Annotated in this window: 57 protein-coding genes (1 of these 57 only partly in view); 22 read left to right on the top strand and 35 right to left on the bottom strand. The window is 42.0% G+C overall.

The features are described from left to right. The 6 genes from ACM0OP_RS08495 to ACM0OP_RS08470 form a co-directional block, all read right to left on the bottom strand. Nucleotides 1–165 carry the beginning of a zinc-dependent alcohol dehydrogenase family protein gene (locus ACM0OP_RS08495; RefSeq protein WP_414527966.1) on the bottom strand. It extends 840 nt beyond the left edge of the window, so only the first 165 of its 1,005 coding nucleotides appear in the window; the start codon lies at nt 163–165; its stop codon lies beyond the left edge, outside the window. 220 nt (nt 166–385) lie between these two features. Beyond that, nucleotides 386–1,675, bottom strand: a complete 1,290-nt coding sequence (gene ctpC, locus ACM0OP_RS08490) for a carboxyl-terminal processing protease CtpC (protein ID WP_414527965.1) — start codon at nt 1,673–1,675, stop codon at nt 386–388. Nucleotides 1,676–1,991: 316 nt separating this feature from the next. Further along, nucleotides 1,992–3,218: a (E)-4-hydroxy-3-methylbut-2-enyl-diphosphate synthase gene (ispG, locus tag ACM0OP_RS08485; RefSeq protein ID WP_414527964.1), complete on the bottom strand. Its 1,227-nt coding sequence runs from the start codon at nt 3,216–3,218 to the stop codon at nt 1,992–1,994. 114 nt (nt 3,219–3,332) lie between these two features. Continuing rightward, the gene (locus ACM0OP_RS08480) at nt 3,333–3,668 is read right to left on the bottom strand and encodes a HEPN domain-containing protein (RefSeq protein ID WP_414527963.1); all 336 of its coding nucleotides are present in this window, start codon (nt 3,666–3,668) and stop codon (nt 3,333–3,335) included. Between the two features lie 159 nt (nt 3,669–3,827). Further along, a complete protein-coding gene (locus tag ACM0OP_RS08475) occupies nt 3,828–4,082 on the bottom strand; it encodes a hypothetical protein (protein WP_414527962.1) in 255 nt (84 codons plus the stop codon). Then, nucleotides 4,066–5,124 carry a ParA family protein gene (locus ACM0OP_RS08470; RefSeq protein ID WP_414527961.1) on the bottom strand — a complete coding sequence of 353 codons (1,059 nt, stop codon included), beginning with the start codon at nt 5,122–5,124 and terminating at the stop codon, nt 4,066–4,068. Before ACM0OP_RS08470 ends, ACM0OP_RS08475 begins: the two co-directional genes overlap by 17 nt. Before the next feature lie 161 nt (nt 5,125–5,285). Here ACM0OP_RS08470 and ACM0OP_RS08465 point away from each other — a divergent pair, with 161 nt between their 5' ends. After that, nucleotides 5,286–6,323 (top strand): cysteine hydrolase family protein, encoded by a 1,038-nt coding sequence (locus ACM0OP_RS08465; protein WP_414527960.1) that lies wholly within the window; start codon nt 5,286–5,288, stop codon nt 6,321–6,323. A 53-nt stretch (nt 6,324–6,376) separates the two neighbouring features. Here ACM0OP_RS08465 and ACM0OP_RS08460 read toward each other — a convergent pair whose 3' ends face one another. Beyond that, nucleotides 6,377–7,255 carry a LysM peptidoglycan-binding domain-containing M23 family metallopeptidase gene (locus ACM0OP_RS08460; protein ID WP_414527959.1) on the bottom strand — a complete coding sequence of 293 codons (879 nt, stop codon included), beginning with the start codon at nt 7,253–7,255 and terminating at the stop codon, nt 6,377–6,379. Nucleotides 7,256–7,472: 217 nt separating this feature from the next. Here ACM0OP_RS08460 and ACM0OP_RS08455 point away from each other — a divergent pair, with 217 nt between their 5' ends. Then, nucleotides 7,473–8,684, top strand: a complete 1,212-nt coding sequence (locus tag ACM0OP_RS08455) for an HhoA/HhoB/HtrA family serine endopeptidase (RefSeq protein WP_414527958.1) — start codon at nt 7,473–7,475, stop codon at nt 8,682–8,684. 18 nt (nt 8,685–8,702) lie between these two features. On the opposite strand, the gene ACM0OP_RS08450 is transcribed toward ACM0OP_RS08455, so the two are convergent. The 3 genes from ACM0OP_RS08450 to ispD form a co-directional block, all read right to left on the bottom strand. Then, entirely contained in the window at nt 8,703–9,047 is a 345-nt protein-coding gene (locus tag ACM0OP_RS08450; RefSeq protein WP_414527957.1) for a DUF760 domain-containing protein, read from the bottom strand. A gap of 169 nt (nt 9,048–9,216) precedes the next feature. Next, nucleotides 9,217–9,735, bottom strand: a complete 519-nt coding sequence (scpB, locus tag ACM0OP_RS08445) for an SMC-Scp complex subunit ScpB (RefSeq protein WP_414527956.1) — start codon at nt 9,733–9,735, stop codon at nt 9,217–9,219. Nucleotides 9,736–9,767: 32 nt separating this feature from the next. Then, nucleotides 9,768–10,451, bottom strand: a complete 684-nt coding sequence (gene ispD, locus ACM0OP_RS08440) for a 2-C-methyl-D-erythritol 4-phosphate cytidylyltransferase (RefSeq protein WP_414527955.1) — start codon at nt 10,449–10,451, stop codon at nt 9,768–9,770. Between the two features lie 169 nt (nt 10,452–10,620). Here ispD and ACM0OP_RS08435 point away from each other — a divergent pair, with 169 nt between their 5' ends. Beyond that, nucleotides 10,621–11,574 carry a glycosyltransferase family 9 protein gene (locus ACM0OP_RS08435; RefSeq protein WP_414527954.1) on the top strand — a complete coding sequence of 318 codons (954 nt, stop codon included), beginning with the start codon at nt 10,621–10,623 and terminating at the stop codon, nt 11,572–11,574. 178 nt (nt 11,575–11,752) lie between these two features. On the opposite strand, the gene ACM0OP_RS08430 is transcribed toward ACM0OP_RS08435, so the two are convergent. The 3 genes from ACM0OP_RS08430 to ACM0OP_RS08420 form a co-directional block, all read right to left on the bottom strand. After that, nucleotides 11,753–12,454 (bottom strand): DevA family ABC transporter ATP-binding protein, encoded by a 702-nt coding sequence (locus ACM0OP_RS08430; RefSeq protein ID WP_414527953.1) that lies wholly within the window; start codon nt 12,452–12,454, stop codon nt 11,753–11,755. A gap of 148 nt (nt 12,455–12,602) precedes the next feature. Then, nucleotides 12,603–13,784, bottom strand: a complete 1,182-nt coding sequence (devC, locus tag ACM0OP_RS08425; protein ID WP_414527952.1) for an ABC transporter permease DevC — start codon at nt 13,782–13,784, stop codon at nt 12,603–12,605. Then, nucleotides 13,781–15,082 carry an ABC exporter membrane fusion protein gene (locus tag ACM0OP_RS08420; RefSeq protein WP_414527951.1) on the bottom strand — a complete coding sequence of 434 codons (1,302 nt, stop codon included), beginning with the start codon at nt 15,080–15,082 and terminating at the stop codon, nt 13,781–13,783. Before ACM0OP_RS08420 ends, devC begins: the two co-directional genes overlap by 4 nt. A gap of 101 nt (nt 15,083–15,183) precedes the next feature. On the opposite strand from ACM0OP_RS08420, the gene ACM0OP_RS08415 reads away from it, so the two are divergent. Beyond that, nucleotides 15,184–16,038, top strand: coding sequence for a TetR/AcrR family transcriptional regulator (locus ACM0OP_RS08415; protein ID WP_414527950.1), 855 nt, complete (start codon nt 15,184–15,186; stop codon nt 16,036–16,038). Between the two features lie 276 nt (nt 16,039–16,314). Here ACM0OP_RS08415 and ACM0OP_RS08410 read toward each other — a convergent pair whose 3' ends face one another. Next, complete coding sequence (locus ACM0OP_RS08410; protein WP_414527949.1) at nt 16,315–16,791, bottom strand: CRR6 family NdhI maturation factor; 477 nt, start codon at nt 16,789–16,791, stop codon at nt 16,315–16,317. A 299-nt stretch (nt 16,792–17,090) separates the two neighbouring features. On the opposite strand from ACM0OP_RS08410, the gene ACM0OP_RS08405 reads away from it, so the two are divergent. The 3 genes from ACM0OP_RS08405 (at nt 17,091) to ACM0OP_RS08395 (ending at nt 19,814) form a co-directional block, all read left to right on the top strand. After that, nucleotides 17,091–17,531 (top strand): Fur family transcriptional regulator, encoded by a 441-nt coding sequence (locus ACM0OP_RS08405; RefSeq protein WP_414527948.1) that lies wholly within the window; start codon nt 17,091–17,093, stop codon nt 17,529–17,531. Between the two features lie 218 nt (nt 17,532–17,749). Beyond that, nucleotides 17,750–19,516: a DUF3685 domain-containing protein gene (locus tag ACM0OP_RS08400; protein WP_414527947.1), complete on the top strand. Its 1,767-nt coding sequence runs from the start codon at nt 17,750–17,752 to the stop codon at nt 19,514–19,516. A 61-nt stretch (nt 19,517–19,577) separates the two neighbouring features. Continuing rightward, complete coding sequence (locus tag ACM0OP_RS08395; RefSeq protein ID WP_414527946.1) at nt 19,578–19,814, top strand: hypothetical protein; 237 nt, start codon at nt 19,578–19,580, stop codon at nt 19,812–19,814. A gap of 33 nt (nt 19,815–19,847) precedes the next feature. Here the strand turns inward: ACM0OP_RS08395 and ACM0OP_RS08390 are convergent, their stop codons facing one another. The 7 genes from ACM0OP_RS08390 to pilM form a co-directional block, all read right to left on the bottom strand. After that, nucleotides 19,848–21,278, bottom strand: coding sequence for a dihydrolipoyl dehydrogenase family protein (locus ACM0OP_RS08390; RefSeq protein WP_414527945.1), 1,431 nt, complete (start codon nt 21,276–21,278; stop codon nt 19,848–19,850). After that, a complete protein-coding gene (cobD, locus tag ACM0OP_RS08385) occupies nt 21,268–22,362 on the bottom strand; it encodes a threonine-phosphate decarboxylase CobD (protein WP_414527944.1) in 1,095 nt (364 codons plus the stop codon). The genes ACM0OP_RS08390 and cobD overlap by 11 nt, the downstream gene beginning before the upstream one ends. A gap of 26 nt (nt 22,363–22,388) precedes the next feature. Continuing rightward, nucleotides 22,389–22,682, bottom strand: coding sequence for an HU family DNA-binding protein (locus ACM0OP_RS08380; RefSeq protein WP_414527943.1), 294 nt, complete (start codon nt 22,680–22,682; stop codon nt 22,389–22,391). 559 nt (nt 22,683–23,241) lie between these two features. Then, the gene (locus tag ACM0OP_RS08375; RefSeq protein WP_414527942.1) at nt 23,242–25,641 is read right to left on the bottom strand and encodes an AMIN domain-containing protein; all 2,400 of its coding nucleotides are present in this window, start codon (nt 25,639–25,641) and stop codon (nt 23,242–23,244) included. Nucleotides 25,642–25,718: 77 nt separating this feature from the next. Continuing rightward, the gene (locus ACM0OP_RS08370; protein WP_414527941.1) at nt 25,719–26,507 is read right to left on the bottom strand and encodes a pilus assembly protein PilO; all 789 of its coding nucleotides are present in this window, start codon (nt 26,505–26,507) and stop codon (nt 25,719–25,721) included. Then, entirely contained in the window at nt 26,504–27,277 is a 774-nt protein-coding gene (locus tag ACM0OP_RS08365) for a PilN domain-containing protein (RefSeq protein ID WP_414527940.1), read from the bottom strand. The genes ACM0OP_RS08370 and ACM0OP_RS08365 overlap by 4 nt, the downstream gene beginning before the upstream one ends. 4 nt (nt 27,278–27,281) lie before the next feature. Further along, complete coding sequence (gene pilM, locus ACM0OP_RS08360; protein ID WP_414527939.1) at nt 27,282–28,388, bottom strand: type IV pilus assembly protein PilM; 1,107 nt, start codon at nt 28,386–28,388, stop codon at nt 27,282–27,284. A gap of 142 nt (nt 28,389–28,530) precedes the next feature. On the opposite strand from pilM, the gene ACM0OP_RS08355 reads away from it, so the two are divergent. Further along, entirely contained in the window at nt 28,531–29,832 is a 1,302-nt protein-coding gene (locus ACM0OP_RS08355) for an ABC transporter substrate-binding protein (RefSeq protein ID WP_414527938.1), read from the top strand. Nucleotides 29,833–29,971: 139 nt separating this feature from the next. On the opposite strand, the gene ACM0OP_RS08350 is transcribed toward ACM0OP_RS08355, so the two are convergent. The 3 genes from ACM0OP_RS08350 to ACM0OP_RS08340 form a co-directional block, all read right to left on the bottom strand. Next, nucleotides 29,972–31,222: a bifunctional folylpolyglutamate synthase/dihydrofolate synthase gene (locus ACM0OP_RS08350; RefSeq protein WP_414527937.1), complete on the bottom strand. Its 1,251-nt coding sequence runs from the start codon at nt 31,220–31,222 to the stop codon at nt 29,972–29,974. Between the two features lie 80 nt (nt 31,223–31,302). After that, nucleotides 31,303–31,428, bottom strand: a complete 126-nt coding sequence (locus tag ACM0OP_RS08345; protein WP_414527936.1) for a photosystem II protein Y — start codon at nt 31,426–31,428, stop codon at nt 31,303–31,305. Nucleotides 31,429–31,690: 262 nt separating this feature from the next. After that, nucleotides 31,691–32,221, bottom strand: coding sequence for a gamma carbonic anhydrase family protein (locus ACM0OP_RS08340; RefSeq protein ID WP_414527935.1), 531 nt, complete (start codon nt 32,219–32,221; stop codon nt 31,691–31,693). A 241-nt stretch (nt 32,222–32,462) separates the two neighbouring features. Here ACM0OP_RS08340 and ACM0OP_RS08335 point away from each other — a divergent pair, with 241 nt between their 5' ends. The 4 genes from ACM0OP_RS08335 to map all read left to right on the top strand — a co-directional run bounded on the left by ACM0OP_RS08335 (nt 32,463) and on the right by map (nt 35,286). Continuing rightward, nucleotides 32,463–32,972 (top strand): TIGR02652 family protein, encoded by a 510-nt coding sequence (locus ACM0OP_RS08335; protein ID WP_462362463.1) that lies wholly within the window; start codon nt 32,463–32,465, stop codon nt 32,970–32,972. 90 nt (nt 32,973–33,062) lie between these two features. Further along, nucleotides 33,063–33,491, top strand: coding sequence for a VOC family protein (locus tag ACM0OP_RS08330; RefSeq protein WP_414527933.1), 429 nt, complete (start codon nt 33,063–33,065; stop codon nt 33,489–33,491). A 25-nt stretch (nt 33,492–33,516) separates the two neighbouring features. Beyond that, nucleotides 33,517–34,026 (top strand): plastocyanin/azurin family copper-binding protein, encoded by a 510-nt coding sequence (locus tag ACM0OP_RS08325; protein WP_414527932.1) that lies wholly within the window; start codon nt 33,517–33,519, stop codon nt 34,024–34,026. A 429-nt stretch (nt 34,027–34,455) separates the two neighbouring features. Next, nucleotides 34,456–35,286, top strand: coding sequence for a type I methionyl aminopeptidase (gene map / locus ACM0OP_RS08320; protein ID WP_414527931.1), 831 nt, complete (start codon nt 34,456–34,458; stop codon nt 35,284–35,286). 360 nt (nt 35,287–35,646) lie between these two features. On the opposite strand, the gene ACM0OP_RS08315 is transcribed toward map, so the two are convergent. Next, complete coding sequence (locus tag ACM0OP_RS08315) at nt 35,647–37,149, bottom strand: hypothetical protein (RefSeq protein WP_414527930.1); 1,503 nt, start codon at nt 37,147–37,149, stop codon at nt 35,647–35,649. Nucleotides 37,150–37,371: 222 nt separating this feature from the next. Here ACM0OP_RS08315 and ACM0OP_RS08310 point away from each other — a divergent pair, with 222 nt between their 5' ends. The 3 genes from ACM0OP_RS08310 (at nt 37,372) to ACM0OP_RS08300 (ending at nt 39,247) form a co-directional block, all read left to right on the top strand. Next, complete coding sequence (locus tag ACM0OP_RS08310; RefSeq protein WP_414527929.1) at nt 37,372–38,775, top strand: amidase; 1,404 nt, start codon at nt 37,372–37,374, stop codon at nt 38,773–38,775. Between the two features lie 134 nt (nt 38,776–38,909). Further along, on the top strand, nt 38,910–39,113 hold the full coding sequence (locus ACM0OP_RS08305) for a type II toxin-antitoxin system HicB family antitoxin (protein ID WP_414527928.1): 204 nt from the start codon (nt 38,910–38,912) through the stop codon (nt 39,111–39,113). Then, a complete protein-coding gene (locus ACM0OP_RS08300) occupies nt 39,110–39,247 on the top strand; it encodes a type II toxin-antitoxin system HicA family toxin (protein WP_414527927.1) in 138 nt (45 codons plus the stop codon). Before ACM0OP_RS08305 ends, ACM0OP_RS08300 begins: the two co-directional genes overlap by 4 nt. Before the next feature lie 45 nt (nt 39,248–39,292). Here the strand turns inward: ACM0OP_RS08300 and ACM0OP_RS08295 are convergent, their stop codons facing one another. From ACM0OP_RS08295 to ACM0OP_RS08285, 3 genes are all read right to left on the bottom strand, one after another. Then, a complete protein-coding gene (locus ACM0OP_RS08295) occupies nt 39,293–40,639 on the bottom strand; it encodes a TldD/PmbA family protein (protein ID WP_414527926.1) in 1,347 nt (448 codons plus the stop codon). Nucleotides 40,640–40,904: 265 nt separating this feature from the next. Then, complete coding sequence (locus ACM0OP_RS08290) at nt 40,905–42,341, bottom strand: TldD/PmbA family protein (RefSeq protein WP_414527925.1); 1,437 nt, start codon at nt 42,339–42,341, stop codon at nt 40,905–40,907. Between the two features lie 128 nt (nt 42,342–42,469). Then, on the bottom strand, nt 42,470–43,582 hold the full coding sequence (locus tag ACM0OP_RS08285) for an AI-2E family transporter (RefSeq protein ID WP_414527924.1): 1,113 nt from the start codon (nt 43,580–43,582) through the stop codon (nt 42,470–42,472). Nucleotides 43,583–43,884: 302 nt separating this feature from the next. Between ACM0OP_RS08285 and ACM0OP_RS08280 the strand changes: the two genes are divergently transcribed. Continuing rightward, the gene (locus ACM0OP_RS08280; RefSeq protein WP_414527923.1) at nt 43,885–44,940 is read left to right on the top strand and encodes a CobW family GTP-binding protein; all 1,056 of its coding nucleotides are present in this window, start codon (nt 43,885–43,887) and stop codon (nt 44,938–44,940) included. Between the two features lie 203 nt (nt 44,941–45,143). Here ACM0OP_RS08280 and ACM0OP_RS08275 read toward each other — a convergent pair whose 3' ends face one another. From ACM0OP_RS08275 to ACM0OP_RS08265, 3 genes are all read right to left on the bottom strand, one after another. After that, nucleotides 45,144–46,676 (bottom strand): SagB/ThcOx family dehydrogenase, encoded by a 1,533-nt coding sequence (locus ACM0OP_RS08275; protein WP_414527922.1) that lies wholly within the window; start codon nt 46,674–46,676, stop codon nt 45,144–45,146. A 275-nt stretch (nt 46,677–46,951) separates the two neighbouring features. Then, nucleotides 46,952–47,086 (bottom strand): hypothetical protein, encoded by a 135-nt coding sequence (locus ACM0OP_RS08270; protein WP_414527921.1) that lies wholly within the window; start codon nt 47,084–47,086, stop codon nt 46,952–46,954. After that, nucleotides 47,076–48,005 carry a DUF4349 domain-containing protein gene (locus ACM0OP_RS08265; protein ID WP_414527920.1) on the bottom strand — a complete coding sequence of 310 codons (930 nt, stop codon included), beginning with the start codon at nt 48,003–48,005 and terminating at the stop codon, nt 47,076–47,078. The genes ACM0OP_RS08270 and ACM0OP_RS08265 overlap by 11 nt, the downstream gene beginning before the upstream one ends. A gap of 128 nt (nt 48,006–48,133) precedes the next feature. Here ACM0OP_RS08265 and ACM0OP_RS08260 point away from each other — a divergent pair, with 128 nt between their 5' ends. Both ACM0OP_RS08260 and ilvC read left to right on the top strand, forming a co-directional pair. Then, nucleotides 48,134–49,003 carry an aldo/keto reductase gene (locus ACM0OP_RS08260; RefSeq protein WP_414527919.1) on the top strand — a complete coding sequence of 290 codons (870 nt, stop codon included), beginning with the start codon at nt 48,134–48,136 and terminating at the stop codon, nt 49,001–49,003. A gap of 99 nt (nt 49,004–49,102) precedes the next feature. Next, nucleotides 49,103–50,098 (top strand): ketol-acid reductoisomerase, encoded by a 996-nt coding sequence (gene ilvC / locus ACM0OP_RS08255; RefSeq protein WP_414527918.1) that lies wholly within the window; start codon nt 49,103–49,105, stop codon nt 50,096–50,098. A gap of 30 nt (nt 50,099–50,128) precedes the next feature. Here the strand turns inward: ilvC and ACM0OP_RS08250 are convergent, their stop codons facing one another. Beyond that, a complete protein-coding gene (locus ACM0OP_RS08250) occupies nt 50,129–50,896 on the bottom strand; it encodes a hypothetical protein (protein ID WP_414527917.1) in 768 nt (255 codons plus the stop codon). 34 nt (nt 50,897–50,930) lie between these two features. Between ACM0OP_RS08250 and ACM0OP_RS08245 the strand changes: the two genes are divergently transcribed. Continuing rightward, on the top strand, nt 50,931–51,803 hold the full coding sequence (locus ACM0OP_RS08245) for an EndoU domain-containing protein (protein ID WP_414527916.1): 873 nt from the start codon (nt 50,931–50,933) through the stop codon (nt 51,801–51,803). A 207-nt stretch (nt 51,804–52,010) separates the two neighbouring features. Here the strand turns inward: ACM0OP_RS08245 and ACM0OP_RS08240 are convergent, their stop codons facing one another. Both ACM0OP_RS08240 and coaD read right to left on the bottom strand, forming a co-directional pair. Then, on the bottom strand, nt 52,011–52,673 hold the full coding sequence (locus ACM0OP_RS08240) for a DivIVA domain-containing protein (RefSeq protein ID WP_414527915.1): 663 nt from the start codon (nt 52,671–52,673) through the stop codon (nt 52,011–52,013). Then, complete coding sequence (coaD, locus tag ACM0OP_RS08235) at nt 52,583–53,134, bottom strand: pantetheine-phosphate adenylyltransferase (protein WP_414527914.1); 552 nt, start codon at nt 53,132–53,134, stop codon at nt 52,583–52,585. Before coaD ends, ACM0OP_RS08240 begins: the two co-directional genes overlap by 91 nt. 147 nt (nt 53,135–53,281) lie before the next feature. Between coaD and lgt the strand changes: the two genes are divergently transcribed. From lgt to ACM0OP_RS08220, 3 genes are all read left to right on the top strand, one after another. Beyond that, a complete protein-coding gene (gene lgt / locus ACM0OP_RS08230) occupies nt 53,282–54,142 on the top strand; it encodes a prolipoprotein diacylglyceryl transferase (RefSeq protein WP_414527913.1) in 861 nt (286 codons plus the stop codon). Nucleotides 54,143–54,432: 290 nt separating this feature from the next. Continuing rightward, nucleotides 54,433–55,194, top strand: coding sequence for a precorrin-4 C(11)-methyltransferase (cobM, locus tag ACM0OP_RS08225; protein WP_414527912.1), 762 nt, complete (start codon nt 54,433–54,435; stop codon nt 55,192–55,194). An 89-nt stretch (nt 55,195–55,283) separates the two neighbouring features. Next, a complete protein-coding gene (locus tag ACM0OP_RS08220) occupies nt 55,284–55,412 on the top strand; it encodes a hypothetical protein (protein ID WP_414527911.1) in 129 nt (42 codons plus the stop codon). Nucleotides 55,413–55,423: 11 nt separating this feature from the next. On the opposite strand, the gene ACM0OP_RS08215 is transcribed toward ACM0OP_RS08220, so the two are convergent. Next, a complete protein-coding gene (locus tag ACM0OP_RS08215) occupies nt 55,424–56,548 on the bottom strand; it encodes an RNA-guided endonuclease InsQ/TnpB family protein (RefSeq protein ID WP_414527910.1) in 1,125 nt (374 codons plus the stop codon). Nucleotides 56,549–56,880 lie beyond the last annotated feature (332 nt).

Genomic DNA, 56,880 nt, shown 5'->3' with positions numbered 1-56,880 from the left:
GTAAAAAGTCCCGCGCTGACGCAGTTTCGTATCAATAGGGTTAACCCCAGCCGCTACTAAGCGCACCAAAAGTTGCGTATTTCCTACAGGTAGAGTCGGCGTTGGTACTTCCCGTAACTCTAAAACTTCAGGGCTACCGGCTGCTGTCATCACAACTGCTTTCACAAATATTTCCTCCCAGATGCACACTTATTTGCAACTTTAGCGTAATCAGGAGGACAGAATAGACATCTGGCACAAAAAATATAAAGACGTTCCAGGGAACGTCTCTACAAAGGTTTTGCCAAAAGCATATTTAAATTTGGTCGATGTCTGATTTATTTCTAAAAAACCCCAGAAGGGAAGGGGCGTAAATCCTGAAACCCCTTTAGCATCGACTAAAAATTTATTTTTTCTCAGAAGTCGTTATACCCCTAGAAGCAATTTCCTGACCCAAAACTTCCACAGCTTTGGCAAATTGAGGATCTGCTAAAGTAGCCAGTTTTTCCCGTTGGTTCAGCCACAATTCCTGAAGCTGTTCTTCCGACAACTCCACCTTCACATCCGGTTCCACACCTTGTTTATTAATATCTCTACCATTGGGAGTGTGATACTTAGCAATAGTCACCGCTAAACCTGAACCATCTTCCAAAGGACGTACCGACTGCACTAAACCTTTACCAAAAGTTTTATTCCCCACCAGAACCGCGCGTTTATTATCCTGCAAAGCCCCTGAGACAATTTCACTAGCGCTAGCGGAACCTTCATCAACTAAAACCACCAGAGGTTTATTAGTCAAAGCACGTCCCCTAGCCACCTCTCGCTCTTGTTCACCCTTGCGGTCAATAGTAGAAACAATTGTGCCTCTATCCAACCACATCCGAGCAATTTCCACACTGGAGTAAAGTAAACCACCAGGATTCCGGCGTAAATCGAGAATATATCCGTCCACCCGTTGTCTTTCTAAATCTCTAATAGCGCTTTGCATTTCTCGGCTAGCATTAGCACTGAACTGATTCAGGCGAATATAACCCACCTTACCCGCAGGAGTTTCCTGTGTGGAATACTTAACAGGATGGATTTCAATGCGGGCGCGTATAATTTCAAACTGTCTCGGTTGACCGTCCCGTTGAATGGTCAAGTTAATTTTAGTTCCTGGCTCACCACGAATCAGGGATACTGCTTGGTTAGTATCCATCCCCTCAGTGCTTTTACCATTAATTTTAGTAATGATATCCCGCGCCAAAATCCCCGCCTTAAATGCAGGTGTATCATCAATAGGCGCAATCACCATAATCTTTTTGGTTTCTTCATCTTGACTGATGGTAATACCAATACCAGTCAATTCCCCAGAAGTGTCCACTTGCATATTCTTGAACTCTTCAGGGTCCATAAACCGGGTATAGGGGTCTTCCAACTTGGTCAGCATTTCCCGGATGGATTTGTAGGCATCTTCCTGACTACTGTACGACTTGCCCACCACGTACTCCTGCCGCACAGCCAGCCAATCTACCTGATTAAAAGTACCGTCTACATATTGGCGTTGAACAATTTGCCAAACCTCTTCTACTAATTGTTTAGGACTTGCTTTAAATAAAGCCTGACCTCGAGAGTGAATGCCAAGGCCAGTAACAGCAATTGTGGAAAGAGTCACGGCCGTAGCACCCAAAACAAGTCTACTTTTTGTAATCACCATAATGACAGCTGCGTCAGAGGGAGGAATATATCGTCAGTATGCCCAATCTAACACAGGGTTTCACTGTACAGACCAAGCACGTGTTAATAATTTCATTAAAATACTTGACAATCCGGGGAATTGGGTACTGGGGACTGGGGACTGGGTATTGGGTATTGGGGACTGGGTATTGGGTATTGGGGACTGGGGACTGGGGACTGGGGACTGGGTATTGGGGACTGGGTATTGGGTATTAGGAAATTTTATCCCCTTCCCCTGCCTCTTTCTCCCCCTTGCACCCTGCGCCCTGCGCCCTGTCTCTTCTCCCCCTGCCTCTTTATGGTTCTACCCAGCGTCCATCTTCCTTAATCAAGTTGATTAATTCTTCCACCCCTTGGGCTTCTGGGACTTTTTTAATTTCTTCTCGGCCACGATATAAAGAAATGTAACCGGGCGTTTTACCAACATAACCATAGTCAGCATCTGCCATTTCTCCAGGGCCGTTAACAATGCAACCCATAACGGCTATATCCAACCCAGTTAAGTGTTTGGTAGCTTCCCGCACCTTGTGTAATACTTCCTCTAAATTGAATAAAGTCCGACCACAAGAAGGACAAGCGACATACTCCACCATTGTTTTCCGCAACCCTAAAGCTTGCAGAATGCTGTAACAAACAGGAATTTCCTTTTCTGGTGCTTCTGTAAGTGACACGCGAATTGTATCGCCAATACCATCCGCTAATAATGTAGCAATTCCGGCGGTGGATTTAATCCGTCCATATTCACCATCACCAGCTTCTGTCACCCCCAAATGCAAGGGATAATCCATACCCAGTTCATCCATGCGCTTGGCCATGAGGCGATAGGCGGCTACCATCACTGGAACCCGTGAGGCTTTCATAGAAATTACTAAGTTATGAAAATCTAAAGATTCACAAATGCGAATAAATTCCAAAGCGGATTCCACCATACCTTGTGGAGTGTCGCCGTAGGTAAATAGCATTCTTTCGGCGAGGGAACCATGATTTACGCCAATTCGCATGGCTTTACCTTGATCTCGCAAAGAAATTACTAAAGGTGCGAGAGTTTCGCGGATTTTGTCACCGATTTCATTAAATTCGCTGTTAGTATATTCGCTTCTATTGGTGTTGGGTTTCTCAAATACATACAACCCCGGATTTATCCGCACTTTTTCGATATGCTTGGCGACTTCCAAGGCAATTTTCATACCATTGTGATGCACATCGGCGACAATTGGCACATCTTGGTAAGTTTGAATTAATTTTTGCTTAATATCCGCCATCACTCTAGCGTGAGCCATACTTGGTACTGTGACGCGGACAATTTCACAGCCAATTTCGTGTAAACGACGAATTGCTGCTACGGAACCATCAATATCCAGAGTATCCTCGTTAATCATTGACTGCACTACTACTGGGTAGTTACCCCCAATGGTGATATTTCCCACCTTGACAGGACGAGTTTTACGCCTCTGAATTTTGGTGTCAAACATGGGTTGATCTGCGGCGGTGTCAATGGTTGTCGGAGTTGGCAGGGTTTGCATAACCTAATGAGGTAAATTAGCTGTGGTTAAAATTTCAAATTCAAAGTCTCTTGATCTCAGATTGCCACATTCAGAGTATTTTTGGACAAGAAAATCGAAAAAAAGGGGACAGGTCTACAAAATTTGATGAATGCTCTCAACAACTTGCTCAATGAAATCAACTGCATCATTAACCATTGATTCATCGATATCCCAGCGATTACCTAAGCTAAGAGTAGGATCTATATCAGCTTCATGAACAATTTTATTCCTACGATCTACAATTAATTTTAGTTGTTGCTTAATATCTTTATCGGGACTGCCCATTTTATTCGCAACTTCTTCCCATAATTTTTTAGTTGAAATATATCTAATTGCTTCAGCTATGTTATCTGGTTTCTGGAAACTTTTAGAGTTCAAACTTTCTCTAATTTCTGCTTCTAACCATGAGGTATTATTTAGTTGATTCAAAATACTATTTGAAATAACTGGAATTAAATGGGATATATGATGAGATTGCTGTAAAAAATCATCTCCATAACTCTGCTGTATTTCACTCTCTATCCAAGAAGCAATATCGATAGCTATTTTTCTATCTTCACGCGCACTTCCTAGAGAAACCTGAACACGTTAAAAGGATGATTGAGTGGAATTTCTTGGAACTGCTGGTTCAGGACGTGTTCCTCGATGAATTTCCAGCATACCCAATGTAACAACCTCATGGATATAATAATCCAAAGCACTCACACTTAAAACTAGAGCAGAGCGTAAAATGTCTGAAATATCCAAAGCAGCAGTAGCTTGAGTCTTAACTGAGTTATGAAGAGCAATCAGATCCCGAACACGCTGAATACTAATACGAAATTGGTTAAGCGCTGACTGCATAACTGGATGATAGTGCAATAATTTTATCTGCTAATTCAGAAAAAGTTTCTCTAAATTCATCTTGTTTATTTTGATTTTGCTCACCTAATATGCCATATCCTAATTGTTGACGTGTTAACGCATAAACTGGTGTACTATGTTCATGTGAGAGAGCAATTAAACTGTTAAAATTAGAAATTTTTGTCAGAGTGAAACTACTATTGATTCCCTGCTCAGTATAAACTTGATTGGGTAATAACAAATTGTTTCGTTCCAAAATAGGTTTTAACTTACTACTAACCGTCATTTCTATTTTTTCTATGAATTTTTGAAATGCTGCTGTTTCTTTACCTCTAAAAGAAATATAATTTTGTACAATAATTCCTAAAAATTTTAATCTAAATTCTGGAAAAGGATAAGCCGATTCTCTTAATACAGGGTTTGTACTAGCAATTTTTGCCCAAGTACACCACTTTGATAAAATTTTAGAAAGAGAATCAATTGCCATTTCCGAGAAAAAATCAGTTGTTGTAGGGACTAAGAAAAAATCACTTGTCATGAGTAAGTTCTGATTGATTCCTCCTAAACTGGGACTCATGTCAATTAAAATGTAGTCAGCATTAAATTTATTAGCAGTTTTTTCCAAGAGATCCGAAATCGCACCCGGTAAGTTTTTGAGTTTCTGCATTGAACCACTAATTTCTTGGGCTTTACTTAATATTACTTCGTATTCAGTAAAGCCCACATGACCAGGTAACAAAAATAAACCCTCTTGACCTTCTATCGGAATACAATTTACAGCTTCAATTGGCCTTGGTTGTGACTCAAATGCAGGAGCCAAGGCAGTCTTGATATTTGAATGTGTCTTGTAGATGTTTTCTATTCTTGCTTCGTCGTCTTCGGTTTCCTCTTTTAGAGCGATACCAGTAAGATTACATTGAGGATCAGTATCTACAAGGATAACTCGTTTACCCTTTGAAGCCAGCATCCAACCTAAGTTAAAAGTAGTTGTGGTCTTACTGACACCACCTTTGTGATTGAACAAGGCAATCTTTTGAACCATCTTTTTTGCCTTTGATAATTATAAACTCTATTGAATACAGGTATGGGATGAAAATCTGTATTAGTTATTATAGCTTGTCAACAGTCAGCAGATTAGATACAAAAGATTTGAGTTTGTTAACGCATCTGTATTTACATTAGTCCCAGGCTTTTAATTAAATTATGAATACACGGAAAAAAACTCAACTATCGATTCCTCTTCACTTCGATGCTGAAAAAGTTGGCGAAGTTTGGCGCGTACCCTACCAAGAAATAGCCGCAGCAGCACCAGACTGGGCAGTAAAACATGATATTTCCCCATCAGCTAACGATAAAACTAATATTTGTCTACTTTTAATTGATGTGCAGAATACTTTTTGTATCCCTGGATTTGAATTATTTGTTGGTGGAAAAACTGGAACGGGAGCAGTTGATGATAATCGGCGAATATGTGAGTTTATATATCATAACTTAGGATTAATTACCAAAATTATTCCCACATTAGACACCCACACCGCGACACAAATTTTTCATCCAATATTTTGGATAAACGATGCAGGTGAACATCCCAAACCAGCCGCAACTAATATTACCCCAGCAGATATAGAAACAGGGATTTGGCAAGTTAACCCAGCAGTAGCTGATAATATTACTAATGGTAATTATGAACTGTTAAAAAAACACGCTTACTATTATGTGAAACAACTCAGCCAAAACGGGAAATATCCCCTAACTGTCTGGCCTTATCATTCCATGTTAGGCGGCATTGGTCATGCCTTAGTTTCCTCAGTAGAAGAGGCGATATTTTTCCATAGTATTGCGCGTCAAACTCAGACCCAATTTGAAATCAAAGGAGATAATCCTTTAACAGAAAATTACTCGGTTTTAAGTCCAGAAGTTTTAACAGATTTTAATCAACAACCACTAGCTCAAAAAAACACACGCCTGATTAAACAACTATTAGAATTTGATGCTGTAATCATTGCCGGTCAGGCAAAAAGCCACTGCGTCGCCTGGACAATTGATGATTTACTGAGAGAAATTGAACAAATAGATAGCACCCTAAGTCAAAAAATTTATTTATTAGAAGATTGCACATCTCCTGTCGTCATCCCCGGCATAATAGACTACACAGAACCAGCCGATACAGCATTTAAAAAATTTGCAGAAGCCGGAATGCAAATAATCAAATCAACTCAACCCATCTCATCCCTTCTTTAAACCTCCTCAGCGTACCTTTGCGCTCACCTCAGCGTACCTTTGCGTTAAAATCCTCAATCCTGCAAATAACCTTGAGGATCTTTGGCTACCCAACCTAAATCCGAGCTAGAGCGCATTTCAAAATGGAGGTGTGGCTCAGTAAAAGTCGGTTCTCCAGTTGTTCCTACAGTTCCCAGTAAGTCACCCTGATTAACCTGTTCACCAACGGCAACCTGAATCTCATTCAGATGTGCGTAACGGCTTTGTAAACCACCGCTATGATTGATAATTACTAACTGGCCATAACTTCCCTGCTGTTCAGCAAACACTATAGTTCCTGGAGCGATCGCCTGTACAGAACTACCCACTGGGGCTAACAAATCCATACCACTATGAAAAAACGCCTCACCAGTAGTAGGATGAATCTGCCAGCCATAAGGCATTAGCACAGTTGCCACTGATTCTAAAGGATACCCAGAAATTGATATGGCTTGGGTATCAGTAGGTGGGGAAGATTGTCTGATTAAAGGGTTTGGTGAAACATTTCCCGCCGGAACAAACACAATTCTAGGGTCTGGTTGACAGCCATTAATTTCAAAGAGTGTATCAGCACGAACTTGATATTTTTCCGCCACCTGTCGCCAAGTTTGTCCGCTAGGTATTTCTACAACTATGCCATTGTAGGGAGGAATTTGTAACTCGCTACCTACCGTTACTTGACCGTTGCTGACAGCAGGATTCATATTCACCAGGGTTGTGGTGGTGAGATTGTAGCGCTGTGCGATGCTCTCCAAAGTTTCACCATTTTGAACTTGATGCCGTTGAAACCGAGACAGAGCCGGAGTTTGACAGGTGTCGGCTGCATCGACTCGGCGGGAGTGGACAAATGTGGATGTTAGCCCGAAAGTACCAACTAGGCTACAGAGCAAAAGTAGACGATGAGAAAAATTCATATATAAAACACTACGCATACACGTTAGGACATAAACTGATTATAAAAGTTAGACACCTCCCACACTCCCCACACCCCCCACACTCCCCACACCCCCCAGCAAAACGGATGATGGGATTTATTCTGGCTCCCTCTCTGAAATTAATTTGTGCAATTCCCATTAGCTTGATTACACTTAAGAATTAGCAACTCCACTGCTTTCTTGAAACGTCATCATTATGAATTTACCTTTAAAGCAACTAGCTATTTATGTATCTTTACTAGCGATTGGTAGTGGTGCTGGTGTCTTGGGGAGTCATTATCTTTTCTTAGACAATCCCTCTTTTAAGGAGTTAAGAAATGTGACGGAGGCTTTTCCGCCAGAATCGGCTGTTCCTGATGCTGTGGCGGGAACTATTGCAGCTAGTCGGGGTGATAACCTCAATTTTATTGCTTCAGCTGTGCAGAAGGTCGGTCCAGCAGTGGTGCGGATTAATGCTACCCGCAAAGTTGCTAACCCGATTTCAGATGTGTTTAAAAATCCTTTGTTACGCCGATTTTTTGGGGAGGATGAACAACCTATAGCTTCTGAACGAATTGAGCGGGGTACGGGGTCGGGATTTATTTTGAGCGAAGATGGTGTAGTGCTGACTAATGCCCACGTGGTGGCGGATACAGATACTGTACAAGTGACGCTGAAGGATGGCCGTACTTTTAAGGGTAGGGTAGTGGGAGTTGATCCGATTACGGATGTGGCTGTGGTGAAAATTCCCGAAAATAAATTGCCTACGGTGAAGTTAGGCAATTCGCAAAATTTAATTCCGGGACAATGGGCGATCGCAATTGGTAATCCTTTGGGTTTAGATAATACTGTGACTATCGGCATTATCAGCGCTACTGGTCGCACTAGCGCTCAAGTGGGTGTCCCAGATAAGCGTGTTAGTTTTATCCAAACTGATGCAGCTATTAACCCTGGTAACTCTGGCGGTCCTTTGTTAAACGCTCAAGGTGAAGTTATTGGTGTTAACACTGCTATTCGCGCTGATGCTCAAGGTTTGGGGTTTGCGATTCCCATTGAAACTGCGGCGCGGATCGCTAATGAATTATTTACCAAAGGGCGGGCAAATCATCCTTTTTTAGGAATTGAAATGACAGATTTATCTCCTAGTAAAAGACGAGAGCTGAATCAGGGTAAAAATCTTAACATCCAGAAAAATACTGGTGTTGTAATTTCTGGAGTTGCAGAAAACTCACCAGCTGAGGAGTCGGGGCTGCTTCCTGGAGACGTGATTACAAAAATCAACGGTCAAGCAGTAAAAACTACAGCTATTGTCCAAAAACTGGTGGAATCCAGCACAGTTGGAGATATCCTAGAAATTGAAGTTAACCGCAATGGTAAAATTCAAACCTTGAAGGTGGAATCAGCCCCCTATCCCGATCAAAAGTCCTGAATTTCCCAGATTTGAGTATTAACTGTTGGACAAGTTCTCTAACTGCATTCTTTGCTCCATTTGGCGGAGGAAGTATCCTGTCATCATGGCTGATGCCAGAAGTCCAGCTAAGTTGTCTCTATCCGTTGTAATTTGGACGTTAAAATTTTCTGGGGGTAGCATTCCCACAAGCCCTTGGACATTTTGCGAAATTATGTGTTTAATTTCTGGGCTGACGGACTGAGCGACACGGGCTAGAACTTCAGGAGGCTGATGCTGTAAATATTTGAGTAACTGGTTAGGATTTTCCTCAAAATGGTCGTTCAGAAGCTGATTGGGGTTTTCCTCGGAGTTGTCATTCAAAAAGTCAGGGTCAAACACCATTGGCAAATTTTAGCTTAGTTGCTGATTCTACTCTAAACCATAGTACAAGTGTCGTGCATTCTCTACTGCTATTATTTGTAATTCTATTTTAGGAAATCTCTAGCTCTATCGACAATAGAGCAATTTTCCAGGGACAAAAATTTTTCTGAGATTGGTTTGAAAGTAGGTTTTATGGAATGCTCAAGTCCAGTTCTAGTTGTTCTTTTGGCTGGTCAGGGGCTAATATTTGGGGCAATTGTTCAATTTGGAAATACTGATGAAATTTTGGGGTAATTTGTAGGGAATATGACCGAGAATCGTTGTCTCGACGTTTCCGCACAAAACCCAGTTCTACTAGTTCTGGTACGTGTTGATAGACTCCTGAACCACGCAGTTCAATTAAATCGGTTTGGAGTATGGGGTTATGTAATGCGATCGCAGCTAAAGTCCGTAATGCACCTAGTCCTAATTCTACTGGAATCAGGGTTTGTACTAAGTCGTGAAACTCAGAACGCAGTTGCAGGCTGTAACCTGTGGGGGTTTCTACTACTTCTAAGGCGCTGTCTCGGTGAGCATAATTATCCATTAGTTCCATAATGCCTTCTTCGGCCGTGGCGCGATCGCACCCAGCATACTCGGCAATTTCGCTCAAGGACAAGGGCTTTGCTTTTAAATACAGAATCGCTTCTATCTTAGTTGCTGTGGTCATTATTCCTGAAATTCTTAAAAAATCAATACTCCTTACTGCCCCCTTCCTCCCAGTATAAATTCGGCGATCGCCAAATCTTGAGGAGTGGTAACTTTTAAGTTAGTCTCTTCTCCGGGGACAATTCGGACTTCAATACCGCATTTTTCAAATAAAGCTGCATCATCGGTTACTTCCCAACCCTGACGCACACCCTCAGCATGGCATTTTTTCAATAACTCCACATTAAACCCTTGAGGTGTTTGGGCTGCCCATAATTTTTGTCGGTCGGGGGTACTTTGGATTATGCCATGCTCATCAATCACTTTGATTGTATCTTTTACAGGTACAGCCGCAATTAGACCAGAACATTCGCGGATGGCTTGGGCGCAGGAGTCGAATAAATCTGGTGTAGCCAGACATCTCGCCCCATCGTGAATTAATACGCGTTCTGCGGTGGCTGGGAGCGCCTGCAAGCCCTTATAAACTGATTCTTGACGGGTGGAGCCGCCAGTAATAAATTCTACAGGTTTATCAATATTTAAGTTAGCGAGAATTGCTGTGAAATCTGGCCAATCACAAGGTTGAGAAATAATCCCGATCCACTTGATGCTATTGGCTGCTGCTGCTGCTTTGAGAGTCCAAGCCATAATGGGTTGCGATCGCACTTCCAGGAGGAGTTTATTACGGGTTCCTCCCATTCTTTTGCCGACTCCCGCCGATGGAATTAGTAAATGCACAGAAAACCTCAAGAAATTAATAATTTAGCGCCAGAAACAAGGAATAGAGGGGATTTACCCCACTGTCCCACAATTTTTATAGAACATAACCCATGAACAATCGCCAATGAACAATAACTAATGACTATATTCACCTAAAATAAGGAGCGAGTACGCGTCAATAAATATTATGCGAGTAGTAGCCCTTGTTCCTGGTGGAATTGGCGACCAAATTCTTTTCTTCCCGACTCTAGATGATCTGAAGCGTTCTTACCCTAACGCTCAGTTAGATGTCGTTGTGGAACCCCGGTCAAAGGCTGCCTACCAGGTGAGCCAGTCAGTTAATGATGTACTGACATTTGATTATCAAGACAGTAATAGTCTGGCAGATTGGAGTAATTTTGTCGGCACGATTCGTGATCGAGAGTATGATGCCGTGATTACTCTAGGACAAAGTTGGTTAATGGGTCTGCTCCTGTGGTTAACAGGAATCCCCACCCGCATTGGTTACGAAGGCCAAGGAGCAGTTTTTCTCACTAATCCTGTCCCATTCAAACCAAACCAGTATGTAGCGGCAGTTTATCACGACTTGCTGAAACCTTTGGGGATTAACAGCCCTTGTCCAGATTTGACCGTGAATATCCTGAAGCCAGACATTCAGTGGTCACAAAATGAACAAAAACGCTTGGGGGTGAATGAAACAGGCTACATCTTGATTAATGCTGGTTCTCGTCTATCTCAAATAGATGCGGATCAACTCTACCCTGTGAAAAGTTGGCAACAAGTTATTCAGGAATGTCAACACAAGCAGCCGGATTTGCCTGTAGTCATTATCCAAGAATCGGAAAATCAGCAACTAGTGCGATCGCTCCTCGAAAGGATTCCAGGTATTAAAGTGACTTCTCCTAATAATATTGGCAAATTAGCTGCCATGATTGGTGGAGCCAGTTTAATGTTATCTGCCGATGATCCACTACTTCACTTAAGTGTAGCAGTGCAAACTTATACTATCGCTCTATTTGGTCCCACAGATTCAGCGAAGTTGTTGCCAAAAAGTGATAAATTCTTGGCGATTCAATCACCCACAGGTCAAATGGCAGATATTGCACCCCAAACAGTTTTGGATACAATTTGGGCTGGCTAGGGACTTGCATGAGGTAGAGGCAGGGGAGCAGGGAGCAGGGAGCAGGGGAGCAGGGGAGCAGGGGAGCAGGGAGCAGGGGAGCAGGGAGCAGAGATGATCTGATGAAAATGGGGTAATTTATGTTCTCGAAATCCCCTAAACCAGTGGTGAGTGCTGAGAAAAAACCTTCTACTCAGCATTAAGCACTACTGGGACTATTTACATCATTTCTCACCAGATGACCATCTTCCATATAGATAATCCGGTCAGCAATATCTAAAATGCGGTTATCGTGAGTCACGAGCAAAATTGTACAGCCTTGCTCTTTGGCTAATTTCTGCATAATTTCCACAACATCGCGCCCCGATTGTTTATCCAGTGCGGCGGTGGGTTCATCTGCTAAGACAATTTTAGGCTGACTTACCAATGCTCGTGCGATCGCAACCCGTTGTTTTTGTCCACCAGACAAACTATCTGGATAGTAATGGAGTCGCTCTCTCAAACCCACTGCTTCTAGCATTTGTTCTGATTGCTTGAGCATTTCTTGAGGCGAAATGTGCGGTTGCACTTCCAAACCCATCCGCACATTTTGTAATGCGGTTAAACTACCATGCAAGTTGTGCGCTTGAAAGATATAACCGTTACTTTGCCGCGCCTGTGTTAACTGTTTGCTACTAGCACCACAAAGTTCTCTGTCTAAAACTCGCATACTCCCAGACTGGACAGAACGCAAGCCTCCCACTAAAGTTAGCAGTGTCGTTTTACCAGAACCAGAAGGCCCAGTCATAATTACAATCTCACCGGCATTAATTGTGAGATTGATATTGAATAAAACCTGCTTACGCAGTTGACCACTACCAAAGTAATGATCCAAATTTTCAATAGAGATAACATTAGTCATTGGTCATTTGTCATTAGGAAATTACCGTCTTCTCCCCTCTGCACCCTGCCTTTTCTCCCTCCTGTACCCTGCACCCTGCCTCTTCTCTCCTCTGCACCCTGCCCCCCTGCCTCTTCTCCTCCCCACTCCCCACACTATTCCCCATTCCCTAAAACATATCCGCAGGGTCAGCAGATTGTAATCTCTGAGTGGCAATAATTCCAGAAATAGTACACATAATAATTGTTAGTAATAATACAACTACTCCCCTGAGTAAAGTCATATATATCGGTAAATTCGTGGCATTACGAGCCAAGTGATAAAGTCCCAAAGGTACAACAAATCCGGGAATAAAACCCAGGAAAGCTAAAATAATTGCCTCTTCAAAAATCACCCCTAACAGGTATGAATTGGAATAACCCATTGCTTTGAAGGTGGCATATTCTTTTAAATGGGCATTCACGTCAGTAGAAAGAACTTGATAGACAATAATCACACCGACCAGAAATCCCATAGATACGCCTAAACTGAAGATAAAACCAATGGGGCTTTCACTTTTCCAGTAGTCTTCCTCAAATTTGATAAATTCCTCCCGTGTTAGCACTTTGACATCTTGATTATTTTGCAGGTGTAATTTTAAGGCTGCTGCTACCTGCTGCGAATCATAGCCTGGTTGAATCTCTATTAAGCCCAAGCTGATACTCCCTACGTGTCGTCGGGGAAATAATCTTAAAAAATTGTCATCGTTGGAAATCAATGTACCGTCAGCGCCAAAGGATGCGCCTAATTTAAATGCGCCAGTAATGGTAATGGTACGTTTATCTACTTCTGTGGATACGGTTTTACCTGCGTCAATTTGTTGAAATACCTCTTGGTATTCACCTCTGGCTCCACGGTCAAAGATAAAGGAATCAGGTAGTTTAATCTTGTCTAATTGAGCATTTAGTTCTGGTAAGTCTAAAACAGGCTGTTCATGAGTGACACCAATGGCTTGGACTGCGGTTTTGCGGCGTGTTTGGGGATTTTTCCAAGTTACTAAACCGATATACATGGCTGTAGCTGATTGCACACCTGAAACATCAGCAGCCTGCAATAATCGCCGTCGTGAAAAGGTGGACATATTTTGCATATTCCGGCTTTGCGGACTGATTAAAATGATATCTGCCAGCACAGCCCGATTTATGGTGGTGTTGCTGTCGTAGAGCGCATTCTGAAAGCCAAGCTGCATAAACATCAGGACATCTGCAAAGGCAATACCGGCTATAGCGACTAACAAACGACTTTTATGATGGCTGAGTTGTAACCATCCTAGAGGTGTTCGCCGTTGTAGTTGTGTAATTAATTTGTTCATAGTTCAATCACCGCCTTGACTTGTAAATTGGTAAATTTGGCGGCTTTTTGGCTGGATGCTGCATCAAGTTTTACATGGGCTTCCACAACTCTGGAGTCAATATTTTCCGTAGGATCGCTGTTAATAATATCTTGCCGTTGCACTTTCCAGCCTACCCAATCCACGGTTCCGACTAATTCACCTGATAGAGAATTACTAGATATTCGCACCCGTTGTTTAGGTTGGATTTTGCTCACGTCACTTTGATAAATTTCCACAACTGCATACATCTGGTTGGTTTGCCCAATTTCGATAATGCCGTCATTAGAGACAATTTCGCCTGAGCGCGTATGAATATCAAATATGACACCATCTTGGGGTGATTTTACATAAGCCTGAGCTAAGTTTGCCTTTGCCTGTTTTGCCACTGCTAAAGCCCGGTTAACTTCTGCTTTTGCTCCGGCGACATCTACCGGACGGACTTCGGCGATGCGGTCTAAGGTAGCAGATGCGACATTTGCTTGTTGGCTACCAGTTGCTTGAATGCGAGCCAAAACAGTTTTGGCTTCGGTAATTTGCTGGCGACCAGTGCCATCAATGCGGTTGAGAATGGCTTCGGCTTCACTCAGCTGCTGGGTGATAATATCGACACTCAAGCGCTTAGTGTCAAATAATGACTGAGAAATTGCTCCTTCTGAGTACAACTGCTGATGGCGTTGAAATTCTACTTGGGCATTTTTCAGTTCTGCTTCTAGCTTGTTAATTGTGGCTTGTTGTGCTGTTTTCTCTCCTTGCCACTGTACTTCTAACCGGGTGACTGTTTCTCTTTGCTGCCTTTCATCCCCTAGAGTTTGTGCTTGGATACGCCCCATTTCGGCTTTTTGGGCTTGGATTTCGCCTATTTTTGCTCCTTCCTGGATTTTTGCTAAATTTATCTCTGCTATTTTCACGCCTGCTTCGGCTTCTTGTAATGCGGCTTCTAAGCGATCGCGGTTATCTAAAATTGCGATCGCCTGACCAGCTTTTACCTGATCTCCTTCCTTAACTAATAGCTGTTCTACCCGACTACCTTGACTAGATGTCGGTGCGGAAAGTTTAATTACTTTTCCTTGGGGTTCTAATCTCCCCAGAGCAGTCACTGTTTTAATTTCAGGTATGCTCACCTGTTCGGTGGGAGTGGTTTGAGTTGCTTGTGATTGCCAAAATTTGTAACTGGTTGTGCCGGCGATCGCCAAACTTGTAGCTACTACCAACATAATCAGTTGGCGAAAGCTAGGCTTAACAAATGCGGAACCTTTAGCTGTGCTATCAGGTAGCATAAGCCCCCTCTTTTACGTATAAGTAAACTGTTTAGTTCAGTTGCTATCTCACTAAACTAAACTGTACATTACAGTTATGTCAAGAGTTCAAAAATCCAAAAATGAAAAAGAAACTGACACAAAGTAATCCGGGAGAACGTTTGCTATCACCAGAAAAAGTGGATGCGATTCTCGCTGGTGCTATGCAAGAATTTTTAGCCAATGGCTATGCAGCCACCACAATGGATAAAGTGACAGCCGCAGCAGGAGTCTCCAAAACCACTGTTTACAGCTACTTTCAAGATAAGGAAGGATTATTCATTGCTCTGATTGAACGACTAGCCCAAGAAAGCCGTCGGGCAATATTTAATCCCGAAGACAGGCAATTTCTAGAAGGAGAACCTCAACTTGTGTTGCACCGCCTAGCAAACAACATTTTAGAGCGGATTAACCATGAACAGGAAGTTTTGAATTTAGTCAGGCTGATTATCGGTGAATCTGGACGTTTTCCATTGCTGGCGCAAGAGTTTGTGCGTAACGTAGACAAACCTGCTTTGGAACTTTTAAGTCAATATTTTACAGAACATCCAGAACTGCAACTACCAGATCCAGAAGTAGCTGCACGTATCTTTATCGGCACATTAATTCATTTCACCATTATTCAGGATATGCTACATAGTCACCAGTTGTTACCAATGGAGCGCGATCGCCTGATTACTCACCTAATCAACTTACTCACAAGTAATCAAACTCCCAAACCGCCTACCAATCAGTATTCCGGTACTGTTCAGAAATCGCCCAGGCGCAAGCGTACTGCGTCGGGTAAATTCAAAATGGATTATGGTCGTGAACCCAAACATCTCAGATCAATGCGACTCACAGATACAGCTTGGGAAAAGCTCGCAGAATTGGCAGATGAAAATAATTTGACCAGAAGTGAGGCTATCGAAATTTTTGCCCGTAACGGTGCTATATAGCTGGGGAGTAGGGAGTGGGGAGTGGGGTAAAAGCCTTGATCAGTTTATATCCTAACGTCCTTGGCGGTTGCTATATGATGATCACAACTCAGAAAGTTGAAATTGGTAGGCAAGAACATTATGTATATACATGGTCAATAGGTGTGAGTTAGAACTATTTTCCTATTTTCGTGGAGCCATAGCATTTCCTAGTCTAATCAAGTACAAAATTATCTGCGTTTATCTGCGTCCATCTGCGTTTAATGATGACTGCTTTTACCTCACTTAAGCCAATTGCTATAGAAATATCTCAAAAAAGGCATCATCTAAGTCATAACCCAGCATTTGCGCCATAGACTTTAACCGCGATTGGCTGGGAATACCTTGTTGCTGGAGCCAATCACCCAAGATAAAAATTTTGTGCATCAGAAATATTTCTAATGCTTCAGGGTTATATTGAATACCTTCTTTGGCACTGAATTGGTGGGGTACAAGCATGGCAGTGTAACGAGCCAATTCTCCAGCTTTCCAGTCTAGTAAAAACGGCAACCAGGGATACTTGGCATCCAAACGCACAAACCACAACCGCAACTCTGGAATTTCTGACAATTCGCGGGGGTCTCCTGGTTCCAAGGTATAGTTAATCTCAAAACTCAGTTGCTGTTCGTGAGATGCGATCGCGTCCTCTTCTACTAGTTGCGAAATCACCTTGAAGGCAGGTGAAATATCAAGATTATTAACGTACTCAGTATCCAGTGTGATCTTCATTGTCATTGATTACGCCCCCATTTTCGATATGCTTAACAGTATGATCGACAATCTACAGTACCAGCTTTTCCGTTAAACTAGGAAATTTAGCTTCTTTATCTCAGTTTGCAGACATCACACCTGCCTATAGTTGGACATTTTCCATAATTTTAAGTTAAAGTTGTAATGAGTTTGTTTAAGATCATAAGTCAATTTCGCAGCCACACCAGTAGGGGGAAAATAACTCAGTAAGTAATATGCTTACAGATCAAAACAACTAATCAACACTGAACCGGGAAATCCCCTTATAGTTAACTGACTTAACTATGCAAAATCAATCTATATCTCCAAAACCAATTCGTTCTTTAGAAGATGCCCTAGAGCGATGTCAATTATTGGGTATGCGCGTTAGCCGTCAACGTCGCTTTATTTTAGAACTGCTGTGGCAAGCCAATGAACATCTTTCCGCTAGAGAAATTTACGATCGCCTCAGCCAACAAGGTAAAGATATTGGTCACACATCTGTTTATCAAAATTTAGAAGCCCTATCCACTCAGGGTATCATTGAGTGTATCGAACGCTGTGACGGGCGTTTATACGGTAATATCAGTGATTCCCATAGTCACGTCAACTGTATTGATACTAACCAACTTCTTGATATTCATATAGAACTTCCAGAGGAATTAATCTGTTATGTTGAACAAACAACAGGAGTACGGATTACTGAATATAGTATTAACTTTTACGGTTATCGCCATCCCCAATAAACTCAATAATTTCTGAGATTCATCTTTTAAAACCTCTTTCAGCTAGAAGGGGAAAAATTCTAGTGCTACCTGTGAATGGGTTACTAGATTCTGTGCCAAATACTCCTTAACGATACACCCTGAATAATCAAATGCAGACAATCTAATTATTCCCCATTCCCTATTCCCTAAAACTATGAGAGACTGTACATAAACAGTCATTGTGTATTTTTAATACCATGACCAATAGACCCCTAAAATTATTATTAATCGACCAAGACCCCATATTCCGGCTAGGACTAAGGGCAGCATTGTCATCACTTCCGCATATTCAGGTGGTAGCAGAAGCGGATACAGAAACCAGCGCCTTGCAGATACTAGCAGAATTGGCTCAAGAAGATGCCCATCAAGTTAATTTAGTGCTTTTAGAATTAGGCAATGGTCGATCTATTTCTAGTCAACAACAGGGGTTACAACTCTGTCAACAATTAAAAAAACAATACCCGAAACTAGCAGTATTGCTACTTAGTTCTGTTCAAGAACCAGGATTACTGTTAGCTGTGCAGTCTACTGGGGTGAATGGCTACTGTGCTAAAGGTATTCCCATTCCGGAATTAGTCGCTGCGATGGAAGCAGTAGCCGATGGTACTAATTACTGGTTTCCCCCAAAGCAAAACTTAGATGTAATTTCCCATCAACCTATCACCCCATTACCACCTCTTCCCCTGGCTAGGGTGAGGAAAAATTTGTACTTTTCTGGAATTGGATATATTGAGGCGACTTTAGCCCAAGTGATAGGGCAATTACAAATCCCTGGATTACCATTAATAGATCAAGCTGTTTTGGCTGGACGACGACGGGAACTGCTAGCAGCGCGTTGGTTAGTGACTCGGTTATTAGTTACGCCAGAGGAAAGACAAGAAGACGAATCCAGTGCTGTTACACAAACACAGCTTGTAATTCCTTCTCTGAATGCTATTGCGCCATTAGAGTTAACACAACAATCATCAACACCGCCTTTACTTAGTCCGCGATCGCTGCAATCTGATTTATTCTCATTATGTGTGAACAAATTACAGTTTTCTTTACAAAACGTCACAGATATAGCCTTAGAAATTGACATTTTTCGGGAAGATAAAAAACGGGAGTTACTATACCTAATTCTGCAAAAACTAGCTCAACAACTGGATGAACTGCGTGTCCCACAAATAACTATTGCTCAACTGGAAACTTTAAAAGACAGCATATTATATGATTTATGGCAAGTAGTAATTACAGATTTTTTTGGTAAATTTTATCAAGTGCAAGTCGGTCAGCAAAATATAGAAGTGGTAAATTTATTGCTGCAAAATTATCGAGTTGTGCAAGTGGATATTTACAATAAAATTCCCTTGGTTGAACAATTATTTGCTTATTTAGTATTCCAGACAGACTTACATATTGATAACAGGTCATACTCTGCCGGTAGCCCAGAAGCTCAAGCTCAAGCATTAATAATTTTAGAAAATTTATTAATTCAAGTAGCTAATGGTGTAGTGCAACCACTACTGAACTCTTTAGCAGATGTGGAAGAAATTAAACAGAATTATTATGATCGTAGATTAATTTCCACCAGAGACATAGAAAGGTTTCGGAATGAATTGTCATGGAAATACCGTTTAAATAAGTATCTTAATGAACCAAAATTTATGTTTGAAAGTAGCTATCAGCTATTTGTGTTTGCACCACGTGGAATTGCTCAAACTGCAATTTATGCTCCCCGTAGTCAAGAATTAGCAAAGTTGTCTGGTATTCCGTTATTAGTCACATTAATTCTAGAATTTCGAGATGCGATCGCACCTCGTTTACAATCTTTATTATCAATTATTGGTAGCGGAATTGTGTTTCTGCTCACGAAAATAGTTGGTCGAGGTTTAGGTTTAATCGGTCGTGGTATCCTCCAAGGAATTGGTAGTGTCTCGTTAACAGAAAAGAACCTGAAGCGCAATAGTGAGCGACCAAAGTAGAGTAGGGTGTAGGGTGTAGGGGGGAGCATCCCAGTTTGGCAGAAATCAAGGTTAAATAGTCATGAACAGTATTAAATTAACAAAGCGTGTCGGTGAAGATGGTATTCTACATTTAGAAATTCCTGTGGGAATCACAGAGAAAGAAGTTGAAATCATGGTTATCTATCAACCACTAGAAATACCAAAGCTGCAAAAGACACCAGAAGAATTAGGTTGGCCTCCTGGTTTTTTTGCGCAGACCTATGGCATTTGTCAGGATGACCCCATTGTTATTGATTCTGAAATCGTCATAAACTGACTAATTTACCAGAGATGCAGGTCTTTCTACTCCTCACAAGTTCCAGTTGCGGCGGAAATGAAAGAAACCTTCGAGAAAATCTTGTAAAAGATGATTGCTATTTAACTTTTGCTGACTCCATTCTCTGGCTGTATTTTCGATAATTTCGGAAAAACTGGGATAGATAGGAGATAAATTAGCTAATTTTTGTACGGGAATTTTTTCAGCCATTGCTAAAGCAATTAAATTAATTAACTCCGATGCTTCTTGTCCTAATATAGAAGCTCCTAAAATTTCGCCATTGCGAAGTACGATTAATTTACATATACCTGTGGTTTCATCCCGGATTTGAGCGGCTGTGAGTGATTTATAATATTGTCGGATAACTAAAATTTCATCTGTATTAAATTGGCGTTTTGCTTGCGCTTCTGTAAAACCAATTTGCGCTAATCGGGGATAAGAATTAATCGACCAAGGAATGCAGGTATAATTTACCCTGCGTCTGGGAAAAAATAGGGCATTTTCTACAGCAATTTTAGCTTCATCATGGGCAACATTGGCAAAATTATCACCACCAATTACATCACCACAGGCGTAAATGCGATGGTTAGTTGTTTGTAATTTGTCGTTGACAACTAAGCCACGTTGTCGCCTTTTCACCCCCACATCTGCCAAATTGAGAAATTCAACGTTTGGTTCCTGGTGGGTGGCGACTAAAATTTCATCAGTTGCGATCGCTTTATCTCCTGCTTGTACCCACTTTTGGTCTTCAATTACCTTTACCTGAATAACTGGTTTGTTAGTGAGGACACGGACACCAGCAACTTCTAACTGTGCTTGTAACAGGTGGACTATTTCCGGGTCGCCGTAGGGGAGAATAGATGCAGATTTCACGGCTAAGGTGACATGACAACCCAACCGCGCCAAGGTTTGGGCGACTTCAATACTTTGGGGAACACCGCCAATAATTACCCAATTTTGAGGTAAATTTGTTCCCTGGAGCGATCGCCAAATATTAGATAAAGTTAAATAACTTGTGGTCTGTAATCCTGCAATTTCGGGAACCCCGCGCACGGAACCAGTGGCTAATAGATAGGTGCGTCCCCTCAGCAGGCGTTGATTGACGGTAAAGGCTAAATGGGGGGAGGGTTGAAATTGACCATTGCCGAAAATTACATCTACACCCAATGCGGCTAAGTTGGCGGCTGAGTTTTGTTCTTGAAGATGAGCAAATATGCGGTCACCGTAGAGTTTAGCTTCTGGCCATGAGGTCTGAGGTTGTGCGGCGTTAATTCCCCAAACAGCTAGATCATTAAGTTGATCAAGGCTGTGGGCGATTTCGCTAAATACTTGGTGTTGAATAAATCCATAGTTAATTTGGGATTCTACCAAAGCCACGGTGGCCTTCTGTTGGATTGCAAGTAAGGCTGCATAGCGTCCGGCTAAAGTTCCACCAATAATTACTAAGTCGTAATCAATTGTCATTGGTCAAAGTCGAAGATAAGGCTGTTAATAGCCTTTGGTTATCGGAATCGGAACGGACGGCTACTCGGAAATAGCGATCGCCTAATTCTTTAAAACTTAGGCAGTCACGAATTAAAATTTGGTGATGTTGGAGTAATTTTTGCTGGAGTTGCAAACTAGACCTCTGTGATTTCACTAATAGGAAGTTAGCAGCGCTTTCTAGGGGCTGTAAACCAGGAATTGAGGCTAAACCTTGAAAAAGTTGTTCTCTTGCTGGTGCAAGCCATTTCCAGGTGAGTTTTTGAAATTCTTGGTCTTGAATAGCTGCCATAGCCGCAGCCGCCGCCAGGGTATTTACTGGCCAGGGGTCGCGCCATGTTTGCCATAAAGAAAGACGGTCAGGATGGGCGATCGCATATCCTAATCTCAGTCCTGGTAGACTGTAAAATTTGGTGAGCGATCGCAATACTACTAAATTTGGATATTCCTGCACCACCCCTATAAGGCTTTGTTCAGCATCGGGGGGTACAAAATCCATAAACGCCTCATCCACCACCACCAAGGCGTATTCCTGTAAATAAGGCAATATTTCCTCACGTGAGAATAACTTCCCAGTTGGATTATGAGGATTATTCAGCAATAAACCAGAACTTGCCGGTGATAAAGGAGAATTTCTCCCCACACTCCCCACTCCCCACTCCCCACTCCCCACTCCCCACTCCCCAGAAAGGGGAAACTCCAGGATTTTAGCGTTCTCTGCCGTCAGTGTGCGGTAATAATCGCCAAAGGCTGGAGTAATTAAAGTGGTAGCGGATAACTTTCCTAACTCTTTACCCGCTAAAGTCAGTAATTCTGCTGAACCATTACCAGGGAGAATCCACTCATAAGGTAATTGGTGAAAGCGACCCAGAGCTAGTTTCAGTTCACTATATTCTGGGTCAGGATAGTGTTTAAGATTACTTACCTGGGAATAGATAGCTGCGATCGCACTTTCGGGTGGACCCAAGGGACTGATGCTGGCAGAAAAATCCAGAATAGCTTCAAGTGAACAGCCAGCTAGTGCTGCTGCCCAAACTAAATTTCCGCCGTGAACTGGTTGCCGCATCAATAAGAGGTTCCCTACAAAGTGGTCTATGCTTTGGGTTCTTTTGGGGGTGCAACCTTTTCTCTAAACAACTTACCAGCAGAGAAAGCTGGAACCCTGGTAGCAGGAATTTCCATTTTTTCATTAGTTTTGGGGTTACGACCTTCACGGGCTTTGCGTTCGCGTGATTCAAAGGAACCAAAACCAACCAAAGTTACCTTATCGCCAGAAGAAACAGCCTCAACAATCGTTTCTAAAGCCGCAGTCAACACAGCATCAGCTTGTTTTTTAGTAACACTAGCTTTTTCCGACACAGCATCCACTAATTCACCCTTGTTCATAATCAAACTCCTTGATGTTTACTTCAGATTCTCTACTGTCGCATTCTGTGGGATCTATGATTAATTCTCCAAACAGAGAATTATAAAAGTCGTCCTTTAGGAGTATTTACATAAAAAATGGCTGTACATCCCATCGGCTCGACTTTTCAATGAATCATTCTAAGGTGTTGTAGCCAGAAGTGGATAGATGAAACCATTAATTTATATGGATTTGAGGATTTTTTGTGATTTTTCAGTAATTTTTTTGAACTTATTATACATAAAAATGTAAAAATACTGAAAAAATGCCCTGATTGTAAAATTCCAAATTCCAGAAATTATAGCAACGGACATATTGGTTAGGACATCATCATTATGGTTTTAAGGGAACAGGGAACAGGGAAAAGGGGATAGGGAATGTCCTAATTACCTTGGCGATTGCTATATTTGAAGAGGATACATCCCCAACTTCTTCAAGAAGTCAGGGAGCTACTCATTGCTGATTATGTTTCATCATCAAACAAAAACACAATAACTATCCCACAACAGAGGACAATTTATTTTTTGGTATTCCAGGTTCTTATTGTCTGGGTGTACTCAAACCACGACGCTCAAGCATTTGCCGTACCTCTGGGCTAGGGGTGTAGTTATAGCCATAAGGGGAGTTTTCAGAGTCATCCATAATCTGAGGTGTGAGTAACACAATGACCTCATTACGCTCATTGGTTCTATTTGTTCTTCTAAACAGGGAACCCAGCAAGGGAAGATCACCCAGAATAGGAATTTTAGAAACGCTGGTTCGGTCTTGGTCTTGAATGATGCCTGATAGAATCAGTGTTTGACCATCTCGCAAACGGATATTGCCAGAAGTTAGGGAACGTGTAGACACTAAAAATATTCTTTGGCTACTACCACCCACATTAATGTCAGCTGGAGCTTGAGGAGATGAAACACTTGGAGACACAGAAAGAGAGACAAAACCGTTATCGTCAATTCGCTCAACTCTCACAGCTAAAGTTAAACCTACATTTGCTTTATCTGCTGTAATTGTTTCTGTAGAAGTGCCATCACCACGAGTTATTTCTCTTGAGATATTAGCTACAACTTCTTGAGTTAATCTCACGTCAGCAGTTTGACCTTCTTGCACAATTAAGGTGGGGTCAGTCAATATTTTGGCATTACCATTTGTGATTTGAGCTTGCAAACTAGCTAGGAGACGTTGAGGGAATTGGAATAGGCTAGGTAAACCAAATTCATAGGTATCTGGTGTTCCTGGGGTCGTTTGAGGTATCAACCTAAAGTTTGTTGGTTCACCAGTCAACGGATCAATTGCAGTTGGGACAATTTCAAATGTTGTTCTTCCTGGCTGTCCAGGAGTAAAGTTTGTGATCGCCGGTTGTGTAGGGTTGCCATTGGGATCTAAAGGTGGACTAGCCGATGGTCTGCCAGTTATGGGGTTGAAAAACCCTTCCCGCAAAAATGGTGTTCCTGTAATGGGATTGGGAATAATGGGGGTATCAGTGACACTATTTCTCGCTTCTGTACCAGTAGGAGGTCTAACACCACCAAAGTTTAAAGATGCCGCACCACCATCATTCACAAAGAAGTTATTACCAACACCAAAGGAAAAACTTGTATTCTGGTCTTGGGTGTTCAAAAGGTTAACATCAATAATTCTGACGTTAACAGCCACTTGACGACGGCGGAGATCAAGCGGCACAATTTGAGACATGGCAATTTCAACTAACTTAGGCTGACCAATTAATGTAATAGTATTAGTTCGCTCATCTCCTGATACTTGTAAACCCCGTAATATGGGAACTGAGTCAACAAACGTAATTCGTTGCGCTCTCAATTCTGTATCTTCATTTAATTCTCTTTCTCTTTCGGCTTCTGTACCGATTACCTCGGTAGTGACCCTAGTTGTTTTGAGTTCAGCAGTGAAAGCACTTTCTGCTCCCAAGTTAACTAAAACTCTTAAAATTTCTGGTACTCCTGCTTGGTTAAGTCTCAGGTTGCGTACCACTACATCACGAGTAGAATTAGGCAATTTAGTCCCCACAAAAATGGTGCGTCCACTGCGGTTAGCTTCTAAACCACTCATTCGCAAAACGTAGTTAAACACATCCTGCACTGGCTCATTTTCTATATCTAGGGAGATTCTTTGATATATTGGCGCTGCAAGAGTAGCACCAGTATTCACCTGAGTTCTAGAAGTTAACTGTTGATCATCATCTTCACCACCGACATAAGCCAAATTCATTCCCGCCGCACGAGCCAGCAATGATAAAACTTCCCTGACTGGTGCATCCCGCAATACCAAACGGGGTACACGTTCGTTAGTACCTAAATCAATGGTGGTGGCAGAGGCATCTGTAGCAGAAATTGAGATATCTCCCACAGGTGGAGCCACGGCTCTGGGTAAGAAAGGAGGCGCTTGATTCCGGGGTTGGCTGGGACTAGCTGCTGGGGCTGGTCTGCCATCAATGGAGATTTGTGGGTTAGGAACCATTACCTCTGGGTTAGCCTGGGCTGAGGTAGAAGCCGAGGGTGTTGCTGTTGAGGCTGTGCTGGCCGATGGAGTAAAACTTAGGGTCAGTTCATTGGGCTTACGGACTACAGGTTGATTTGTGGGGATGTTATTACTGCCAGTCACCATAACTCGGATACTATTAGCATCCAGTTGCATCACTTCCACTGAGGCAATACCGGCAGATGGGTTATCTTGACGGAAACTATTACCTTGGGGTAAGCGCAATTGAGTGTTAATAATATCTGAAACTAAAGCATTACCTCTTTGTGTAGTAAAAACCTGGGGACGAGAGCCAGAAGAGGTTTGCAAAACTACCTCTACTCCGCCATTAGCTGGATTCAGCTTCACCCCTGTGATTTGAGCAATCTGAGCTGCTGCTGGTTGCGCTGCGATCAATACAAAAGCGGCAGCGCCTAATATGGCGCTATTACCGTAAAACTGTTTCACCGTTCATTCCTCACTATATAAAACACCTGTTCACCAACAATTTTTGAGTAGTAGTGTTGTCTATACTCCGAACCTGATTACGGAGTTGTTGTTGCTGCTGCTGCTGCTGCTTCCTCCTGTTTGTCCCTAGCTGCTATTTCCTCTGGATTCAGAGGCATTAATGCCTGGAGTTCAAAGGAGGTAGTAATGGGTGCAGGACCAACCCGAATTACTGGCTCTTCATCTCGTGAAGTTGTAGTCTCTTCTGGATTCAATCTGGCTTGATAATTTTTAACTATTAGTAATGGCTGTAAACGCTCAATATTCCGCATAATTGCTTGGGTTTGTTCAAAAGTTCCCTCTATTTCTAGCTGAATACTACTGCGTTTTAGTTTGCCATCTACAGTGGGGCCAAAAGTGCCATCATTAATGGGTTCGGGTGGTTCAGAGGAAGGTACAAAGCTTTTGAGTTTAGCTCTGACTGCATCAGGTGGAACTGCGGAATTACCAGATTCAACTAAACGATTGATATCTAGTAACAGAGTATCTAAGGTGCTTTCGTTGGCAAATAAACTCAACACCTGGCGGGTTTCTTCCTGGGCTGCTTCTAATTCGGCCTTTACTTGACCAATTTGTTGAATACTGGCTTTTTTATCGTTAACTTGACCTTGTAAGGTATCAACTTGTGCTTGACGTTGCTGATAAGTTTCCCATGCTGGCATAATCAGGTTAAGTGCTATGTAACCTGCGCCAGCAAGTCCCAAGAGACCGACCAAAATACCGATCATTTTTGGTGTTAGGGAAATACCAAACACCACGGGGGCTGGTGGGGCTTCGTTACCGAACTGGCCGCCATCACCAAAGTTAAAATCTTGACTAACTGTCATTTTGAAATGACTCCTATTCTTTGCATATTACGAATTCTACTGACTAATCCCACTGCCCCTTTTTGCTCTAGTTCTCTGATTAAATTTGAGTCAGAAGCGGGGATATCACTGACGTTAGATTGAATTGTGTACTGCACTACTTGGGGTAGTTTAATTTCCTCTACACCACTTTGATTTGCCCAGGGTGGTAATGGTGCATCTACTAGAGTCGCTGTAGCAATTCTAGTTGAAGTGGATTGCAAAAATTGAGACTGTTGCAAAGTCAGGACAAAATCATTGACATCGTTGAAAGAACGAGCAAGTCCTGTAACTTCAATGGCCCCCTCCCGATTGGTGGATGCTTGTCCTCTACCTGGGGCTGTGGGTTCAATTTGCCTGATGGTGTTGATTTGCACGCTGGAGGGGATGCGATCGCGGAAATCCTGTAACATAGCAGACCACGGACGAATCTGGTCAAACACTGTAACTAAACCTTGTGTTTCAGCTTTAACTCGTTGTGTCTCCTCCCGAATGGCATTAATATTACCAATTTCTACCTCTAACCTCTTGTTTTCTGCTTCTAGTTGTGCTATGTCCTGGGTTAATTGATTATTTCTCGCCTCTAGAAACCACCAACCAGCCCCTAAAAATATGGGAATAGCAAGACCTACACCTAATCCCACAAACAGTGGTGTTAAATCACCAGCTGGCATTTGTAGCTGGGTGGCTTTTTTCTCTGTGACTTCGTAACCTGCCCGATCTTTGAGAAAATTAACATCTAAACTGTACATTTTATTACACCTCCCGCATTCCTAAACCAAGTACTATCCCTAACCCAGAACGTTGTAAATCAGGGTACTTTTCCTGATCTACTTGCAAAGACAAAGAACCGATGGGGTCAATTGCGGTAGTTGGTAAGCCCAATCTTTGAGTAAAAAACTCATCTAGCTGTTGCAGTCCGCCCCCCGGACCAGCTAAGAAAATCTGCGCCACTTCCAGGTTTTCACTTTGACTTAGGTAAAATTCGATAGAACGGCGTAGCTCATCGGTGAGTTCTCCTAAAACTCTCAATAAAGCTGCCATACTCGGATTGATATCAGTCACTCCAGTTTGTCCCCCATCAATGGGAGTTGCAGGAATCACCATTCCTTGTAACAATCCCATATCTCGTGATGTAGGTAAACTCATCGCCCTAGATAAGGCCATTTGCATTTGATAAGTACCAATTGGGACACTACGGGAAAATTGCGGTACGCCATTAATCACAATCGCTATTTCCGTACTGTCAAACTCTATGTCAACTAATACCGCCGCCTCTTGTAGCCCAAATACTCGTAATTGATCACGAATTGTCCGCAACAGGGCAAAACTGTTAATTTCTAAAACATCAACTTTCAATCCTGCCTGTTCAAAAGTATTAAGATAAGCATCAGTTACTTCTTTGCGGGTAGCAACTAACAGCACCTGTACTTTTTCAATGCCATCATCATCTACAAAGTAACCCAGTTTTTGATAGTCTACGTCGGCTTCTTCACGAGGGTAAGGTAAATACAAACCAGCTTCGTGGTTTAATACCATCTCTCGCAATTCTTTGTTGTCTAACTCTGCTGGTACTGGGATGACACGGACGATGGAATCTCTTGCTGGTACACCAGTCGCCACACGGGAAGTTTTAATTTTACTTTCCGCTAGGGCTTGCTGAATTAGTTCTGCCATCGTGGAAATGTCGATAATTTGACCATCGACGACTACCCCTTCGGGAACAGCTACCGATGACAACGATGCTAATTTTAAGCCTTGGCGCTGTTTGCGTAGCTGTACTAGATTCACCCGTTCTGGAGTAAGTTCAATCCCTACCCCTTTACTAAACTTGCTCAACAAATTATTGAAGCTTTTAACCACTGTTCTGCTCGGTAGATTGCTAGAGATAAAATTTAAATTATACTAATAGGATTCGCTGATGACTAGGTAACTGATTTAGCCTATAATCTCGACAATTTTCCATAACTTTTTCACCCCGAACAAGCGTAATAATACTGCTAAGATGATGCAATTGCGAAAATTCAAACAACTAGCTGCTTGGGCATTCGTCGGCTTATTAACCAGCTGGCTAGTAAGTTGTAGTACTGCTAATGTTAGTACAAATACACAACAATCTACTTCAGGAGAGGCGACTATTGAGTTTTGGACGATGCAACTACAACCTCAATTTACTGACTATTTCCAAAGTCTAATTGCGAATTTTGAAGCTGATAATCCCAGTATAAACGTTAACTGGGTGGATATACCCTGGTCAGCAATGGAGAGCAAGATTTTAACAGCTGTTTCAGCAAATACTCCTCCTGATGTTGTGAATCTCAATCCAGTTTTTGCTTCCCAACTGGCGGGACGAAATGCGTGGTTAGATTTGGATGCAAAAATCTCAGATGTGGAACGTTCCTCCTATCTACCGAATATCTGGAAAGCCAGCACCCTGAATGATCAGAGTTTTGGTATTCCCTGGTACCTTACTACACGGTTAACTATTTATAACATTGATTTATTAAAACAGGCAGGTATAACTGAACCACCAGCCACTTACGCAGAATTAGCAGATATGGCGCGGATAATTAAAGATAAGACGGGAAAATATGCTTTTTTTGTGACTTTTGCACCGCAAGATTCCGGAGAGGTTTTGGAGTCATTTGTGCAAATGGGTGTCACCCTAGTAAATACCGAGGGTAAGGCGGCGTTTAATTCTCCAGAGGGGAAAGCGGCTTTTGAATACTGGGTAAATTTGTATCGCCAAGGATTGTTACCCAGGGAATCTTTAACTCAAGGACACCGCCACGCTATTGATTTATACCAATCTGGACAAACGGCTTTTTTGGCTTCGGGGCCTGAGTTTCTCCGAACTATAGCTAATAATGCACCAGAAATTGCGGCAAATTCAGCGATCGCACCCCAAATTACAGGTGATACTGGGAAAAAAAATGTGGCTGTGATGAATGTGGTTGTTCCCCGCACGAGTAAACACCCAGATGCGGCGGTAAAATTTGCTTTATTTCTGACAAATGATGAAAATCAGTTAACTTTCGCCAAAACTGCGAATGTTTTACCATCTACGAAACAAGCACTGGCTGATAGTTACTTTAAAGATGTTCCTGATAATGCTTCCACGGTGGAAAAGGCGCGGGTAATTAGTGCTAATCAATTACAACAAGCGGAGGTTTTAACTCCCACTTTACGAGATTCTAAACGTCTGCAAAAGGCAATTTATGAAAACTTGCAAGCAGCAATGTTAGGACAAAAGACCGTAAACAAAGCCTTGGAAGATGCGGCCGCGGAATGGGATAGTCGCGTGTAAAAAAGGTGTGGGGAGTGTGGGAAATGTAGGGAGTGTGGGGGGAAAGATTGTCAAATACCCAATACCCAGTCCCCAATCCCCAATCCCCAATCCCCAGTCCCCAATCCCCAATCCCCAATCCCCAGTCCCCAATCCCCATTTATAAAAGGGTGAAAAAATGTCCAATTAAATAAAGGGAACCAGATAAAACTACTTGATTATTGGTGTGATTAAAAGCTGCTGTTAAAGCTGAAGATAAATCTGGATAAGTTTGACAAAGGGATAATTCTGGACAAATTTCACTAGCTAGTTTCGCTAATTCCACTGGATTTGCAGAACTATGATCTGGTACTGGCACGAGATATAATTGGTCATGCCCTCGCAGTAAAATCCGAAAAATATCCTCATGCTCTTTAGTAGCCAACATTCCTATCACCCAAGTCACGTTACCCAGATTCAAACTATCTAAATAATCTCGCAGCGCCTGGGCAGCAGCTGGGTTATGCGCGCCATCAATTAATAGTTTAAACTGGTTCCAATTCACCCATTGCATTCGCCCCGGCCATTGAGTTTTACTCATCCCATTCACAATGGCTGTTTGAGAAATTTTCCAACCGGAGTTTTGCATAATTTCCACAGTAGCTAAAGCCAAAGCGGAATTATTTAATTGAATTTGTCCATGTAAAGGCAGAGAATATTTAATAATATGGGAATTTTTCAGAGTTTTATATTCAGCCCATCCGGGAGTAATTTGATGGGCAGGTTGAGGCGTAATATATAAAGATTGTAATTCTGCGGCGCGCGATCGCACAACAGTCTCAGCATCTGGCGGCAATTTCCCCACGACAACGGGACACCCAGGTTTAATAATTCCGGCTTTTTCCCTAGCAATATCCGCCACAGTGGGACCTAATTGTTGCCAATGTTCCCGGCTAATTGACGTAATTATACTCACTAATGGCTGGTCACAAACATTAGTAGCATCTAAACGTCCACCCAAACCCACTTCTATCACTGCGATATCAACCTTAGCTTCAGCAAAATACAACCACGCAGCTGCGGTAATCACTTCAAACTGAGTTGGGTACTCATCATCGGGTTGAATAGCCTTTTGGACTCGTAAGATTAATTGGCTAAACTCCTCAGAGGAAATTTGTTGATTGTTAATGGTAATTCTTTCTGTCCAATGGACTAAATGAGGAGAGGTATAACATCCTCTACGATAACCAGCCTCAGTTAAAATTGAGGACAGATAAGCACAAACAGAACCTTTACCATTAGTACCGCCAACGTGAATCACTGGGACTTTATGGTGAGGGTTTCCCAGATTTTCTAGGAGTTTAATAATGCGCGATAGTCCTAGATTAACGCCGAAATGCTGAAAGGGTTTGAGTAAAGAATTGATATCCACAGAGAAATTCAGGTTAAGTTAAAAAACCGACTGTCCTTAGTCCAAGAAACAGCCGATTTTATCGTTAATTTTGATGAAGTTTAAGCTTCTTTGTTCAAAAAGTTTTGTACTTGTCTTAAAGCAGCAGCGCCAATATTAAAAGCAGCCCAACTAGCAGCAATAGCAATTGGTGCAACAACAATAGCAATACGGTAATCGATATCCATTTTAGAACCCCTTTTTTAAGCGAAAATTAAACTTTTATCAACGGCGCTCATTTTTATTTTGAGCCTATTTGGTGATTTTTTCCCATCTTATCAGCAAAAAAATATCTGACTTTTTGCCGATGTTCCGAGGAATTGATCCCAATACGTCAATGATTAGCAGTGCTACTCATCAAGGACGGGTAATATATCTATTCCACAACAGGGAATAATTTATTTTGTGGTTTTACCTGACCAATATATACTTATATTACAATGTTTAGCGCTATTTCTGGTGATCAAAGCCGATGTCCTTTCCGGTTCCTGCATGAACTAAAGCTAACTTTTTGTAACGTTCAGCGTGTTCGATTAGTTCTGCGGCTTCCTGTGCTGAAATTTGGCGGGATACTTTTCCTGGAACGCCGACTACTAAAGACTGGGGGGGAATATCTTTAGTAACTACTGCGCCAGCACCAATGATGCTACCGCGACCTACTCTGACTCCATCTAAAATAATTGCGCCAATACCAATTAAGCACCCTTGCTCAATGTAGGCAGAATGGACTACAGCCCGATGTCCGACGGTGACATGATCTTCTAAAATTGTGGGTGAGCCAGGATCACCATGTAAAATTGCCCCATCTTGAATATTTGTACATTCCCCAATTTCAATCCGTTCTACATCTCCCCTGACTACTGCACCATACCAAATACTCGCCCCGGCTTGAATGTTGACTGAACCGATAACAACTGCATTGGCGGCGATGAAAGCGGCTTGAGAAAAATCAGGAGATGGCCAGTAAGAAGCTGTAGACACGATAGAATAGGAATATGGTACCCAGGAAAACTGGAAAAACTCTAAACTTTGCGGCTGGTTGCACAACCAGGATATCACGGTATTACCTCTCTCATCTGAGTCTAATGCCTGTGAATATTGTTCACGCTGGAACTTCGTTTCTTTGCAACAACGAGCAAGCCCTTAAAATAGAGGAGCCGGAGTGTAATATCCAACTCACTGGTGCTGGTGAAGAAGAAACTATGTTTATACGCACTTCATGATGAATCTCAGTTTGCAGTACCCCATATTTGGATCTGATATTCAGTGTCCCCACTGTCGTCAGACTATTGCAGCGTTGACATTGACAGATACCTATTTGTGTCCGCGTCACGGTGCTTTTGAGGCTAATCCTAAAACTGGAGAGTTAGTTCATCTACAGTCGGGTCGTCATTGGCGACGCTGGAATAATGAGTGGTATAGACAGCATACGCATCCTGATGGGATTCGTTTTGAAATCCACGAGGCACTGGATAAGCTGTACACTCAAGGTTATCGAGCTACACGGGTAATTATTGCTAAACGTTATCAGGAATTAATGAGTGGCTATCTAGAACGTAGCACTCCTTGGCGTTCTGGTGATCCCGAACCTACCTCTGCACGATTATATGGCTTACCTGTGGATTTTAGCCCAGAGGCGGCGGAAGATCCCTGCTGGGATGTGATTAATTTTGATTTGGATAAGGAGCCTGGTGTCCCTGTACGCTATCCTTATTTCCGTTTATTTGAGTAAGTTACTGGGGAGGGTGTGGGGAGTTTGGGGGAAAGATACAATACTCAATACCCATTCCCCATTCCCCATTCCCCAATCCCCAAAATTATTATGCACCATGCGTCGATTCGGACGGCTAATATTCATCAGGCGATCGCCTTTTATGAACAGTTAGGATTTACAATTTGTGAACGGTTCACCACAGGCTATACTCTGGCTTGCTGGATGGAAGGTTTACAGGGCAGAATTGAATTAATTCAAATTCCTGAACCCAAACCAGCACCTGATGCTTTCGGCGATGAACATTATGTTGGTTATTATCATCTGTCTTTTGATTTAACTGAAATTACATCAGATTTACCTAGCTGGTTGACAAATTTACAGTTACGTGTAGATGGAGTGGCAGATTTACCACCCCTAAAAATACTTTTAGCACCAACACAGCAGCAGATAGGCGATCGCATTTGGGAAGTAGCGTTTATTGCCGATACCGATGGCTTACCCCTAGAATTTATTCGCTGTTTAGCTAAACTAGATTAGTGATCACGACTATATAAACATCAAAATGACTTGGTTATTTAAAAAAATTGCTAAAAAATTATACCAAAAGGCAAATCATCCTCGGCAAGGATTACAGCGATTTACTATAGTGGGTTTATTGCTCTGCTTGAGTTTTGTAAATCATAGTCAGGCGATCGCCGCCAACCTTACAGAAAATCCCCTCAAAGAACCAGTCACAGAAATTATAATTAGCTTAGGTAATTCTGCCAACGAACTTAAATTTGAACCCAATCAATTAGAATTTCAACCCGGTAAACGCTATTTACTCCGCCTAAACAACCCCAGTCAACTCAAACATTACTTCACCGCCAAAGACTTTGCTGATAGTATTTGGACACAAAAAGTCCAAGCCGGCAAAGTAGAAATTAAAGGCGCAATTCATGAACTAGAACTTAAACCCGGTGGTGAAGCCGAATGGGTATTTTTACCCATCAAGCCAGGAAACTATCACTTACACTGTGTCATCCCAGGACACACAGCAGCAGGAATGACAGGTGAAATCACCATCCGCTAACTAGAGAATTGGACGTAGGAGCAAGGTGAAAATAAGTTAACTTAAATATATATAGCAGTTCCTAATCAAATGAACTAGATCATAGCTCCCTCATCGTTTGCGCTACCGTGTACACATATCCTGATCCAAAAAGGTTTTCCAGTCCTAAAAACCGAATTTTACTGTAAATCCGGTTCCCCTCCTCGCACCCCCCTCAATCCCCCCGCAACGGGGGGAAGAAAAGGATAAACCTTTGATATGGGAGGGGCTAGGGGTGGGGTCTTTTATGACACAAACGAGAATTTACCGACTTGTGAGTACACCGTATACCTTGCGGAGAGGGGTTTAGGGGTGGGGTGACTGTATTTCACAAGAAACGCCATATAGTTTTTTGTTTGAATTAAAAAACTCCTACTCTATCAGCAAAGCGCCAGTAATTATTAATCACCCATGAACATTCTTAGCAACTTACTCTCTTCTCAAAAAACTCAAGACAAACCAGCAAAAAAACAACGCCGAGGTATTGAAATTAAATCATCCCGTGAAATTGAAATCATGCGGGAATCAGGAAAAATTGTTGCTACCGTTCTCAAAGAAATCTCTGAGATGGTACAACCAGGAATGACCACAGCAGACTTAGATAACTATGCAGAAAAACGTATCCGTGAAATGGATGCGACACCCAGCTTTAAAGGATATCACGGCTTCACCGGTTCTATTTGCTCCAGTATTAATAATGAAGTTGTACATGGAATCCCCAATGCTAAAAAAGTCATTCGCACCGGGGACGTATTAAAAGTAGATACAGGCGCTTATTATCAAGGGTTTCATGGTGATTCCTGCATTACTATCGCCGTAGGTGATGTTACCCCAGACGCAGCCAAACTGATTCGCGTCGCCGAAGAAGCTCTTTTTAAAGGTATTGAACAAGTTAAAGCAGGCGCTTATTTGCTTGACATAGCAGGAGCAATAGAAGACCATGTAAACGCCAATGGTTTTAGTGTAGTTGAAGAATTTACCGGACATGGTGTGGGTCGGAACTTACACGAAGAACCCTCAGTTTTCAACTTCCGCACCCGCCAAATGCCCAATGTCAAACTGCGTCCAGGAATGACCTTAGCCATAGAACCAATTTTGAATGCAGGTTCTAAACATACTAGAATCTTATCAGATAGATGGACAGCTGTCACCGTGGATAATTCACTTTCAGCACAGTTTGAGCATACCGTATTGGTGACAGAAACTGGTTATGAAATATTAACAGACCGCACAAAAGTGTAACCTCCCTCTCTAACTTCCTAGCATTTACACACATCCTCAACCCCAGATATTTTCCCACCCTAAAAATAAGATTTAACCATAAATCCAGTTCCCCTCCTCCCTTGCAGGAAGGGGTTAGGGATGGGGTAGAATTAAACGCCGATGGATGCAGATAAACGCAGATAATTTTGTGCTTTATTAGCATAGGAAATGCTATATGCAGGCTCACAAATAATTGCTAGGAGGACATAAAGGGATATAGCACTCATGCAAGAAATCTCTGAAACCCTCTTCACTTCTCCCAAGGGGAAACGCTACGCGAACGTGATTCATTTTCTCACGATTTTCCGTAAGTCATGGGATAATAAAACCGAGTTTTAATTATCTTTTAATTAATATATTAATACCTGTATAGTTACTTTGATAAATCGGTAAGATTTCTTGAGCTTGTGGATAAATTGTTGTACTTTGAGGAATATTTTCTAACAAACCTATAGCTTGTTGTAATTTTGCCTTAGCTTGATTTAAAGCCTGGAGTGACTGCGGTGAATTTTGTACAAAAAATGTCGCTTCTGTTGCCAATTTTTGAGCAGTTTGTAAATCTCCTGTAGCTTGACTTTCCATCATTACTTTTTCACTGATAGCCCTGCGGTTACGACGATAGCGAAATAATCTCTGACTGGCTTGATTGTAAACAGATGAGCCTTCTGGGACACTCTCTAATAACTCAATTGCTTCTAGCCATTTAGTTTCGGCTTCTTGCCATACTATCATAGGATAGGGCGGATTTTCTACCAATGCAGAGGCTTCTAACCCCAGTTTTAATGCAGAGTTAAAGTTAGTAACGGCGGTGGATTCTTGACGAGAGGTTAATACAGTCCCCGGAATAAATGCGCTTCTTTGTCTAATGATTAATCCTGTGGAAATTAAGACTAATAAACCGGAAGTAATGATGATTATTGGATAGAATATTTTAGGTAATGTAAATTTGGGAATGAGTGGGGTTTCATAATTAATCAATCCTTTGGTTTGGGTGGGTTTTGGTGAATGTTTGAGAAATCTTTCAGCCTGTTGGGTGAAGTTTTTAATCTCGATAATTAAATTATCTACTGTTGCTTGTAATTTCTGACATTCCTGGATAATATCTGTTAATTCCTGAAATTTACCATCGCTGGAGATAATTAATTCTTGGTCATCATCTAACCATTCTAAGGTTAAACCCGATTGACCACAAAAGGATGATATACCTGTGAGAATATTTAAAAAATTAGGATGGAGATGAATATTATTAATAATATTGGTAAGTTTTTCTTTTATTTGTAAGGCTTCTGCTTCAGCATTTTTGAGTTGCTGGAGTTGCTGGGGTAAAATTTGGGAATTAGTTAATGCTAAGTCAATTTTTAAGATTTCACTCAGGTGCTGCACTTGGGCGCATAAATTGCTATGGTGACTATGGGAATTTAGTTGACTGACTAATTCCGATTGATTTAAAATATCTGTGGAAACGACACGCAAAAAATCAGCCCATTCTATCCAATAATTAATTTTTGCTTGTAAGTCGTTAATAGAAATTTCTGTGGTGGGGTTGCCGAATTTAGCTATAATATATTTGGTTTTAGCTTCCATATCTGTTTCTGGTAAAAAAATATGATCGAGAAACAGAGTTTTCATTGTACCAATAGGAGGAAGAGGATGAATTGGATAATTATTAACTTGCTGTAATTTCAGTTCTTCAATAATGATTGTTTGCAGGTGACTAAGTTGCAACTGGATATTATTTATGAGGGTAACTTGTTGTGTCATTTGGTCGGAATTACCAAGGTATAACTTGAGATTCAGAACCATTTGTGGGAGTTGATGAAAAATTTCTTCTAAGTTAGTCATAAATATCCGTTGGGGACTTCGAGAAAGTTTATGGAAAATAATTCAAATAACCATATATTAGCTTGACTACTGGAGTCACAGTATCACTTTGTATATAAACGTTGTATGTTTGAATAGAGAAATCTTAGGATATATATAATACATGATTAGTGGAAAAAAGATAAAAATCAGAATTTCTAGGTAATTTTTCCACAAAATCTCAAATGGTCTATTAATTGGTTTATGAATAAAAATGATTTGGCTTTTACCCCAGCACTAGAATTGGCGCGGTTAATTAGGAGTCGGGAGGTGTCGCCTTTAGAGTTGGTGGAATTATATTTAAACAGAATTGAGGAATTTAACCCGCAATTAGGATGTTACTGGGCAGTGAGCGCTGAAATGGCGATCGCAGATGCTAAAGTCAAAACAGAAACCCTGACAACCACCTCAGAATTACCGCCATTATTTGGTGTACCCATTTCTATTAAAGATTTGAACCCAGTGGCTGGGATACCCTGTACTTACGGTAATCCAGCATTATTACAAAATGTCCCTAACTATGATGATGGGGTAGTGACGCTGATTAAGCAAGCCGGTTTAATTATTCTCGGTAAAACCGCCACTTCTGAATTAGGTTCCTATCCTTACACTGAACCTACAGGATTTCCCCCAGCCAGAAACCCTTGGAATTTAGCATACACTCCCGGTGGTTCCAGTGGAGGCGCAGCAGCCGGAGTCGCAGCTGGGTTATCAGCTTTAGCCCAAGGTTCTGATGGTGGCGGTTCTGTGCGGGGTCCGGCGGCTTGCTGTGGCTTAGTGGGAATCAAACCATCAAGGGGTAGAGTCACTCATGCACCGGTGGGAAATCGGGTGGCGGGAATTGCCACAAATGGACCAATTGCGCGGACTGTGGCTGATGCAGCAGCGCTGTTAGATGTGATGTCTGGCTATGTGACCGGTGATCCTTATTGGCTACCCAATCCCGAACCCTCTTTTTTAGCCAAGACTACTGAAAAACTAGGTAATTTACGAATTGCTTTTAGTACAAATATTCCTCCTTTTGGAGAAGCTGATAGTAATTCTCAACAGGGAGTGCGGGAAACAGTAAAATTATTAGCAGAATTTGGTTACAGTATCGAGGAGAAATGCCCGGATTTCAGTGGTTTGATTGAACCCTTTACAATGGTTTGGCAAGGTGGGGTAGCAGCTGCGGGAATGCCCATTGAAGCTTTACAACCGATGAATCAGTTACTACTTTCTCGCATAGGTTCTGTGGGTGAATATCTCCAGGCTGTTGCTCAAATGCAAATCATAGCAAGGCAAGTTGTGGCGTTTTTCGATACCGTAGATGTACTGGTATTGCCTGTTTATATGCATTCACCTATCCGTGTAGGGGAGTGGGCTAATTTGAGTCCAGAGGAAACTTTCCAAAAAATTGTCAATTGGGTTGCACCTTGTCCTGTTGCTAATGCTACGGGTCAACCTGCGATCGCACTTCCGGTAGGTTTTGATAGTAATAGTTTACCGATAAGTGTACAGCTAATTGGCAAACCTGGGGCTGAAGCGACTTTAATTAGTCTGGCGGCGCAGTTAGAAGCAGCAAACCCTTGGATTCAACATCTTCCTCGTTTGGTAATGTCGGCTTAGTTTTGGGGAGTAGGGAGTTATAGCAAAAGTCAAAATTAAAATACTTACTGTGACTCGGTTTTAAACTTCTGCCACGTCCTAACTTCCCATGAATTACCCTAAAATTAAATTATGACGACAAAGGAGAAACCGTAATGAAATGGCGTGTTGTGCTGGAGGCCGATGCTGAAACGGGAGACTGGTCTGTTTGGTGTCCAGAATTACCAGGTTGCGTTTCGGCTGGAGAAACCGAGGAAGAAGCTTTAGAAAATATCCGTGATGCGATCGCACTCTATCTTGAACCAGATCCCATTAAATTAAAATCAGGAACAATTGTGCGGGAGGTTTTGGTTGGATGACCCGCAACCGTCGCATGAATGCAGATGAACTTGAGCGCATTTTGACGCGTTATGGATTTGAATTAATTTCTCAAAAGGGTAGTCATCGCAAGTGGAGAAATATTGATCGCCAGCGACAAGTAATTTGCCTTTAGGCTGAGGAGTGTCAAACCTACCCATTGACGCAAATTAGCCCCAAATCACAAAGTGTAAGTGAAGTCATTAACCAACATCCCCGGAACTAAACTACCTCCTAATTGGCGACTTTGATAGGTTCCCACTTCGGGGATAAATTCCTGAAAATTGGTCAGTTCTATTAGGTTATCTCCCCAGAAACGATAGAGACTTTCATCAAAGCGTAAATTTTCGATGGGGGCGATGATTTCACCCTTTTCTACCCAAAAGCAAGCATAACGGGTCATACCTGTAATTCTACCAGTGGGGCGATCGCTCCAGTTCAAGTAATGCAAATTAGATATATATAATCCCGTATCTAAACTCCCCAAAATCTCGTCAACTCCTAAATTTCCTGGTGTGATTTCTGGCGCGCGTAAGGTTTCGGAACTATTCGCACCGTTGGGGATTTTGCCATATTCCTTAGCTGTGCGAGAATTAATTAGAGTATTGACTAAAAGACCTTGGGAAATTATCGGTAATTCTGGGGCGACCATTTCCCCTAATTGATTAAACCGTGGCACAAATCCCTGTTGAAAGTTTTCTTTTAAACTAAATTTGGGCGAAAGTTGTTTTTCTTGGCGGGATAGCTTGGCTAAAGCACTGTTTCCCTGTTGTAAATCGGCTTCACTAACAGCAGACCAGGAAAGCATCCCTAATAAATCAGCCACAGCAGCAGGTGCAAAGTAAGTTTTATACTGTCCTTTGGTTAATTCTTTAGCCGGACGGGAAAGTAATTTCAGTTGGGTTTTAGCTTGGTTAATTTTAGCGATATAAGCCGCTTCATCCCAATTACTCCCAGCAAATATGCCTTTAACTGCTTGTCCATTGGCATCAAACAGAGAATAATCTAAGGTAAAGGTATCTGTGGTAAACCAGTGTTTTTGACCTTGAGAATCACCATAGGCTTTAATCACCACACCGCCAGCATACATTCCGGTAAAGTCTAAGTCACTCACCAGTTCTAATAGAGTCGGTACTACTGATTCTGTTGCTAATAATTTGCCAGAATTAACTTCTCGACTGCGATTATTCCCTGATGGTAAAACCAAGTAGGGGTCAATTGGTAATACTGTTAATTCTTCCCGCAGTTCCAGTAATGCTGTGGATGTGGTTTCCTGGTCTATATCCCAGTTTCCGGTAAAAGGAAAGGTGCGAAAACTGCTGCGCTGATTTTCCATTAAGGTGAGTGTGATGGAACCATCAGCCACTAGACCTGTTTGGCGGACTTTCGCGTGATTAAATCGGGTAAATTGACTTTGTTCGCTGGTGAGTCTAACGGTGAATTGTTCAGTTTCTGTTTTTTGAGTAAGTAAGGTTTCTATCAGTTGATTAAAACTGATTTCCAAGGTAGATAATTCAGCAAGTTTCATGGTAGGGAATGGGGACTGGGGAGTGGGGAATGGGGACTGGGGAGTGGGGAGTGGGGAGTGGGGAGTGGGGAGTGGGGAGTGTGGGAGGTGTGGGGAGTGTGGGGGGTGTGGGAAGTGTGGGAAATGTGGGAAGTTGTTTAACTGATATAGCAACCGCCAAGGTAATTAGGACATTTTTTATTCCCTGTTCCCTGTTCCCTGTTCCCTGTTCCCTTAAAACCATAATGATGTTGTCCTAACCAATATGTCCGTTGCTATAACTGATTCACCCTCCTCCGAAGACTTCGACGTTTGCAAATAGACAAACTGGTGAACCGTGTCCGACTGAAATGGCTTGGTTGGGTTCACCTTTGCCACACATTGGTGTACCATATATTTCCCAGTTGTCGGCGTTTCCTATTTGGGTGAGGCTATGCCAAAATTGGGGGGTGGTGGCGCGATAGTTGGGGTTCCGCAGGGTTTTGGTGATTTTACCGTTTTCAATTAATTTCGCATATTCACAACCAAATTGAAATTTATAACGTCGGTCGTCTATTGACCAAGACCGATTCGATTCCATATAAACGCCGTGTTCTATACTACTAATCATTTCTTCTAGGGTGGCGTTTCCTGGTTCTAAGTTTAAGTTCGCCATGCGGTCAATGGGGGGACGATTCCAGGAACAAGCACGGGCGCAAGCTACCCCTGATATCCCGGCTCTAGCTTGGCTTTCTAGGCTGCCTAAACCTCTTTGTAATACACCACCTTTAATGACATACTCTCGTGTCGCTACTGCCCCGATATCATCAAATCCGTAGCTGGCAAATTCTCCTGTAACGGTGGGATCAAAGGTGATGTTCATCAGTGGGGAACCATATTCTAAGTTCCCAAAGTCGCTGGCTTTCACGAAGCTACCGCCGGCGTAGTTGCGTTCATCTCCTAATATCCGGTCTATTTCTAGGGGATGTCCCACGCTTTCATGTATTTGTAGCATCATTTGGTCTGGTGCTAGGACTAAATTTGTGCGGGTGTCAGGACATTCATCGGCTGTTAAGAGTTCTATGGCTTGTTGACCAATTTGTTGCGATCTCAGCGATAATTGCTCTTGGTCTAATAGTTCCCATCCGCCTTGATAGCAGTTGGCGTGTGATCCATTATTAGTACGTTGTTGAACTATTGTACCGTCTTGGGCGATCGCCCCATAATGAGTTCCCAATGAGACGATTTTTTGATAAACTTCCGAACCGTTACTGCTAACAAACCATGTCTGTGTTTCTGTGGTGTTAGCGCTGGCTGTGGTTTGGACGATTTTGTCATTAACTTTTAGGCTTTCACAGATACGCACCAGTAAATGGTTAATTTCCCCAGGGCTGAGGCTATCAAAAGGCTGTAAAAATGGTGAGTTATATTCCCCTACAACTTTGGGACGTTGACTTTCACTAAAAGAGTATATTTGCCATTGGCTAGCGGCTAAGGCTTGTTTATAGGCTGCTTGGGCTGCTGCTTGCAATGATGGTAATTCTAGGGAGTTGGTAGCTGCATAACCTAAACAACCATTGACTAAAACTTCTAGCATCGCCCCCATTGTGGAGGTTTTACCGTTGATTTGGGGTACGCCATCCCGGACATGACGAGTGGAAGCATTTTCCTTAACCGCTCTAATACCAATCCAATCAGCAGGTATATCAAAACTGGCGATCGCTTCTGTAAGTTTAGACCACATATTTATAGTCAAATTATTATCTTTACTAGAAAATTAAGTATTTGTCAAATATAGCTGGGGAGTAGGGAGTAGGAACTAGGAACTTTTCCCCCCTGCACCCTGCACCCCTACCTCTTCCCACACTCCAACTACACATCTGATGTGGGTTGATTATCTAAAGTTGACGCTAATTTGTAAATAGCGGATTTTTCTTCATTTAACAATTTTGGCTGTAAATACAGATTTTCCACGAGTACGCCCACACCAGCCACCCAAGGGGGAACAATCACAGCGCCAATAATCCCTAACACTTGGGTTCCGCCTAATACTGCTAAAAGTTGGTATAAAGGATGCACACGGACGGAAGAACCGACTAGCAAGGGGTCAAGGACATAAGTTTCTAAATTTTGAATCATCACAAATAATAGCAATACCCAAAGAAAGGTGAAACCACCTTGAGGAATGGCCACAATTAAGGCAGGAATTGCCCCTAACACTGGACCCACAAAGGGAATTAAGTTAGTAAAGCCAGCAATTACACCGAGGGCTAAGGCAAATTCTGATAGTCCCAAAAACCGTAAACCCACGCTGATTACAACACCTAAAATAGCGGAAACTAAAACCCGTCCTTGAATATATCCCCCCATGCGGCGTGAAATGGGGATAACTTGGTCGGCTAAACGCTCATCCCAAGGTTGGGGAAATAAACTCACTAAACCTTTAATTAAATTTTTGCTCCCAGCTACCATATAGGCAGACATGACTAGGGCTAAAATCAGATTGACTAAGCCACCAATAAAGCCACGAGTAAAGCCGAAGGAACGCACAAGCAACTGTTGGCTAGAACGAAATAACCAATTAGTTAGAGATTGCAGGTCAAAAAATTCTTCTACAGACTCGATTTGAGTGATTCCCAGTCGTAAGGCAAAATTTTCTGTTGCAATCACTAAGTTATCTAAATAAACTGGTAATCTACTGGCTAATCGCTGAATTTGCTCAGAAACCGATGGTCCAATGATGACACCTGCTCCAATTAAACCCGATATGAGGCTGATATATACGACAATTACGCCTAACCACCGGGGAAGACGCAATTTTTCGGCGGTGTTTACTAATGGTGCGATCGCAGCTGCTAACACTACCGCTATCATTAAGGTTAATAGTAAGCTGCGTAATTGCCACAGTAACAGGACGACAAAAAAAACGGCGACAATGAGCAGGAGTTGAGATAAGGAAAGGGACTGACGCTGGTTGTTGGTCATTGGGAGAGTGCTTATTGTAAAATTTCGCCAAATATATAGAATAGACAAATATTACTCTCTATTATCCATTCATAATAGTGAAACCATCTATAGGACTCCTATTTGACAAGCTGTTTCCCAGTCCCCAGTCCCCAGCTATAATGAATCTTAGCCTAACGGCGCAATTCTTTGGCTAATTTCAATAAGACTGCTAACCCAAAGAAAAAATTAAAGTCATCATTGATACTTCTGGAAATCAGAAGTTATATTTTCCTATTTTCTCAGTCAATTTTTATCACTTCTTGAGATTTAAGCACAGTTTTATGCAATCATTAGTTACTTCTGAATCTGTAGGAATGGATGCACCCAAGCAAGGAATCCCAGTCACGATTATTACTGGTTTTTTAGGTAGTGGCAAAACTACTTTATTAAATCATATTCTCACTAATCAGCAAGGGTTAAAAACTGCGGTATTAGTAAATGAATTTGGAGAAATTGGCATTGATAATGAGTTAATTGTCTCCACTGAAGAGAATATGATAGCTCTCAGTAATGGTTGTATTTGCTGCACTATTAATAATGATTTAGTAGATGCAGTATACCAAGTTTTAGAACGGCAAGAAAATCTAGATTATTTAGTGGTAGAAACTACGGGATTAGCTGACCCTTTACCAGTGGCTTTAACGTTTCTGGGTACAGAGTTAAGAGATTTAACCCGTCTGGATTCTATTATTACAGTGGTTGATGCGGCTAATTACAGCTTGGACTTATTTAATTCCGAGGCTGCCTATAGTCAAATAGCATACGGTGATATTATTATTCTGAATAAAGCGGATTTAGTAAATGAAACTGATTTGCAGAATTTGGAAGGTAAAATTCATGCGATTAAAGAAGATGCTAGAATTATTCGGACAGAGCGATCGCGCGTTCCACTACCTTTAATTCTCAGCGTGGGTTTGTTTGCATCAGATAAATATTTTAATCAAGCTGATCAACATAATCACGACCATGATCACTCAAATTGTGAACATGACCATCACGACCATGATCACCATCACCATGATCATTCCCACCACTTAGAAAATGATGGTTTTACTTCTATATCATTCCAAAGTGAACAGCCTTTTTCTATCAGAAAGTTTCAATATTTTCTAGATAATGAATTACCAGTGAATATTTTCCGCGCCAAGGGAATTATCTGGTTTCAAGACAGTCCCAATCGTCATATTTTCCACCTCTGCGGTAAGCGGTTTACTTTGGATGATGATCAATGGGAAGGTACACAGAAAACTCAGTTAGTTCTGATTGGTCAAAATCTGGATCGTGAAACTCTAATCTCTCAGTTGGAAAATTGTGTTGCTGCGTCTGTCGTCAGTTGAGATGTAATCACCCCACCCCTAGCCTCAAGGCGTGTACAAACAAGTCGGGAAATGCTTTTATGCCATAAGAGACCCCTCCCCTAGCCCCTCCCCTCAAGCGAGGAGGAGAACTGGATTTAGAGTAAAATTCGGTTTTTAGGGCAGAAAACCCTTTCTGACTCAAGATGAGGTCTTTTCCCACACTCCCCACACCCTGTCTCTTCTTACCTTGGTCTTCCCAGTGTTGTCACATAGATTACAGCTTCATCAATGGGAATGCCTAGTATTTCGTTTACTTGGTCATCAAAAAATCCACCAATACCACTGACCCCAACACCTAATTTAGTTGCTGCTAGGTTTAGTCTTTGTCCTAAGTGTCCAGCATCTGTATGTAAATAACGGTAAACGCGATCGCCATATTCTGCGATCGCCAATTTAAGATCGGCTGTATGGAATAACACTGCGGCTGCATCTCTCCCTAAATCTTGCCCCAAGCACAGAAAATGTAACTCACGGCGAAAATTCTTAAACCGAATCTGTCTTAATTCTTGGGCTTTAGGAGCATAATAATAACAGCCAGACTCCAAACCTTTAACCCCACTAACTGCAATAAATGTTTCAATTAAATTCAGGTCAAAGTAGTCTGGAGAAGTATCTAAAGTTTGATCTAAATAATTTTGCGGTTGATAAGTAAAATCTAACAAACTTTTCAGTTCATCAAAGGTTAAATCATCACCACTATAAGCGCGGGTAGAACGTCGCTTATACATAGTTGTTTCCAAATCTGCAAGTCTAATTCCCCAGTCAATGGGTGCAGTGGCTGTGGAAATTTTCAAACAAAAAGGAAAATTATATTTATCCTGCAAAACTTTCTCTGGCTTCACCTTGGGTAAATTCAATTTACCCGTCACACTGGCTGGAATTTGGGTACGAAGATGAAAATATCTCAGCAGTTCACCATCAGCAATAGATGGATAATCAGTTTCGCTAGCAGAGGGTAAAGCGGTACAACCCAGGGGTATATTTTGCTGAATGTCTAATAAATCTGCCAGGGCGAGAACAGCCAGCGCCCCTTCTTGTTCCGCATCAATATATAGTAGATCGTTAACTGCTTCATCCACAAAACCACCAATCAGATGGGGGCGATAGTCATTTATTGCCCCAGCTAGTTCTATATTGCCCAGGAGATGCCCTGTATCTAAAAATATGCGACGATAGGCTCTATCTTCATAACGCCATACGGAACGATAAAAAACCCCGGTTACAATAATTGCCAATTGGGTACTTTCAATGGCTGGATGCCAAAAACAAGCTTCTTGCAAGGTTTGCCAAACATCACTTTCCCAATAATGCATCAGGGAATGTGTGCGACATTGATAGTTATATAATCCTGGTGGTAATAAGGGTGTACCACGAGACACTAAATAAACTTCTGCCGGATATAAACCGCCGGCGCTGGGTGCAGCCCTTAAGTATACTGCACTGCCCATTGAAGGCATTCTAGCTGTGAGTCCATAACTGCGAAACAGTAACCGCGAAAGTCTTTGCCACCATTGGGCATCGGGGTCATGAGCAAATGTCTCTAATGTATCTTGGATATAGGGTTTGAGGTCAAAGTTTGTGCCAATTTTGTAGTCTTTAAAGGGTACTGGCTGTTTAGCCCAGTCTAACCCCTGAGATTTAGAGGCTAGACTCTCAGGATCGTATTTAGTGCGTTCGTGGTAGTGTTGGGCAATGGATTGGTGTATTTCTGGCATATTAATTTCAATACTCTCGGCTTTCTTATTCTGATCTTGGCATTCATTAGCCTTATTGTTTCGTGTTAACTAGTACAAACTTCAAAGTCAACGGAAGTTGGGAGTTGGAGAGTGTGGGGAGTGTGGGGAGTGTGGGGAGTGTGGGAAGAGGCAGGGGGGCAGGGTGCAGGGTGCAGAGGGGAAAAGTTCCTAGTACAAGTCGGCGTAAATAAACAGACCATTCAAAATCTATGAAAAGCCTATATCATAAGCTTTTTGACTTTTGACTTTTGACTTCACGGCGGTACTAGGCGGATATTTGTGTGTACACCGTAGCCCTTGCGGGGAGGGTTGACATGATTGTGGTAATCGTAACCAATTAACCGGACATGATATAACTCCAGGTAAACACAGATAGCGCTAATCAGCATTTGTTGATTCTGGATTCGCTAAGGTGGGTCTATGGGCCTGTCGCCAACGGTTGCCGCTATAGATACCAAAGGCTAAAAGCAACAATAGGGGACTGTAAACTATTAACCAAATCCCTAATTTCACTAAGCCTAAAGTAAATTGTTGCAGTGAGTGTGTGGAACTGTTCCAGGTTTCCTGCATTTGGGATGATACGCTGGACTGGGGACTGCTACTAGATACAGATGCTTCTAGGTTGAGGGTGATGGTGGAGTATGCAACTTGATTTGTTAAGCTTTTGAGTTGAGCATCTATTTGTTCGATGGATTGTCGGACATTATTCAGTTCTTGGGCAACACTTAGCACGTCTTTGATGGAACCTGCTCGATCCATGATTTTTTGTAGGTTGGCTTCTGTTCTTTGTAGGTTGGTTAATCTGGCTTGTAAATCTACTAGGCGATCGCCCACGTCTTCTGCTGTAATATTACGTTGTCTGACTGTGCCTAATTTAGCTAGTTCTTCGATAGTAGGCTCTAACAGGTTTTGGGGAACTCGGAGAACAATAGATGCGGTGTGGCGAGAATTGTCGCCTGAAGGCTGAATTTCATCTAACCCGATTAAATCCCCTTGTTGTTGATTAATAATTTGGGAAACAGTTTTTACGCTTTCGGTAACTGAGGTGACAATTACAGTCATTGCAGCCTTTTTAATTAGTTGCGTCCGCCCCTCGGTGATTGGTTCTGTTTCCGGCTGTTCAGCTACACTCTCGGTCATTTGATCCATTATGGGGGGTGCTGATCCAGTTATCATGCGATCGCTCGAAGACAAAGCCGACTCCAAAGATGGCTGCACGGAAGCAGCACAACTACTAAATATCACCCCACCGAGTAAAGCACTCACCAACACAGCAGATTTTTGTGACGATTTTATCGAGATTGTCATAATTCCATCCACTCTGAGATTCATAAAGTTAATCTCAGTATCGCCGTGGGAAAACTCAAACTAGAGATTGTTGCAAATTATGTAACATCAGGTTTAGCTAATGTCATGAAACCACTAAAACTAAAAGCATGGAAACCAAACAACTAGGAAACACAGATGTATACGTGAGTGCAATTGGCTTAGGTGGAATGCCTATGTCAATATACGATCGCCCCCCGGAATCCCAATCAATTGCCGTCATTCATCGGGCTTTGGATTTAGGAATTACATTTATTGATACTGCGGACTCTTACTGCAAAGATGAATCAGATAAACACCACAATGAACGTCTAATTAACCAAGCACTGAAAACTTATCCAGGTGATACTAGTCAAGTAATAGTTGCTACCAAAGGCGGTTTAATGCGACCTGATGGTAGTTGGGGACGTAACGGCAACCCAGAACATTTGCGCCAAACTATTGAGGAAAGCTTTAAAATTTTAGGAGGTGAAAAACCTATTGATCTTTGGCAATTTCATTCCCCAGACCCCAATTACACCATAGAAGCATCTCTCAGCGCCGCCAAAGCAGCCAAAGAAGCCGGTTTAATTCGATTTGTGGGAGTTTCTAACTTTTCTGTAGAAGAAATTAAACAAGCACGAGATGTAGTGGATATTATCTCAGTGCAGAATCAATACAGTCCTTGGCATAGACAGCCAGAAACCGATGGTGTGCTGCAATATTGCGAACAAGAAAAAATCACCTTCTTACCTTGGAGTCCCTTTGGGGGAATGCGTCGCCATGCTAACTTGCCAGATATTCAGGCGATCGCCCAAATAGCCCAAGAAAAAAGCGTATCATTATACTGCATCGTCTTAGCATGGTTGCGTGCTAAATCCCCCTGCATTTTACCCATTCCTGGAGCTAGCAAAGTTTCCAGCATCGCAGACTCAGTAACTGCTGTGGATGTGAAACTATCAAAAGCCGAAGTGCAAAAAATCGATCAAGCCACGTCATAATTTTACCCACTCCCCACTCCCTACTCCCCACTCTTCACCCTTTTAAGGTACAATCGAAAGCTGCTAATTAATGACAATGCTGCTGACAGGAGATGCACTATGGCCCGGATGTATTATGACGAAGATGCCAACTTAGACCTTTTGGCTGGAAAAACAATTGCCATTATTGGCTACGGTTCCCAAGGTCATGCCCACGCCCTTAACCTCAAAGATAGTGGCTTAAATGTAATTGTCGGACTATATCCGGGTAGTAAGTCAGCAGCCAAAGCCGAAGCAGCTGGTTTAACAGTCAAGCCTGTAGCCGATGCTGCCAAAGCTGCTGATTTCATCATGATTTTATTACCTGATGAAGTCCAAAAGACAGTTTACAAAAACGAAATTGAACCCAACTTAGAAGCAGGTAACGTCCTCGCCTTCGCCCACGGCTTTAACATTCACTTTGCCCAAGTTGTCCCACCTGCTGATGTAGATGTGGTCATGGTAGCACCCAAAGGCCCCGGACATTTAGTCCGCCGGACTTACGAACAAGGTCAAGGTGTTCCCGCACTATTTGCAGTTTATCAAAATGCTACTGGTCAGGCACGCGATCGCGCCATGGCATACGCTAGAGGTATTGGTGGTACACGCGCCGGTATACTCGAAACCACATTCCGCGAAGAAACCGAAACAGACCTATTTGGTGAACAAGCAGTATTGTGTGGTGGTTTAAGCGCCTTAATTAAAGCAGGTTTTGAAACCTTAGTAGAAGCTGGTTATCAACCAGAACTAGCTTACTTTGAATGTCTCCACGAAGTCAAACTCATTGTTGACTTAGTTGTAGAAGGTGGACTCGCCGAAATGCGCGACAGCATCTCTAACACAGCCGAGTATGGCGACTACACCCGTGGACCCCGCGTAGTCAACGCCAACACCAAAGCCGAAATGAAGAAAATTCTCAGCGAAATTCAATCTGGGCAATTTGCGCGGGAATTTGTCCTAGAAAATCAAGCTGGTAAACCAGGATTCACAGCCATGCGCCGTCAAGAAGCCGAACATCCCATTGAAGAAGTCGGTAAAGACCTCCGCGCCATGTTTAGCTGGTTAAAAAAAGTTTAATCAAAGTTTGTAGTGAGGGCTTCAGCCCTCCTATTCAGGGACATTTCCCATAAAGTAATTGATTTTAAACACAGCATTGCGGACACTATCTTCATTTGTATATTCTGGATTTAGAGGAATTTCTTTCAAGGATTTCAACACAATTACAATTCGATAAAGTTTACGGTATTTAAATTGCTTATCTTGAATATCAACACGCAAAATATTTTCTAATGGTTCCTCAATAACTGTCCGACTCCTCCAAGTTTTCCGCTCAATAAATAACTGATTCAGGCTTTTATAGAAAGCGCAATTACTCACAGGTTTAGTTGCTAAATAAACTCCATAAGCCATGAGACTTAAGGTAAATACATTAACGAAAAATAAATAAGTGCGTTGATTTTGTTGTACTAATAAAGTTCCTTGATTAGACCGCAAAAAATTATTAATTTCCTGAACAACTCGCTCATTGTCTTGACGACTCTGGTTTTGAACCATAGAACGATCTCCCAAGGGAGTTTGAATAATCACCCGATAGCTTCTACTTCTACTGCTTCTCGTCATTTTCACGTAGACGTTATCGATATTAAAAATTCTTAGCCTTTCCCTTCTTCCCAGGAAACTAGACCGTTGTAAATTGCAATTAATTTCCTGGGTTGAAACACGTTGACAGCTAAGAGTCGCAGATGAAAAATTAAAAAATAAGCAATAAATCAGAACCACAAAACCGCCAATTGTCAGACATCCTCCTAACACCCATTCATTAATAGGTCGGTGTTGGAGTTTTAATCTCGTGTGGGTTTCTTCTATAATTCTCATGATTTACTGTATAAAAAAAATAAACTCTTAACTTATGATTCCCTTCTTAGTTAAATTACCCATCACTCCAGACAAACACAAGTTTAATATCCTCAAGATACACCGCTTAGGAAGTCGATTAACTGTATTATTACTAGCTTGCTTCTTGGGGATGCAAAATCCCGCACCAGCAAAGTCTCAGCCAGCAAGTCAACTTTTGCCATTTTTCGATAATATCAACAACCCTGTGCCTGTGGGTTTCCCCATAGGTCAAAAGTTAGACATTACACCAGCCCCACCCGTGCTAAATTCCTTTGATTTAGCCGTCCTCAACATCTGCGGTTCCATAGGAACAAGAGTTACCCCCAATCAATTTCAACAATTATTGTCTTCTTACCCAGATGTATTGCAGAAACTTCAGACAGTTACCGGCGGCGAACTCCGTCCAGGACGCAGAAATAAAAGCGAATTTTTGGCAGATTTAACGGATATTTGGTTTAAAAATCGGGGATTTGAACATATTTTTTGTGGTGAACTCAAGAGCGCTAATGATATTGGCGGCTTACATTTTTATGGGAGATATTTACAGTTACAAAATCAGGGAATTGGCGGACGCTTACCGAATAATCACAGACGTGAGCAGGTGGTTCCTGGTGTAATTTATACAATGGGAGTTGTGATACAACAAGGAAACCTTACATTTAGAGATGTGATTAAGGGCTATAGCTATGTCAGCAATGCTCAAGAATTGCTTATAGACGCTACCCAAATCTTTAAACTGCAAGGAAATTCTGAGGGTGCTTGTATCTTTTATGTCCGAGATCAGGATACTGGAACCACTTTTCCCAAAGTTTTTGTGCGGAGACAAAAGGCCATAGTTACTTTTTATCCCGATGCTACTCCCCAAGGTGCAAACTGTCAAAGGTAATTTCCTCTGCAATTAAGGAGTGTCAAGGCTTCTCCCTGCTCAGGGCTAATTAGTAACCTAACCGCTTTCTCCACTTAAACATCAGTTATAGCGTTTCCTAGTCTAATAAAGTACAAAATTATCTGCGTTTATCTGCGTCCATCTGCGTTTAATGATTACTGCTGGTACCTCACTTGAAAGGGAATTGCTATATTTATCAATTAACACCTACTTCTTTTTAGGTATATGTTGACGTGGTGGCATATCATGTCTTAATTGTTGCCGACCATTTGTAATAATACGCAACATATCCTTCAGGTCTTGTTCGATACCTTCCAGAACATTATCAGCGTATTCATCAGCGCCATTTTCAATATCTTGAGCTTGAGCGATCGCATTTTGGCGCAATTCCTCCAACTCTTGTTCACAGCTACGGCGTTTGTGATCAATTTCCGCCAGAGTTGCTTGCATCATCGCCTCACATTCCTGCTGAACTTGTCGCCTTAACTGTTCAGCTTCCTGTTCTACCTGTCGGATGATATCATTCTCGCTTAAAATTTGCGCCCGTTTAGCTTGGGCAGCCTCAATCACCCTCTGTCCATACTCTTCAGCCTCTAGCAGTACCTCCTGCTTTTGCTGCACAATCAGAGCTGCTTCCTGAAAAATCGCTGGTAAGGAAATCCGAATAAAATCCAGATGTTCCAGTAGCCTATCTTCATCTATGAGAGTGCGTCCAGTCAGAGGTACACGAAAACCGTAAAGAATTAATGTCTCTAAACGATTCAGTTCTTCGAGAATATCTACGTTTCCGGTTCCGTTGGCATACTCTGGAGCGGGGGGAGCGCTTCCGTTGTGATTGGATTGGCCGTTGGAGGTGTGTGATTGTAGCATTTGTATATTTCTAGGGCAATTTGCTGAGGAACAAGATGATCAACAGATCCACCAAACCTTGCAATCTCTTTTACCACACTACTACTTAAAAAACTATACTCGTTAGATGTGGCAAGAAAAACTGTTTCTATTTGAGTGGAAATAGTTTTATTCGTGTGAGCCATTTGCAGCTCTACTTCAAAGTCAGAAATTGCCCGTAAACCCCTTAGCAAAACCTGTGCTTGTTTTTTTTGGGCATAGTTCACCGTCAGACCATCAAAACCGTCCACTTCTACATTAGACAGATGTTGAGTAGTCAAACGAATCTGATCTAATCGTTGCTGCACAGTAAACAGTGGTGTTTTATTGGGATTTCGTAAGACAGCAACAATCACCCGGTCAAACAACCGACTACCACGCTGAATGATATCAAGATGACCCAAAGTGATCGGGTCAAAGCTCCCAGGATAAATAGCAATCACAAAATTTTCAATGCACCAAAGCTACTTCTGTCAGTATAAAGCATTAAGTATGCAGTATTAGTTATTCCAATTCTCAATCACCACAGACAGCAAAAACTGCTTTAATTGCTGTAACACCTAAAAAAGTAGTTAAATAGGTAGTTTTGCATGGTACTGGATATTTCCACTTTGCTTTTAGGGTTTCAATTCACCTCTCCAGGGCCAATTATCGTGGAGATCGGGCCAATAACTCTCCGTTGGTATGGGTTGTTAATTGCCACTGCTGTGTTAATTGGTGTCAGCCTTTCCCAGTATCTGGCCAAGCGCCGTAATGTCAACCCAGAATTAATTAGTGATTTATCAATTTGGCTGGTAATTGGAGCGATTCCAGCAGCGCGCTTGTATTATGTTTTATTTCAATGGTCCGAATATTCCCAGCAGCCAGGGCGAATTATTGCCATTTGGCAAGGAGGTATAGCTATTCATGGAGCGATGATTGGTGGGACTTTAGCCGCATTAATTTTTGCTAAGGTGAATCAGATATCTTTTTGGCAATTGGCTGATTTAGTATCTCCGGCGCTGATTTTAGGACAAGCAATTGGACGTTGGGGAAATTTCTTTAACTCAGAGGCTTTTGGCCGTCCCACTGATTTACCTTGGAAGCTATATATTCCTCCTGTAAACCGTCCTCCGGCTTTGGCTAATTTTGAATATTTCCATCCCACATTTTTGTATGAATCCCTGTGGAATTTCATTGTCTTCGCGTTGCTGATCACTTTATTTTTTCGCAGTTTATCTGGTAAGCCTCGCTTGCGTGTGGGGACGCTATTTTTAACTTATTTGATGGCTTATAGCTGCGGACGTGTGTGGATTGAAGGTTTTCGCATTGATAGCTTAATGCTGGGGCCGCTTCGCATTGCTCAAGTTGTGAGTTTAAGCGGTATTCTTATAGGATTAGCTGGGTTAGGTTGGCTGTACTTAATGAAGCGTCCTTTACCTGATGTTGTTGCGTCACCGCAGACGGATTAGCCAATGAGGAGATGAGTCAGATAGTGGGGAGTGGGGAGTGGGGAGTGGGGAGTGGGGAGTGGGGAGTGGGGTAAAAGTCTTTCGGTGTCTAACTTTTACGATCAGTTTATGTTCTAACGTGTATGCGGGGTGCTATAAATGTGAAAAAATGCCCCAGAGTATTCTCTAGGGCTTAACCAGGGTGCATCTACCATTCATCTCTACGAGAAATAAAGGCTGAATCCGGAAGATTCATCCAAAACCCCCTGTCGAGTTGCTTGGAGATTTTATATATAGCAGATTTTATATTTATGGATTCACTGGTTTATATTGTGGGTGCTGGCCCTGGAGATCCGGATTTATTGACGGTAAAAGCTCAGAAATTGTTGGCTAGTGCAGATGTTATTTTATTTGCTGATTCTTTAATTCCAGAGGAGATTTTGCATTTATGCCGAGATGATGCGGAAATTATCCCGACGGCAAATCAGACTTTAGAGGAGATTATATCTTTGATGGTGGCACGGGTGCGATCGCATAAATCTGTGGTACGTCTCCACTCTGGTGATCCCAGTCTTTACAGCGCTGTTCATGAGCAAATGCAACTGTTAGCCGCAGCAAATATCCCTTTTGAGGTTATACCTGGTATTAGTGCCTTTCAAGCCGCAGCAGCTAAACTGAAAATAGAATTAACTGTCCCCGGTTTGGTGCAAACCATCATCCTCACCCGCATCAGTGGACGGACACAAGTTCCCCCCAGGGAAGAATTAGCCACCCTCGCTGCACATCAGGCTAGTCTTTGTCTCTATCTCAGCGCCCGTCATATAGAAAACGCCCAAGCTAAACTCTTAGAACATTATCCAGATGATACGCCCGTAGCTATTTGCTTTCGCATCGGCTGGCCGGATGAAAAAATTCTGGTTGTACCTCTGAATCAAATGGCCAAGTGTACCCATGAAGAAGATTTAATCCGCACCACACTTTATGTAATTAGTCCAGCACTTTCTGCAACTACAGGACGCTCTCGTTTATATCATCCAGAACATAGCCATATATTTCGCTCATCTCATTATTAGGGATTAGGGACTGGGGACTGGGGACTGGGGATTGGGGACTAGATGAGATAAACTGAAGAACATAAAAATAAAATTTTGCACTCAAGACTATGCCTTTCATTAAAATCCAAACTTCTGTATCTAAACCTGCAAAAGCTGATGTTGAGATGATGCTGAAAAGTTTATCTAGCAAGTTAGCAAAACATCTGGTTGACATACTCCCCACCCTAGAAGGGTGAGGATTCTGGGGTCAAACAGCAATTGCTGGCATAACCAGTCTCACATCGCCTAACCCAATGGTTGATGCCCCAACCATTTGAATATTCTTAGCGGCGTTTTCATCACGTCCATTCACGGAATTGCAAGATGGACAACGCCACTGTCTAACAGATAAATCTAGACTTTCTAAAATATGTCCGCAATGAGAACAAGTTTTACTGGATGGATACCACTGGTCTATATAAACCACCTGTTTGTTTTTCTTCTTCGCTACCCATTCTAGTATTTGTAGGAACTCACCAAAAGCTAGGTCTGATATCTTTCTTCCCCAAAGACGTTGCATACCTTTGAGGTTGAGTGTTTCAAAGCACAAAACATCAAGCTTGTCAGTTAGTTCGTGAGCTAGTTTCCAAAACCAATCACGTCTGCGGTGACAAACATCTTCGTGTTTACGAACCAAATTCTTTCTAGCTCGTTCTCTGTTGTGGGAACCTTTTACCTTTTTGGAATGATGTCTACTAGCTTTCTTGATAGCATTTAGAGATTCTTTTAGGAACTGTGGAGAATCAATTTTAGTTCCATCAGAACAGGTGAGAAAAGTCTTTAAACCAAAGTCAAATCCCGCTATTTTACCAGTCGTTGATTTAACTTCTGGTTCTGATTCATTATCAACCACAATAACCATAAACATTTCACCTAGTGCAGTGCGTTTCATGGTTAATGTTTTAATCTTTCCCTCTATTTCTCTGGATTTGCAAAATTGATATATTCGGTTTCCAATCTTGACTCTATTCCCACCCAAGAATTTATAACCAGCTTGTTTGAGCGTAAATGATTTGTATTTTTTGACTTTCTTAAACCCTGGCGGTCTCGCTCCTTTCTTGTTATGTTTAAAGAATAATTGGTATGCTTTATCTATCCTCTGACAGATATCTTGTACTGCCTGAGAACCGACTGATTGCCAGAAGGAATTACGTTTTCTTAGTTTGGCAATATGGGACTGAATTTTGGCACAGTTTAAGTGTTTACCCCACATCCGGTAGTACCGTTTATGTAGAGCAATACAATGGTTGTATATCACCCCGGCGGTGTTAATCATCCGTTTGAGGTGTCTATTCCTTTTGTGTTCGTACAACTTAAACTTTAGTGTCTTCATGCTAGTATTATAGCATAGTCTAACGGCAATATGACGGCATGAAAAAATTAACTATCCGATGCTCGGAGGATGAATACAAGCTGCTTGTAGAGTATTGTTCAGAAACAAGTCGCACCCAAAACGACGTACTTAGAGAGTCGATCCGCAACTTAAAGAAAAGCCGTCCTAGAAGGACAGGGCTTTAGACCCAAGTTTTTGGTAAACCTGAATCTTATGTAATGACGGCTTTGGAAGCAGATATTCCGATGACTTTTGCCGGGACTACAGATCCAGTTTGTTATATTGAATCCCCAATTGCAAGTAAAAAAAAAGAGGTGCGATCGCACCTCCCA

This window comes from Nodularia chucula CCY0103, assembly GCF_963923915.1.
Taxonomy (GTDB): domain Bacteria; phylum Cyanobacteriota; class Cyanobacteriia; order Cyanobacteriales; family Nostocaceae; genus Nodularia; species Nodularia chucula.
Note: the sequence above shows the minus strand (reverse complement) of the source record. Positions and strands in the feature narration are given on the sequence as shown.

What these genes read in the sequence shown, in the direction of transcription:
- ctpC (WP_414527965.1), bottom strand. Translation starts at nt 1,675, where the DNA reads ATGGTGATTACAAAAAGTAGACTTGTTTTGGGTGCTACGGCCGTGACT.
- ispG (WP_414527964.1), bottom strand. Translation starts at nt 3,218, where the DNA reads ATGCAAACCCTGCCAACTCCGACAACCATTGACACCGCCGCAGATCAA.
- ACM0OP_RS08475 (WP_414527962.1), bottom strand. Translation starts at nt 4,082, where the DNA reads ATGCAGTCAGCGCTTAACCAATTTCGTATTAGTATTCAGCGTGTTCGG.
- ACM0OP_RS08470 (WP_414527961.1), bottom strand. Translation starts at nt 5,124, where the DNA reads ATGGTTCAAAAGATTGCCTTGTTCAATCACAAAGGTGGTGTCAGTAAG.
- ACM0OP_RS08465 (WP_414527960.1), top strand. Translation starts at nt 5,286, where the DNA reads ATGAATACACGGAAAAAAACTCAACTATCGATTCCTCTTCACTTCGAT.
- ACM0OP_RS08460 (WP_414527959.1), bottom strand. Translation starts at nt 7,255, where the DNA reads ATGAATTTTTCTCATCGTCTACTTTTGCTCTGTAGCCTAGTTGGTACT.
- ACM0OP_RS08455 (WP_414527958.1), top strand. Translation starts at nt 7,473, where the DNA reads ATGAATTTACCTTTAAAGCAACTAGCTATTTATGTATCTTTACTAGCG.
- ACM0OP_RS08450 (WP_414527957.1), bottom strand. Translation starts at nt 9,047, where the DNA reads ATGGTGTTTGACCCTGACTTTTTGAATGACAACTCCGAGGAAAACCCC.
- scpB (WP_414527956.1), bottom strand. Translation starts at nt 9,735, where the DNA reads ATGACCACAGCAACTAAGATAGAAGCGATTCTGTATTTAAAAGCAAAG.
- ACM0OP_RS08435 (WP_414527954.1), top strand. Translation starts at nt 10,621, where the DNA reads ATGCGAGTAGTAGCCCTTGTTCCTGGTGGAATTGGCGACCAAATTCTT.
- ACM0OP_RS08430 (WP_414527953.1), bottom strand. Translation starts at nt 12,454, where the DNA reads ATGACTAATGTTATCTCTATTGAAAATTTGGATCATTACTTTGGTAGT.
- devC (WP_414527952.1), bottom strand. Translation starts at nt 13,784, where the DNA reads ATGAACAAATTAATTACACAACTACAACGGCGAACACCTCTAGGATGG.
- ACM0OP_RS08420 (WP_414527951.1), bottom strand. Translation starts at nt 15,082, where the DNA reads ATGCTACCTGATAGCACAGCTAAAGGTTCCGCATTTGTTAAGCCTAGC.
- ACM0OP_RS08415 (WP_414527950.1), top strand. Translation starts at nt 15,184, where the DNA reads ATGAAAAAGAAACTGACACAAAGTAATCCGGGAGAACGTTTGCTATCA.
- ACM0OP_RS08410 (WP_414527949.1), bottom strand. Translation starts at nt 16,791, where the DNA reads ATGACAATGAAGATCACACTGGATACTGAGTACGTTAATAATCTTGAT.
- ACM0OP_RS08405 (WP_414527948.1), top strand. Translation starts at nt 17,091, where the DNA reads ATGCAAAATCAATCTATATCTCCAAAACCAATTCGTTCTTTAGAAGAT.
- ACM0OP_RS08400 (WP_414527947.1), top strand. Translation starts at nt 17,750, where the DNA reads ATGACCAATAGACCCCTAAAATTATTATTAATCGACCAAGACCCCATA.
- ACM0OP_RS08395 (WP_414527946.1), top strand. Translation starts at nt 19,578, where the DNA reads ATGAACAGTATTAAATTAACAAAGCGTGTCGGTGAAGATGGTATTCTA.
- ACM0OP_RS08390 (WP_414527945.1), bottom strand. Translation starts at nt 21,278, where the DNA reads ATGACAATTGATTACGACTTAGTAATTATTGGTGGAACTTTAGCCGGA.
- cobD (WP_414527944.1), bottom strand. Translation starts at nt 22,362, where the DNA reads ATGCGGCAACCAGTTCACGGCGGAAATTTAGTTTGGGCAGCAGCACTA.
- ACM0OP_RS08380 (WP_414527943.1), bottom strand. Translation starts at nt 22,682, where the DNA reads ATGAACAAGGGTGAATTAGTGGATGCTGTGTCGGAAAAAGCTAGTGTT.
- ACM0OP_RS08370 (WP_414527941.1), bottom strand. Translation starts at nt 26,507, where the DNA reads ATGACAGTTAGTCAAGATTTTAACTTTGGTGATGGCGGCCAGTTCGGT.
- ACM0OP_RS08365 (WP_414527940.1), bottom strand. Translation starts at nt 27,277, where the DNA reads ATGTACAGTTTAGATGTTAATTTTCTCAAAGATCGGGCAGGTTACGAA.
- ACM0OP_RS08355 (WP_414527938.1), top strand. Translation starts at nt 28,531, where the DNA reads ATGATGCAATTGCGAAAATTCAAACAACTAGCTGCTTGGGCATTCGTC.
- ACM0OP_RS08345 (WP_414527936.1), bottom strand. Translation starts at nt 31,428, where the DNA reads ATGGATATCGATTACCGTATTGCTATTGTTGTTGCACCAATTGCTATT.
- ACM0OP_RS08335 (WP_462362463.1), top strand. Translation starts at nt 32,463, where the DNA reads ATGAATCTCAGTTTGCAGTACCCCATATTTGGATCTGATATTCAGTGT.
- ACM0OP_RS08330 (WP_414527933.1), top strand. Translation starts at nt 33,063, where the DNA reads ATGCACCATGCGTCGATTCGGACGGCTAATATTCATCAGGCGATCGCC.
- ACM0OP_RS08325 (WP_414527932.1), top strand. Translation starts at nt 33,517, where the DNA reads ATGACTTGGTTATTTAAAAAAATTGCTAAAAAATTATACCAAAAGGCA.
- map (WP_414527931.1), top strand. Translation starts at nt 34,456, where the DNA reads ATGAACATTCTTAGCAACTTACTCTCTTCTCAAAAAACTCAAGACAAA.
- ACM0OP_RS08315 (WP_414527930.1), bottom strand. Translation starts at nt 37,149, where the DNA reads ATGACTAACTTAGAAGAAATTTTTCATCAACTCCCACAAATGGTTCTG.
- ACM0OP_RS08310 (WP_414527929.1), top strand. Translation starts at nt 37,372, where the DNA reads ATGAATAAAAATGATTTGGCTTTTACCCCAGCACTAGAATTGGCGCGG.
- ACM0OP_RS08305 (WP_414527928.1), top strand. Translation starts at nt 38,910, where the DNA reads ATGAAATGGCGTGTTGTGCTGGAGGCCGATGCTGAAACGGGAGACTGG.
- ACM0OP_RS08300 (WP_414527927.1), top strand. Translation starts at nt 39,110, where the DNA reads ATGACCCGCAACCGTCGCATGAATGCAGATGAACTTGAGCGCATTTTG.
- ACM0OP_RS08295 (WP_414527926.1), bottom strand. Translation starts at nt 40,639, where the DNA reads ATGAAACTTGCTGAATTATCTACCTTGGAAATCAGTTTTAATCAACTG.
- ACM0OP_RS08290 (WP_414527925.1), bottom strand. Translation starts at nt 42,341, where the DNA reads ATGTGGTCTAAACTTACAGAAGCGATCGCCAGTTTTGATATACCTGCT.
- ACM0OP_RS08285 (WP_414527924.1), bottom strand. Translation starts at nt 43,582, where the DNA reads ATGACCAACAACCAGCGTCAGTCCCTTTCCTTATCTCAACTCCTGCTC.
- ACM0OP_RS08280 (WP_414527923.1), top strand. Translation starts at nt 43,885, where the DNA reads ATGCAATCATTAGTTACTTCTGAATCTGTAGGAATGGATGCACCCAAG.
- ACM0OP_RS08275 (WP_414527922.1), bottom strand. Translation starts at nt 46,676, where the DNA reads ATGCCAGAAATACACCAATCCATTGCCCAACACTACCACGAACGCACT.
- ACM0OP_RS08270 (WP_414527921.1), bottom strand. Translation starts at nt 47,086, where the DNA reads ATGCTGATTAGCGCTATCTGTGTTTACCTGGAGTTATATCATGTCCGG.
- ACM0OP_RS08265 (WP_414527920.1), bottom strand. Translation starts at nt 48,005, where the DNA reads ATGACAATCTCGATAAAATCGTCACAAAAATCTGCTGTGTTGGTGAGT.
- ACM0OP_RS08260 (WP_414527919.1), top strand. Translation starts at nt 48,134, where the DNA reads ATGGAAACCAAACAACTAGGAAACACAGATGTATACGTGAGTGCAATT.
- ilvC (WP_414527918.1), top strand. Translation starts at nt 49,103, where the DNA reads ATGGCCCGGATGTATTATGACGAAGATGCCAACTTAGACCTTTTGGCT.
- ACM0OP_RS08250 (WP_414527917.1), bottom strand. Translation starts at nt 50,896, where the DNA reads ATGAGAATTATAGAAGAAACCCACACGAGATTAAAACTCCAACACCGA.
- ACM0OP_RS08245 (WP_414527916.1), top strand. Translation starts at nt 50,931, where the DNA reads ATGATTCCCTTCTTAGTTAAATTACCCATCACTCCAGACAAACACAAG.
- ACM0OP_RS08240 (WP_414527915.1), bottom strand. Translation starts at nt 52,673, where the DNA reads ATGCTACAATCACACACCTCCAACGGCCAATCCAATCACAACGGAAGC.
- lgt (WP_414527913.1), top strand. Translation starts at nt 53,282, where the DNA reads ATGGTACTGGATATTTCCACTTTGCTTTTAGGGTTTCAATTCACCTCT.
- cobM (WP_414527912.1), top strand. Translation starts at nt 54,433, where the DNA reads ATGGATTCACTGGTTTATATTGTGGGTGCTGGCCCTGGAGATCCGGAT.
- ACM0OP_RS08220 (WP_414527911.1), top strand. Translation starts at nt 55,284, where the DNA reads ATGCCTTTCATTAAAATCCAAACTTCTGTATCTAAACCTGCAAAAGCT.
- ACM0OP_RS08215 (WP_414527910.1), bottom strand. Translation starts at nt 56,548, where the DNA reads ATGAAGACACTAAAGTTTAAGTTGTACGAACACAAAAGGAATAGACAC.